Below are 57,671 nucleotides of genomic sequence, written 5' to 3' on the forward strand. Positions count from 1 at the left end.
CCGCCGTGCAGCGCTGCCCCGAGTTCTTGTACGAGCCCTGTACCGCGAGATCGGTGGCGCGCTCGAGGTCTGCATCTTCCATCACGATCAGCGGGTCGTTGCCCCCCAGCTCCAGCACGATGCGACGATAACCCGCCTTCGACGCGATGTATTTGCCGATCGACACGCCGCCCGTGAACGTGATCATGTCGACGTTCTCGTTCGTGATCATCTCGTCGGCAATCTCGACCGGATCCCCCGTGATGACCTGAAGCATCTCTGGCGGCAGACCGGCTTCGTAAAGCGTATCGGCCAGATAAAACGCCGAGAGCGGCACTTTCTCCGACGGCTTGAGCACCATCCGGTTGTTGGTCGCGATCGACGGCGCCACCTTGTGCGCGACCTGATTCATCGGATGATTGAACGGTGTGATGGCCGAAATCGCTCCCAACAGCGGCTCGCGCTGCGTGACCACGCGACGCTTCTTGCCATGCGGCGTGAGGTCGCAAGAAAAAGCCTGACCGTCGTCCTTGAGCGCCTCGCCGGCGGCAAAGCCGAGGACATCGGCTACGCGCCCGATCTCATAAACGGCATCTTTCTTGCACAGCCCCGACTCCATCGTGATGATCGCGGCCGCCTCGGCTGCACGCTCACGCAGCAGCACCGCAGCCTTATCGAGGACGTTGGCGCGCTCGAAGCGAGTGAGTGTCGAGCGGTACTGTTTGGCAATCGAGAACGCGCGGCGCACGTCGTCGAGCGAGGCCTTCGGCACCGTGCCGACCAAATCGCCCGAGTATGGGTTGAAGACTTCGATGATGCGTTCGCGGGTCACTTTCTCGCCACCGATGCGAAGCGCTTCGGCGCGGAACTCGGGAGACAGCTTGTGCGGCACGTTCATGGGGTTCTCCACAGCATATCCAACGAGACAGGGGCCCGGCGACACCAATGTTCCGAGTGGGTTCTCATTGGCAGATCCTCGCGGTGCGGCCTCAAACGTGATTGAGCGCGACGTCGAGAATGTCGAAGTTGCGCAGCCGCGCCTTGCCCGGAATACCGTCCGTCTTCCGGTTGAAGAGCAGCGGCACCGCCTGTTCCGAGATCCCGCCGTGCGAGCGCAGCGGCACCGTGAGACCGGTCAGATCGTGCCGGCTCGCACTGGTGCCCAGTGCCACCGATTGACCGCTCACGACGACGAGATCGCCCACGCGGTCGGGCGGCAGCTCGAAGCGCGCGCATGCCTGCGCATTGGCGAGCACGACCTCGATGCCGGGCAGCGCGGCAATGCGCTGGCGAACGGCGTCGCGATCCGCGTCGCGCGGCAGATAGATCGTGGCGAACGATCCCAACGCGCCGTGATGCACCACATACGGATCGGTAATTGGCAGAATCACGCGCGCACCACCGGCTTCGACGCCCTTGCCAAGCCAGTCGTCGAGCAGGTCCTGCAAATAGATGACGTTGGGCTGACCGGTCTTGGGATCGTGCTTGGCGTTCATGCCGTGATCGGCCGTCAGACCGATGACCGCGCCCAGTTCGTCCATGCGGCGCAGGTACTTGTCCATCATCGCGTAGAAGTCGTTCGCACCCTGCGTGCCCGGCGCCCACTTGTGCTGAACGTAATCTGTCGTCGAGAGATACATCAGGTCGATCTGACGCGTATCGAGCAGGCGAACGCCCGCAGCGAACACGAACTCGGAGAGTGCCGCGCTGTAGACGTCGGGCACCGGCATGCCGACGAGACCCAGCACGTCTTCGATACCGTTCTCGGCGAGGGTGACCTGATCGGATTTCTCCGACGAGAAGCAGATGCCCTTCATGCGATGGCCGAGCAATTTGCGCAGCTTGTCCTTGGCGGTCACGACCGCGACACTCGCGCCCGCATCGGCGGCGGCCGCCAGCACGGTGCCGGCACGCAAATAGGCCGGGTCGTTCATCATGACTTCCGCGCCGCGACCACCGTCGGCGGCCGGGTCGAAGAAGTAATTACCGCAGATGCCATGCACGGCAGGGGGCACACCGGTCACGATCGATAGATTGTTCGGGTTGGTGAACGTTGGCACGACACAGTCGCCCTGGAAGACCGAACCTTCGGTCAGCACATGCTTCAGATACGGTGCAACACCCGCCGACGCAGCGGCTTCGAGATACTCGAACTGACAGCCGTCGACACACACGATGACGGTCGGCTGTTGCGGCAGCCGGTACTGGCGGCCGTTCACCTGGATCTGCAAGGGCTGGTTCACGTCGGGCCTCCTCAAGCGCAACTGGGTTGACCGCCGCTGACATCGGCTTCGATGCAATGCCCGCGCGGCGGCCGGATATTCAACAAGACAACCATTTCATCAACCCTCAGGCGACACTCAGCCGGCCTTCGTCTGCGCCGGGGCACCCGGTGCCCGCGACAGTGTTTCGCGGATGCGGGCCCGGCCTCGCGCCAGATGCTCGCGCGTGACCTGCGCCGCCCGCTCGGGATCGCGCGAGGCAATCGCGCTCACAATGTCGCGATGCTCGCGCGCCGACTTCGGCGGCGCAGTCGTATCGCCCGTCAAGGCTTCGTGACGGAACAAGCTCAACTCCTTGACCAGCCGCCGGTAGGTTTCCAGCAACTTGCGGCTGCCGACCATCTCGACAAGCGAATCGTGAAACGACACGTTCAATTGGTAGTAGGCCTCGCTGTCGCCCGACACCACCGCGCGGTGCATCGCTTCGACCGATTCGCGCAACCGGGTGAGTTGCTCTGACGTGATCGTCTCGGCCAGCGTGCGGCCCACGTATTCGTCGAGCACACCACGCAACGTGTAAATCTCTTCCGCCTCTTCCAGCGAGATGACTCGCACGAACACGCCGCGATTCTTCTCGGTGCGCAACAGCCCCGCCTCTTCCAGCGCGCGAAACGCCTCGCGCACCGGGCCGCGCGACACTCCCAGACGGCCGGCTACCTCGATCTCGTTGAGCTTGGTGCCGGGCGTGAGCGTGCCCGCGACGATCTGACGCTCGATCTCATGCTGGACGAGCGTGGTGAGCGACTGACTCTGCAACAACTCGATTGCCGTGGGCGACGTGGGCTTGTGGGTCATACCGGCCTTCCTTATCTCTGAACGCTGACGCTATCGCGTACTGCCAGCCACCCCCAAAACGCCAAATTGCTTCGATCCGCGGACTTGGCGATTTGTGGCATTACGTGACTATTTTTGCTGCTCAACATTCAAGCACGATCATTTGTAGACTGTCAACAAAATATGTCTTGCTTGAGCGGCTGATTTTTAGACGCACTGGAACGAACCATCGAAGGAAGCGACGAAACCCTATCCCAATCAATACTTTCCATACTATTAAAGGTGTTTGACGAACCGATGACAAAGATCGATACCTTCAATAAAAAGACATAAATTGCCAATAATATGCAACACGCCGCCTCACAAAAATACGTTTGCCGCACTCACCACGCTTGTTTCCCGCTTGATAGGAGGCACTCATGATTCTCGGTCAGGAACCGATTCTGCTCACCCCCGGCCCGCTCACCACGTCGCCGGCGACCCGGCAGGCCATGCTGCGCGATTGGGGCTCGTGGGATGCCCAATTCAACCGCATCACGGCCTCGCTGTGCCGCAATCTGGTAGACGTCGTGCATGGCGGCGACGACTATGTCTGCGTGCCGCTGCAAGGTTCGGGCACGTTCTCCGTCGAAGCCGCAATCGGTACGCTCACGCCGCACGGCGCGCGCATTCTCGTGCCGGACAACGGCGCGTACTGCCAACGCATTCTGAAAATCTGCCGCTATCTGGGACGCGACGCTGTCGCACTGCCCATCCCCGAAGATCAGGCGGCCGGCGCCGCAGCCATCGACGATGCGCTCACGCGGGACCCGTCTATCACGCACGTTGCGCAGGTGCATCTGGAAACCGGTGCAGGGGTGCTCAATCCGCTCGCCGACATCGCTCGGGTCTGCCGGAAGCATGGCAAGGGGCTCATCGTCGACGCCATGAGTTCGTTTGGCGCCGTCGAGATCGACGTGCGGTCGATGCCGTTCGATGCCCTCATCGCCGCGAGCGGCAAGTGCCTCGAAGGCGTGCCGGGTATGGGCTTCGTGATCGCGAAGAAGTCGGTGCTGGAGGCCAGTGCCGGTAACAGCCATTCGCTGGCGATGGATCTGCACGACCAGTACATCTATATGCAGAAGACCATGCAATGGCGCTTCACACCGCCCACGCATGTCGTCGCTGCATTGCGCGCGGCAGTCGATCAGTTCCTGACCGAAGGGGGACAAGCGGTACGTGGCGAGCGTTATCGGAAAAACTGTCGCACGTTGATCGACGGGATGGCCTCGTTGGGCTTTCGTCCGTTCCTTGCGCCGGACGTCCAGGCGCCCGTCATCGTGACGTTTCACGCACCTGCCGACAGCAAGTACGACTTCAACGCGTTTTACGCGGCCGTGCGCGAGCGCGGCTACATCCTCTATCCGGGCAAGCTCACACAGATCGAGACGTTCCGTGTCGGCTGTATCGGCGCCATCGACGACAACGAGATGCGCAACGTCGTGACGGCGATTGCGCAGTCGCTGGCGTCGCTCGGCATTCGGCAAGTGACGCCGCTCACACGCGCCGCGTAAGCGTTCCGCCAACGAACAACGGGTGCCCCCCGCGGTCGCCCGTCGTCAACGATCGCCGCTAACGTAGGGAATCGTCCGAAACTCTGCATTTCCCCCGACGCTTCGACCGCGTCGCCGCCTCGTCGCACGGCCTTGATTCCCTGCCGAATTCGGCATCGCAGCCGAGTCGGTGCCTGCGCTCGCCAGCTGCGCACAACGGGCACTTTCCCATCGCGCTTCCTAGAATGTCCCGCACATCACCCGCGCATTAGCGCTTCATCCGGCAAGACACGCCACGGTTCGCTGCGCGCATTGACCGTTCGTCCGCCGCTGTCGTCGCCTCCCCCCGAATGTCGGCTGTCGCAGGCACGCACTTGTCTCGCGTGCTGCCTTCCAGCACTCCACGTCATTGGGGAATCCGAGCACGATGAACAAGCACCTCTATCGGTTGGTCTGGCGGCATTGCCGCTTTGATGTCGTCCCCGCACCGGAGACGGCGCAGCAAAGTGCGGGCGCCCCGGCATCGCGCATGCGCCGTGCGCGCAGCAGTGCGCGCTCGTTATTCCTCTCGCTTTCGCTCAGCCGCGTTTGCCTCGCGTGCATCGTGTTGCTCGGGACCGCAGCGCCCGGGTCGGTGTGGGCAGCCTGCACGGCGGCGGGCAGCGTGGTGACGTGCAGCGGCGCCGCGAACCCGCTGGCCCCGTCGTATGCGAATGCAGGGAACAACCTCCAGGTGAACGTCAACAGCGGTGCGGGCGTTGGTGTCCTCCTTGGCATTGGCGGTACTGCGCTGTCGCTGACGGGCAGCAACGTGACGCTCGTGAATGGCGGCAGCATCGACCCCTCGCTGCTCGGCACCATCAGCATCCTTTCCAGCGGCACGGTCATCGGCAATGCCAACGCTGGCGGCAGTACGCAAACGGTGACGAACAACGCCGTCATGCGCGGCACAGTGGGCACGCTCGGCGCGAGCCTGCCGGGTCTTACCGGCCTTGCGCTGACCGTGCAGAACGCCACCAGCGGCACCGCAGTCATCAACAATACCGGCACGCTCGGGGCGACGCCGCTGCTCGGCGTCTCGCTCACCGGCACCGGCGGCGCCCCCGTGGCGGCGGCGTACGGAGGCGGAGTCGTCAACTTCAGCAACTCGGGTACCGTGCAGGGGCGCATCGCGTTTGAGACGAGCGGAACACCGGGGGTCGGCAATACGTTCACCAACAGGGGCGCGTTAAGCGGCAGCGTCTCGCTTGGCGCCAACAGCACAAACACGTTCACGGCAGTTACCGGCTCGACGCTCGACGATGGCGGCAGCACCGGCATAGCCGCATTGCCCGTCACTGGTTTCAATCTCGGTTTCGCGGCCGCCGGTGTCATCGACGGCGGCTCGGGCGGCGCCAACTCGCTCGCCCTGATCAACTCGGCAAACGACAATACGACAACCGGCGCCGGCACGCTCAACGGTGCAAGCTATCTGAACTTCTCGCAAGCCACGTTGAACGGAGGCACCTGGACGCTTCACGGACCGCTGGCCGTCACTTCGACGGCGCTCAACGGCGGCCTCGCCATCTTCGACAACCCCGGCAGCTTCGGCACCGGCTCGCTCTCGGCCAGTGGCGGCGAGGTGCAGGCCGCCAGCGCGGGGTTGACCATTGCGCTCCCGGTCACACTCGGAACCAACGGTCTTACGGTCACCGGTGCAAATCCGCTCACCCTCAGCAACGCGGTCAGCGGTAGCGGCAACGTGTCACTGACAGGCACAGGCAACCTGACGCTCTCGGGAAACAACACCTATTCCGGCGGCACCGCACTCATTAGCGGCACGCTCATCGCCGGAAGCAACACGGCGTTCGGGAGCGGGGCAATACAGGTTTCCGGCACGGGCAACGTGCTGGATGCCAACGCCCCGCTTACCATCTCGAACCCGGTTGCGGTCGGCAGCGGCAGCACCTTGACGTTGGGTGGAAGCGCACCGCTCACGATAGCCGCACCGATCTCCTCCAGCAATGGCAGTGTCACCAAACAAGGCTCGCAAACGGTCACGCTCACCGCCAATAACACGTTCGGCGGCGGGATCAATATCGCAGCAGGAACACTGGTGCTATCGGGCGGCGGCAGATTGTTGATCGGGGGCACGCCGTTCGCGCTCACAGGCGCCGGGGCCGTCTTCGACATGTCGAACGCAGACGGCGACCGGACAGTTACCACGTTCTCGGGCGTGGCGAACACGCAGGTCCTCCTCGGCAGCCACCACCTCACGCTCGGCAGCAGTGCAGGTAGCACGTTTGCGGGCACAATCAGCGGCACGGGCGGTATCGTCAAGATGAGCAGCGGCACGCAAACGCTCTCAGGTGCGAATGCGTTCACTGGCGGCACAACGATCAACGCGGGTGGCATCGCGCTCGGCGCGGGCGGCTCGCTGGCCAGCACAGGCGCGGTGTCGCTGCTCGGCAACGGCACCACGTTCGACATCTCTCAGGCGGCAGCGCAAACCATCGCCGCATTGACGGGCATCGGGAGTGCGTCGATTGTTCTGGGCGGCAACACCCTGACATTCGGCGATGCGACCAATCAGACATTCGCAGGGGCGTTTACCGGCAGTGGCGGCAGCATCGTCAAACAAGGTTCCGGCACGGTGACGCTGACCGGCGCAAGTTCGGCCGATGGCGGCATCAACGTTCAGACGGGAACGCTTCAGCTTCAAGGCGCCACGTTTGCCGACACCACGCCGCTTTCGCTGACGGGCAGCGGCGCGACGCTGGATCTCTCCTCTGCTGCGGGCATGACATTCGGTGCGCTCTCCGGAGTGACCGGATCGAGTGTGTTGATCGGCAGTCAGACACTGACCGTCGGTAACGCCGGAAACTCGACATTCGGCGGAACGATCTCGGGCTCGGGCGGGATCGTCAAGCAAGGCACGGGCTCGCTCCTGCTCACCGGAGCGCAAGCCTTCACCGGTGGCATAAACGTCACGGCGGGGCAACTCACCCTGCAGGGTAACAACGTGCTGGCTAACCGCAACGTCGTAACGCTCGCGAATGGCACCGCGTTCGATGTCAGCGGCGCCGGGGCGGAGAGTATCGGTTCACTGATCGGCGCGTCCAACAGTCAGGTCACGTTGGGCAACAACACGCTCACGCTCGGCGACAGCGCCAGCAACACCTTCGCGGGCAGCATCAGTGGCACAGGGGGTATCGTCAAACGTGGCGCGGGCACGCAAACACTGACCGGACAGAATGCCTTCACGGGACAGATCAGCATCGCGGACGGAACGCTGGCCCTCGGCGGCACAGGAACGCTTTCCGGCAACGCCGTCACCCTGGCCAGCGGTGCTGCACTCGACATCAGCCAAGGCGCGAACCAGGCCATCGGCGCGCTGTCCGGGGCCGCGTTCAGCACGATTATCCTTGGCAGCAACACGCTCACCTTTGGCGACAGCAGCAATCAAACCTTCGCGGGCAGACTGACCGGTAACGGGGGGGGTATCGTCAAGCTCGGCACGGGCACGCAGACAATTACCGCACAGCAGGCGTTTACGGGAGGCATTGTGATCGGCGGCGGGGCCCTCGTCATCAGCGCGGGCGGAGGCTTGTCTGCGCAGAACGCCGTAACACTGGGCAACACGACAACGCTTGATATCGGCGCTGCAGGCGCGCAAACCATCGGTTCACTCAGTGGCGGCACGGGGCAAGTCTTGATCGGCGCGAACACGCTAACGTTCGGCGACAACACCAATGAGACATTCAACGGCAGCATTCACGGCACCGGGTCACTGATCAAACAAGGCGGCGGCGTGCAGACGCTTACCGGTGTCAGCGACTTCACCGGCGGAATCCATGTCACCGACGGCGGCCTTCAGTTGAGCAACGCGAATGCGATCGGCACCGGCGCGCTAACGATGGACGACCAGACGACGCTCAACAATACCCAAGTAATGACGCTCGGCAACGACATCAGGCTGGGCGGAACAGCGACCATCGGCGGGGATCAAAATCTGACGTTGACGGGGGGCGTGTCGGGGAACGGTGCGCTGCTAAAAGTTGGCCCCGCGACGTTGACGCTGGACGGCTTAGGCACATGGACGCGGGGTACGACCATCACCGATGGCACACTCGCGCTCGGTGCCAGTGGCTCGCTCTCCACGCCGGGCGGGCTTGTATTGATCGGTCCAGCGGCAACGTTCGATATTAGCGGCGGTGCCGGCGTGCAGACCGTCGGCGCACTCTCAGGCACCGGAGGCACGATTGCCCTGGGCGCCAACACGCTGATCTTTGGCGATACGAGCAATCAGTTATTTGCGGCGACGCTGACCGGCACGGGCGGCATCGTCAAGCAGAACTCGGGCACGCAGACATTTACGGCGCCTCAGCGCTTTACCGGCAGCATCAATATCGCCAATGGGACGATTGCACTTAGCGGTAGCGGATCGCTTCAGGGGAGCAACGCGCTGACACTGAGCGGTTCGAACAGCGGGTTCGATATCAGCGGGAGCGGCGCCACGATCATTGGCGCGTTGAACGGCGTGTCCGGCAGTGCCATCTTGCTCGGGTCCCATAATTTGACGTTCGGCAGCAACGCCGCCGCGTCGTTTGACGGTGAGATTCACGGGACCGGCTCGCTCATCAAGACAGGCGATGGCGTGCAGAGCTTCCTGAGCGCCAGCGACTTCTCGGGGGGATTGTCCGCGAATGGAGGGGGGCTCATCGCCGGCAACGATAGCGCCTTCGGCACGGGAGCCCTGACCCTCAACGGCAACATCAGCCTCGACAGCACGCAAGCGGTCACGCTTGGCAACAACTTCGGCCTGACCGGCACGTTGACGGTGCTCGGCAGCAACAATCTCACGCTCAACGGTGTGCTCTCCGGCACCGGCGGCCTGACCAAGACCGGCGCCGCAACGCTGACACTGGGCGGCAGCAATACCTACACAGGGCCGACGGCAATCGACGCGGGCACCCTGGCGCTGGGCGCGGGAGCATCGCTTGACGCATTAGGCTCGGTCAATGTCGCCGCTGGCGCGACGCTCGACCTCTCTGCGGGCAACGGGACGCAGATCATCGGCCCCATCGATGGCGCGGGAACCGTCAACATCGGTAACCTTCTGACGGAGATCGGCAGTGCCGGCAACGGCATCTTTAGCGGCAACATCGCCGGCACGGGGTCGGTCGTCAAGATTGGCACCGGCACGGAAACGCTCGAAGGGCAGAGCACCTACACGGGCGGTACCGTCGTGCAGGCGGGCACGCTGGCATTGAGCGGCGCGGGCGCCCTCGCAACGAACGGTGCGCTCACCCTGAACAACGCCGGCTCGATATTCGACATCTCCGGCGCCAACGGGCCGAGAGCGGTCGGCGCGCTCACCGCCGATGCCGGCACCCTGATTCAACTCGGCAGCAACACGTTGACCTTCGGTGACGCGACCAGCCATACCGTCGCGGGCATCATCAGTGGCAGCGGCGGCATCGTCAAACAAGGCAGCGGAACCACGACGGTACTCGGACTGCAGCAGTACACCGGGACCACCACGATAGCCAACGGCAGGCTCGCCATCGGCGCGACCGGCAGTCTTGGCGCCAGCGCGTCGGTGGCATTGACGGCCCCGGGAGCGGTGTTCGACATCAGTGCGGCGGGTAATCAGTCGCTGGCCCATCTCTCGGGGAGTGGCGGCAGTGTCGTGCTCGGAGGCGGCAGTCCCTTGCGGGTGGGCAACAACGACAACGCCACGCTGGCGAGCGCCATCTCGGGGACTGGCGCGCTGATCATGGACGGCAGCGGCGCATTGACGCTGACCGGACGGAACACCTTTGCCGGCAACATCGGTGTGGACAGCGGTACGCTCGCGCTGGGCGCCGGTGGCACGTTGTCCAATACAAACAACGTGGCGCTCGCTTCCGGCGGGACATTCGACGTGAGCGCGGCTATCGCGCCCGTCATCGGATCGCTCGACGGCGCGGCAGGCAGCACGGTCAACACGGGCACCCAGGTGCTCACGCTGGGCAGTGCAACCGATGCGACGTTCAGCGGCACACTCAATGGCACCGGCAGCCTCGTCAAACAAAGCAGCGGCACGCAAACCTTCAATGGCGGCGCCGCACTGACCGTCGACGTGCATATCGACGCCGGCACCGTCGCCCTGCGCAACGGCACACAACTCGGTGGCAAGACCGTTAGCCTCGACGGCGCAACCGGGGTACTCGACATCTCGACGGGCCCCAATCAAGCCGTCGCTTCGATCACGGGTGTCGCAGGCAGCGCCCTCAACCTCGGCAACACGGCACTGACGCTTGAGAACGCTGGCAGCGGGTCACTGGCGTCGAACATTCACGGTGCCGGCGGCAGCCTCGTCAAACTCGGCAACGGCGTGCAGACACTGGCGGGCAACAACGATTTCACGGGCGGGATCAATGTTCAGGCCGGTGGTATCTCGGTCGGCAGCAACACCGCATTGGGGACGGGAACCGCAACTTTTGCCGACGGAACCTCGCTCGACTCGACGCAGGACAGTACGTTGGGAAATCAGATCGCGCTCGATGGCAATCTCGATGTCGTGGGCTCCAACCATCTCACGCTCAACGGGTCGCTCAGCGGTGCAGGCGGCATTACGAAAAACGGTGGTGCGACGCTGACGCTTAACGGTCAGAACACTTACGCAGGCGCGACGACCATCAACGACGGCACAGTGGCGCTCGGAGCCGGTGCGAGCCTCGACTCCAATGGTGTCGTCGACGTGGCGACAGGGGCGACCTTCGATCTGTCGGCGGGCAATGGCACGCAAACGTTCGGTGCGCTCACGGGGGGCGGTTCCATCAACATGGGCAGCAATGCCCTCGATATCGGCACGAACGGCATCGACGAAGTCTTCAGCGGCGGCGTGATCGGCACCGGCAGCGTCGTTAAGGTCGGCGCAGGAACCGAGACGATGACCGGCACGAATACGTACACCGGCGGGACGGTCGTGCAAGGCGGTACGCTCGCGTTGGGCGGCGCCGGAACGTTGTCGGCGTCGGGCGCGCTCACCTTGCAGAACCCGGGGACAACGTTCGACATTTCCGGAGCCAACGGCAACCGTGCTGTCGGCGCGCTCACGACACAGACGGGCACGAACGTCGCGCTTGGCAACAACACGCTGACGTTCGGCGATGCGTCGAGCCATACCGTGAGCGGCACGATCACCGGCACGGGCGGCATCGTCAAACAAGGCAGCGGCACGCAAACGCTCGTGGGCCAACAACAGTTCACGGGCACGACCACCATTGCAGGTGGCACGCTCGCCCTCGGCGCGACGGGCCAACTGGCGAACGGTGCGAACGTGGCCCTGGCCGGCAGCCACGCAACGTTCGATATTTCCGCGGCGGGGAATCAGACACTCGGGACGCTGGCGGGCACCGGCGCCAGTGTGAACCTTGGCGGCAATACCCTGACGTTCGGCAATGGCACGAACCAGTCGCTGGCTGCGTCTATCGCCGGGGCGGGCAGCGTCGTCAAGACCGGGTCGGGCACGCAAACGCTGACCGGCCAAAACACCTTCACCGGCGCTATCGACGTGGCAAACGGTACCGTCGCCCTCGCCGCGGGCGGCACGCTCTCCGGGGCCAACAATGTCTCGTTGGTCGCCGGGACCACGCTGAACATCACGCAGGCCTCGGCCCCCGTCGTCATTGCGGGTCTGAACGGCGCCGCTGGCGCCACCGTGGCGCTCGGCCCCCAATCGCTCACGTTCGGGGGGGCGGCGAGCAGCACGTTCAATGGTGTCATCTCCGGCACGGGCGGCATCACCAAACAAGGCACCGCCACCGTGACGCTCGGGGGTAACAACACATTCTCCGGCACAACGTCTGTCACGGCCGGCATGTTGGCGCTCGGCGCTTCGGGACAAGTGACAAGCAGTGGGGGCCTGGCATTGCGCAATGCGGGTTCGACGTTCAACGCGTCCGCTTCGTCAGTACCGCTGGCATTCGCCTCCCTCGCCGCAGACGTTGGCACGCAACTGGTCCTCGGCAGCGGCGGGCTGATCACCGGCGACAGCGGGAATCACATTTTCAACGGCACGCTCTCGGGCGCGGGCGGTCTGGTCAAGAACGGCAGCGGCGCACTCTCGTTGGGTGCGGCGAACACGTTCTCCGGCGGCACAACGTTGAATGCAGGGACGCTCGCCGTCGGCAGTAGTACGGCACTCGGGACTGGCCCGCTCACCGTGACCGGCAGCGCCACGCTCACTGCGGGTTCCCTGGTCAGCGCGCCGGTCCCCGTGAGGAAGGGCCTGATGAACGGGGGCGGCATCACATTGGCGAACAACGTGACACTGAGTAACGGCGTAACACTCGGCCTCTCCGGCGCTACGCCGCTCGCCCTCACCGGCGACGTTTCGGGCAACGGCAGGCTCGCACTGAACGACTCGCAAGGCGTCACGCTGGCCGGCAATAACAGCTACACGGGCGGCACGGCAGTCAACGGCGGGACCGTGGCTGTCACCTCCGCGACCGGCCTCGGCACCGGCGCGCTTACGATCTCGCAAGGCACCGTGACAACGCAGGGTGTCGACGTCGTGCTGCCGTCACTGAGCGGCACGGCACAAGGGGGGCTCGACATCAACGGTGGTGCAGTCACCCTCGCGGCCGGCAACTTCCCCGGCAGCATCTCGGGCAGTGGCGGGCTGACGAAGACCGGCAGCGGCACGCTCACGCTCGGCATGGCAAACCCGCTCACCGGCCCGACCACGGTCGCGGGCGGCACACTCAATATCGGCAACCTCCCCAACTCGCCGGTGTCGGTGCTGGCGGGCGCCACGCTGATGACACCCGCTTCGCCGTCGCCATTGCAAGCAGGCGTCGGGCTGATGGCCCCCGTTAGCAGCACAGGCGCGCAAACCGGGTCGCTGACCGCAGCGAGCGGCAGCCAGATCATTGTCAGCTCGCCCGGTGCGATATTGGCTGTCAACGGCAATCTCACGCTTGAGCCGGGTTCGACGCTGCAAGTGAGCGTAACGCCCGGTACCCCGCCCGGTCAGGTGGATGCGACCGGCAGTGCATCGATCGGCGGCGCCAATCTCGTCGTCAACGCGACACCGGGTACGCAACCGGCCGACGTCTCAGGGGACGTGGTCGTCTCGGCGCCTGGCGGTGTCTCGGGGACGTTCGCATCGGCATCGACCAACCTGCTCTATCTCACCCCGCTGGTCACCTACACGGCGACCACTGCACTGTTGTCATTCGAGTCCAACGCCACGCCTTTCCCGACTGGCGCAGCCACGCCGAATCAGAAGGCGGCAGCGGGCGCGGTCGAGGCACTCGGCGCGGGCAGCGCGCTCTACCAGGCGGCGCTTGGCCTCACCGCCGACACGGCGCCGGCCGCTTTCGAGAGTCTTGACGGCAGCATGTACGCATCGATCAAATCGATGCTGCTGAGCCAAAGTCAGGTGGCGCGCGACGCCGTCTCACAACGACTGCGCGAAAGTCTCTCGCTTGGGCAGGATTGTGACGGCGCTTGGTCGGACGACAAGTCTTCGCTCACTGACCAGACACCGGCCAAGCGCAATAGCGACTGCCGCGCACAGCATCGGGTAACACAAGCATGGGCGTCGGTCTACGGCAACAACGGTCAGTTGCGCGCCAAGCCGGTCGCTGACGGTGGCTCCGGCGCCTCGACATTACATCGCCGAGGCATGGGAGTGCTGGCCGGTGTCGACGTGCCGCTGGGCGACGCGTGGCGTGCCGGCGGGTTCGGCGGCCTCGGACATAGCACCTTCGACACTGGGCCGGGGGCTTCCGGAAAGAGCAACGACGCGCAGATCGGTGCCTACATTAACCGTCGTTTCGGACGCCTGGGCGCCACGATCGGCGGTGCATACGCATGGCAGCAGATCAGTTCGCAGCGCGGCATCTCCATCGGCCCTATCGTGCAGACGGTACGGGGAAGCTACGACGCGTCCGTATGGCAGATCTTCGGTGAAGCCGCATGGCGATTGGACGCCGGCCCCGCCAGCATTGAGCCGTTCGCCAACATGGCGTACGCCCGTGTAAGCTCCGGCGCCTTCGACGAAACGGGCAGCATCGCTGCGCTTCACGCCGACGAGCAATCGCAAGGCATCGCGTTCTCGACAGCCGGTCTGCGTGGCGAGATGGCTTTCGGCACCGGTTCGGCTGCCATGGGACGCGTGCGTTTGTCGGCAGGCTGGCGTCACGCCTACGGCGCGAACACGCCGGACATGCGATTGGCATTCTCCGGCGCCTCGTCAGCCTTCACGGTGGCGGGGGTTCCCATCGCACGCGATGCTGCGGTGGTCAGCGCTGGCGTGGACGCCTTCATCGGCGCCGCACTGACCGTTGGCGTGAGCTATTCGGGCCAGTTCAGCAGCAAGCTCAGCGATAACGCGGTATACGGCAACCTCAACTGGCGTTTCTGACACGCACCTCGCGGACAGGCGCAGGCCGAATGCAGAGGAGAAGCCTTGAGCCGGCGGCGCGATCTGGCGTCGCCGGCCGAGGGCGAGACTCGCCGGCATCGATCGCCTCCGGTAAGCTCTTGGGTGTCGCGCGCTTGCGCGTCCACCCCGGAGGTTGTCCCCCATGTCGTCATCGAAAGCCACCGACGTTGCGCCACCGGCCAAGGCCAGCGCGGCTCGCAAGCGCGGCGCCAAGCACCCCGAGATTCTCTTCAAGCGCGTCTATGACGCCCCCGATCCCGCCGACGGACAACGCATCCTCGCCGACCGTCTCTGGCCGCGCGGTCTCGCCAAGCTCAAGGCGCAGATCGACTTCTGGGCCAAGGACGTCACGCCGAGCACACCGCTTCGCCAGTGGTTTCACCAGCATCCCGAGCAGTTCGACGAATTCCGCCAACGCTTTCTTGACGAACTCGCCGCGCTCGATGCCGAGCGCAACGCCATGCTCGCCGAACTTCGAACACGATTGACCGAAGGCCGGGTCACGTTGCTCACCGCCGCCCATCAACTCGAAGACGACGAAGCGCACACGCACCTTCATGTGCTGCGCGACTTCCTCGTTTCGCGTTAGACCGATTTTGCCCATCGCGGTGAGCTGATGGCATCGACGAAGGCCGGAGCGGCGGCGTAGTTCGCCAGACACATACTTCGACACGGCATTCCGCCCTTTAAAACGATGCAGCAAGACGTCGATGCCGTGGAAACCCACATAACATCTGGCGTCGCACGCGAACGCGACGGGCCGCGGCGAAGTTTGCTATAACGCACACAGCGCAGCCCTCATGTCTGCCTTGTGCGGCGCAGCCTGCCTATCGTCCGCTGCATCCGCTGTCCCCGGCGACGCACGAGATGACGTGCGCCGTCTCGAATTTCCAATGCTGACTCTCGTTGCCGCCACGGCAACACCACGCCTCATGCTCGTTCCACTGATCGTTGCCTGCGCGCTGTTCATGGAGAACATGGACTCCACCGTGTTATCCACCTCGTTGCCGTTGATCGCGAAAGATCTCGGCGAGAGCCCCATCACGCTCAAGCTTGCGCTCACCACTTACCTCATCAGCCTCGCGGTCTTCATTCCGGTCAGCGGCTGGATTGCCGACCGCTTCGGCACGCGCAATGTCTTTCGCACCGCCATCGGTGTGTTCGTCCTCAGTTCGATTTTCTGCGGCATTTCGACCAATCTGCCGGAACTGGTCATCGCACGCTTTGTGCAAGGCATGGGCGGCGCGATGATGGTGCCGGTCGGACGCCTCGCGTTGCTCAAGTCCGTGGAGAAGCGCGACATGGTGCGCGCGCTCAACTACCTGACCATCCCCGCGCTGGTCGGCCCGGTACTCGGCCCGCCGCTCGGCGGCTTCATCACGACGTATTGGCACTGGCGCTGGATCTTCTTCATCAACATCCCGATCGGCGTGCTCGGCTTCATTCTTGCCACGAAGTACATTCCCGATCTGTATGAGGACGACGTGCCGCCGCTCGACATCCGGGGCTTCATCCTGTCCGGCCTTGGGCTATCGATCCTGATGCTCGGTCTGTCCACCATTGGCCGCCATCTGATTCCCACGCCGCTCGCGTTGGGGCTCGTCGCTATCGGCGTCGCGCTGCTGGCCTCGTATCTGCGTCACGCGAAGGGGCTCACGCACCCGCTGCTGCGACTCGACCTCTTCCGTATTCCGACGTTCCGCGCCGGTGTCGCGGGTGGCTCGCTGTTCCGCATCGGTGTGGGCGCAACGCCGTTCCTCCTGCCATTGATGCTGCAACTCGGCTTCGGCATGACACCGATGGAATCGGGTGCACTCACGTTCGTTTCAGCGGCAGGCGCGATGTTCATGAAGACGCTCTCGCTGCGCATTTTGCAGCGCTGGGGCTTCCGCCGGGTGCTAATGACCAATGCGCTCATCGCCTCGGCAACCATTGGGAGCTATGGGCTGTTCACCGACCAGACATCACATCTGGCGATCCTTGGCACGCTGCTGCTCGGCGGATGCTTCCGCTCGCTGCAATTCACCAGCCTGAACGCAATCTCTTACGCCGACGTGCCCTCGCATCGCATGAGTCAGGCGACCAGTCTGGCCAGCGTCGCACAACAAGTGTCGCTTACGCTGGGCATCACCATCGGGGCGGCCGTGTTGCAAACGTCGTCCTGGCTGCACGGCCGCGATCATGTGACCGACGTCGACTTCCCGTGGGCGTTCCTGATCGTGGGGCTGGTCGCCGTGAGTTCGACGATTTCGATTGCGCGTCTCGCACGCGATGCCGGCAGCGAATTGGCGCGGCGTAGTTAGCGCCCCACCGAGAATACGCCGCCAGAAACGACAACGCCCGAGACGTGATGTCCCGGGCGTTTTTCTCTTCCTCGGCGCACGGCGGTGCTTAGCGGAAGATCACCGTCTTGTGGCCGTTGAGCAGAATGCGATGCTCGGCGTGATAGCGCACGGCGCGCGCAAGCGCCACGCATTCCACATCGCGGCCGATGGCGGTCAGTTGCTCGGGGTCCATCGTATGGTCCACGCGCTCGACTTCCTGTTCGATGATCGGACCTTCGTCGAGATCGGACGTCACGTAGTGCGCCGTCGCCCCGATCAGTTTCACGCCACGGTCGAACGCCTGATAGTACGGCTTCGCGCCCTTGAAGCTCGGCAGAAACGAGTGATGGATGTTGATCGCACGGCCCGCGAGCTTCTTGCAAAGATCGCGGGAGAGCACTTGCATATAGCGCGCGAGCACCACCAGATCGATATTGTTGTCCTGCACCAGCTCATACACCTTCGCTTCCTGTGCGGCCTTCGACTCCGGCGTCGAATTCAGGAGCGGCAGATGATGGAACGGAATGTTGTAGCTCGCCGCCAGCTGGTAGAAATCCTTGTGGTTCGAGACGATCACGGGGATTTCGATGTTCAGTTGGCCAGTCTTGTAGCGGAACAGCAGATCGTTCAGGCAGTGGCCGATCTTCGAGACCATGATCATGACGCGCGGCTTGATCGAGGCGTCGACCAGTTCCCACTGCATCTCGAACTGTTCGGCGAGCGGGGCGAAGTCACGCTGCAACGTGGCCAGATCGCTCTGCCCCGCCAGTTGCTGGAAATGCACGCGCATGAAGAAGCCGCCCGTGAAGCGATCGTTGAACTGGGCCGAGTCGAGAATGTTGCCGCCGCGCTCGACCAGGAAACCGGCCACCGTGTGGACGATGCCGGGACGGTCCGGGCAGGACAACTTCAGAATGTAGCTATTTTCGATCGGTGCCATGATTGCTCCTGGGCAAAGGCTTGCAATGTCGTTGCAGTGTTGAAATTCTTGTCGGTGGCCGTGCGGCCGGTTGCCGGATTACTCGTCGGCCGGCTTGAACAGCGCGTCGATACCGGTGCAGTCCTTTGCGCGGACGGCGCCTTCGCGCAGCAGGAAATCCAGGCTCGCCAGGCTCGCGTCAACGGTCATCTTGCCGCGCGCGATCACGTCGCGCACATCGCCGGCAGAGCACAGCCAGTGTGCGCTCGCCTCGCCGTCCTGATTCTTGGGCGCGAACCCGCGCGGCAGGGCGAGATCGTAGACGAATATCTGCTCGGACTGCACGCCCTCCGGAATCTCTGCGAGGATGTGCAGCGTGCGGCCGGGCCGTGCTTCGTTGGTCAGATAGGCCGGAATTCCCGCTTCTTCCCAGCATTCCTTGACGAGCGTATCGCCCACGCCGATGCCGTTACCGATGCCGCCGGCCGCCGCGTTGTCGAGAAAACCGGGATCGGTGGCCTTGAGCACACTGCGTCGTGCGATCCACATCTTCGGCGCTTCTCCGACGAAGCGGGCCGGCACGTAGCCATTCACATGCACGGCGAACGTACGCGTGCCGAAGAAGCGGGAGGCCGCGCGTTCGATCCACGCAAGCGGCGCGTCGTAGAGCCGTTGACGGATCGCGTAACGCTCGTTTCGCCAGCCGGTAATGCGCCCTTGCGCCGCCAGCGTCTCGATCACCGGCGCAAGCGCCTGCGTGCGCGCTTCGCACGTGTCGTGACGTGGATGAATACGGACCGCCAGCGAACTGATCTCGAACACGTCGGGCCAACGGCTCAGCGATTCGACGTCGCGACGGCGAATCCATCCATAACGCTGCGAACCGATCACGAGCGGCAGATGCGCCGTGTCGTCGAAGCGGCGCGCCGCCGCAATACAAGCAAAAGACATACGTCGAAGACCTGACGCGCCCCATGGGAAGCGCGCGAAAGCGAGGCAAAACCGGCATTTTACAGAAGCGGCGGCGAGTCCGCCCGTGTCCGGTGTCGCGGCCCGCCCCCCCCAAGGACTCAGCCCGGCTTCGTCAGCAAATCAAGGAGACGATCCCCCGCCTGCGCCAACGCGCCGTCGTTGGCAATCGCCGTGAGGGGAATGCCTTCGGGGGGTGTCCATTGCACCTGATGCGCGACGCGCTTGTCGAGGGCGTCGCCGGTTTCGCGGCCGCGGCTGGCGAGGCGCTGGGCACGCACGGCCGGATCGACGCGGACTTCCACCAGATGCAGGCGCTCACCGTAACGATGGACCGCTTGCTCGAGAAACGCCCGCGACCCGTTGATGACGACATTTGCCCCGGCCGCCAGCCAGGCATCGATCTCGATGCCGATGCCATACCGGCAGTCATGGCTCGTCCAGTCGAGCGCGAAGCAACCCAGCGAGTGCCGCACCGCGAATTCGGCGTGCGACAACGCGACGTGGTTTTCCCCCTCGGATGGCGCCCGCGTGATGTAGCGATGCGCGAAAAGCACCGGCGTGCCGCCGGGCGACGCTGCACCGATCCGTTCGCGTGCGTATGCCAGCAACGAGTCCTTGCCCGCGCCCGAGGGTCCCATCACGTAAAAGAGGCGTGCGTGATTCATGCGCCCTCCCCGAAGACGAAGCGCTCGTGCAGCAGGAACGGCTCGCCGGGCGACGGTTGCACGAAGAGTGCCAGACTGTCGACGTGCATGACCCCAAGCGCCTGCACGCGCGGTTGCCACCAGCCGGCAATCGCGGCCGCATCGTTCGCGTCCACACGATCGGACAGGGTCACATGAAATCGGAATTCGTCGAACACGTACGGGTATCCCCACTGTGCGAGCAATTCGCGTTGACGCGACGATAACGATTGCGCGTGACGTTTGGCCAATTCGGCGTCCGTCGGCGGCGCACGCAGATCGTCGAACGCCTGCACGCAGTCGGCAGCGAGGACATCGACCGCCTTCGCCCCCGCAGACCCGACGGTGGGACGCAACGCGACAAAGCCCGGCCGCTTGCCGTTGTCGGTATCGACGACACTGGTGCGCACTGCGAGATCGAATGGTGCATGACGCGCGGCCACGGCGGCGGCGATACCGGATAAACGCGCAAGCGCGTCCTGAGACGCGAGCCTCATCGGCGCCTTGAGCGTCGCGTGCAATCCATAACGTCGTGGATCGGCCGTCACGTCATGCAACGGGCGTGACAGGCCCGGCACTTGCGGCGCATTGAGCAGGCGCCCGGTGATCGCGTCACGTCCCAGCCACCGGCTGCCTTCGTTCCACCAGCACGAGCCTGCGGATGGCGCGTAGTAGATCGCGAAGCGTGCCACGGACAAATCGAGCATCGGTTGCGGCGCCTCGCTCATGCCATCTCTCCCTGCACCACAAGTTGCATGCGATCCGCCGGGAAATAGGCGATGCCGTACTTAACGGGCTTGCCCGCTTCGTCAATGTCGGTGCTCTCTACACTCAGCACCGGCTGCTGACGATTGATGCCGAGATGCCGTGCGATCTCGCCGTCCGGAAGCCGCGCCCCGATTCGGCTCTCGCGCCGCGTATAGTCCGTGACGCCGAAGCTCGCAAGCGTTGCACTGATCGATGTGTGCTGCGCGAAGACGTCCGGGAAGTCGGGAAAGCGCGACGCCGGAAACCAGTTCTCGCTGTACGCGAGCGGCAGCTCGATACCCTGCGCGTCGAGACTGCGGCGCGTGAGTTCGACACGATACACCGGCGCCCCCACGCGAATCTCGAGCGCATGCGCCACGGTGGCCTCGGCCTTCACCTTCTGCGCCGAGAGAATCTGTTGCGCCGTCTTGAGATTGTGCTGAGAGAGATTTTCGGTAAAGCGCGTGCGACGCCCGATCACGTAACCGATAGCTCCCGCCTGCACGAAAGTGCCGCGACCGTGCTCGACGTTCACGAGCCCTTGCTCCGAGAGCCCGAGAATGGCGCGGCGCACCGTGTGACGGTTCACGCCAAAGCGCTGTGCGAGTTCGGTCTCGCTCGGCAGACGGTCGTCGGGCAGACCTTCGCCATAGCGGCGCTCACCGATTTCCGTGGCGAGAATCTGCGCAATCTGCCGCCAGACGGCGACGCCGCCGCCACGTTCGAGTTGTGCTGTCATCAAATTGACACCCGGCAAAGTTGTAATGGGTTCGCGTGCGTTACCCCATCCGAAGTTATTGCGATCATACACACGTCTATACGACTAGACAATCATGCCAAACACATCTTCCCACACGGCGTGCGACGAGGGCGAGGGCAACACCACCCCACCTGCCCGCGCGCAATGGCTCGCGCTGCTCGCCCGCGCCACGCGCGACGAGCTTGACGACGCCATCGCCCGCTGTCCGGACGCCCCCGAATTCGTCTGGCTGCGGGCACCGCAGACCGGACTGGTGATGGTGCAAGGCCGCGTCGGCGGCTGCGGCGATCGCTTCAACCTCGGCGAGACAACCGTCACGCGCTGCACGTTGCGTCAGCACGACGGTGTCGTCGGCACCGGTTATGTGCTGGGCCGCGACGCCGAGCGCGCCGCGCGCGTGGCGCGTGTCGATGCGCTCATGCAGATGCCGCATCACCGCAACATACTCGCCGCCGGCCCGCTCGCCACGATTGCCGGACGGCTGGCGGCCGCCGCGGCCCGGAACGACGCCGACACGGCCGCAAGCCGCGTCGAGTTCTTCACCATGGTCCGGGAGGCCTGAATGTTGATGGCATCGATACCTGACTGGTCGCAGTTGCAACCCGGCTTCGCCGATCCCGTTCATGACGCACAGGGGGTATTCCGCGCGGTGCTCGACGCGCTGGCGCGCCCCGGCGTGCTGCGCAGTGTCGGCAGCCGGCTCGCGCTGAGCAAGGAAGCGAGCATCGCCGCGCGCGCCACGCTGCTCGCCCTGGCCGACGCGACGACCTCCGTCTGGCTGCAATTTCCGCTGCCCGAAGTGGCGAGCGCACTGCGCTTTCACACGGGTGCCCCGTTGCTGAGTGGCGAAGCGGATCTGGCGACGGCGCAATTCGCGCTGCTCACCGACCCCGCACGCTGCCCCGCACTCGAGCGCTTCGCGTTCGGTACGGCAGAGTCGCCCGAACACAGCGCCACGCTGATCGTCGATGTGCCGGCGCTCGCCGCCGGTCACACCGGCACGGACGGTCTGCATTTGCGGCTGCGCGGCCCCGGCATTGCCGCGCATGCCGACGTGACGGTCGGCGGGCTCGACACGGGTTTCTGGCAAGCGCGCGCCGCGCTCGCCCCGCGCTTTCCCGCCGGGCTCGATCTGTTGATCGCCTCAGGCGACACGGTGCTCGGCCTGCCGCGCACCACGCATGTGGAGGTTTGCTGATGTACGTCGCAGTCAAAGGTGGCGAGCGCGCCATCGAACAATCGTGGGATCTGCTCGCCCGGGCGCGACGCGGCAATCCCGAGGTGCCCGCGCTTAGCGTTACGCAAATCCGCGAGCAGATGCGTCTGGCCGTCGCACGCGTGATGAGCGAAGGCGCGCTGTATGACGAAACGCTCGCGGCACTGGCGATCAAACAGGCGGCAGGCGATCTCGTCGAAGCGATCTTCCTGCTGCGTGCCTATCGCACGACGCTGCCGCGTCTGGGCACGACAACGCCCATCGACACTGCCGCGATGCGCTTGTCGCGCCGCATCTCCGCCACGTTCAAGGACGTGCCGGGCGGTCAGGTGCTGGGCGCCACGTACGACTACACACAACGGCTGCTCGACTTCGCGCTACTCGCGCAAGACGAGGCACATGAGCATGGCAGCCGTGAGCCATTGCCTGGCGAAGTCGGTGCCGACACCGCGCACGACGCCGCCGGCGTCGAATCGCGCAACGCCGTTGCACAGGGCGATGTCGCCATCCCCGGCGTGCCGCCCATCGGCGTCACGCCGCGTGTGACCGATATTCTGGGGCGCGACGGCCTGCTCGAAGCGCTGCGTGCCGATGGCACCGACCCCGAGCCGCATGACCTCGTGCACGCCCCGCTATTCACGCCCGCATCGCGCACGGCACGGTTGCAGAATCTCGCCCGCGGCGACGAGGGCTTCCTGCTTGCCCTCGGCTACTCCACGCAGCGCGGCTATGGCAACGATCATCCGTTCGCGGGCGAAATCCGCATCGGGCATGTCGCCGTGGAGATCGTGCCGGAAGAGCTCGGCTTTGCCATCGACATTGGCGAGATCGCGGTCACCGAGTGCCAGATGGTCACGCAGTTCGGCGGTAATCAGGACGTGCCGCCGCAGTTCACGCAAGGTTACGGTCTCGCGTTCGGCCACAACGAGCGCAAGGCGCTGGCCATGTCGCTGGTCGACCGCGCACTGCGCACGCAGGAATTGGGCGACGCCGTCACCTCGCCCGCGCAACAGCAGGAATTCGTGCTCTATCACAGCGACAACGTCGAAGCCTCCGGCTTCGTGCAGCACCTGAAGCTGCCGCATTACGTCGACTTTCAGGCCGAGCTGGAACTGGTGCGCCGTCTGCGCGCCGAGCACGCCGCGAAATACGGAACACAGGACGCTGGCGACGACACCGGCGCCACCGTTCAGAACTCTCAGGAGGCCGCATGAGCGACGCCGCGCAAACGTCTTCGCCAACGGCCGGTGCCGCGACGGTGGAGGGCTACAACTTCGCGTTCCTCGACGAACAGACCAAACGCATGATTCGCCGCAGCCTGCTCAAGGCGGTGGCGATTCCGGGCTATCAGGTGCCGTTCGGCAGCCGTGAGATGCCGCTGCCCTATGGATGGGGTACGGGGGGCATTCAGGTGAGCGCTGCCGTGATCGGCGCGGACGACACGCTCAAGGTCATCGACCAGGGCGCGGACGACACGACCAACGCCGTGAACATCCGTCGCTTCTTCGCGCGCACGGCCGGTGTGGCCACAACGACGAAAACGTCGGAGGCCACGGTCATCCAGACCCGTCACCGCATTCCCGAGGCGGCACTGCACGAAGGCCAGATCATGGTCTATCAGGTGCCGATGCCGGAGCCGCTCTTCCGTCTGGAGCCGCGCATCGCCGAGTCGCGCAAGCTGCATGCGCTGGGCGAGTACGGCCTCATGCGCGTGCGTCTGTACGAGGACATTGTGCGGCACGGCGCCATTGCAACGACTTACGACTATCCGGTCATCGTGAACGGGCGCTACCTCACGTCACCGTCCCCGATTCCGAAATTCGACAACCCCAAGCTGCATATGAACCCGGCGCTGCAACTCTTCGGTGCGGGACGCGAGCGGCGTCTGTATGCGATTCCGCCGTACACGCCGGTCGAGAGCCTCGACTTCGACGACCACCCGTTCCAGATCCAGAAGTGGGATGCGCATTGCGCCTTGTGCAGCGCGACGGACAGCTTCCTCGACGAAGTCATCACGGACGACGCGGGCACCCGCATGTATGTGTGTTCGGACAGCGACTACTGCGGCAGCCGCACGGCAACGAAGGAGGCCGCATGAACGCGCTCTCGAATGCGGCCCTGCGCGCCGTACGGCCGATGGACGAACCGCTGCTGCGTGTCGCGGGTCTGGGCAAACACTACGGCGAGCGCATCGGTTGCACGGATGTGACGTTCGATCTCTGGCCCGGTGAAGTGGTTTGCGTCGTGGGCGAATCGGGATCGGGCAAGTCGACGCTGCTCAACGCGCTGGCGCTGCGTCACGAGATCGACGCCGGCACGCTGCACTATCGCGGCACCGACGGCACGTTACACGACCTGAGCACGCTGGACGAGGCACACAAGCGTCGTCTGCTACGTACCGAGTGGGGCTTCGTGGAACAGAATCCGCGCGACGGCTTGCGCATGAATGTCTCGGCCGGCGGCAACATCGGCGATCGCCTGATGGCCGTCGGTGCACGCCACTTCGGCGACATCCGCTCCAAGGCCCGCCATTGGATGGCACAGGTCGAGCTCGATCCGGCCCGCGTCGACGAGATGCCCGGCGCGTTCTCGGGCGGGATGCAGCAACGTCTGCAAATTGCCCGCAATCTGGTGACTGAACCGCGCCTCGTGTTCATGGATGAGCCGACCGCCGGTCTCGACGTATCGGTGCAGGCGCGTTTGCTCGATCTGTTGCGCTCGCTCGTCGAGCGCCTTCATCTTGCCGCCATCATCGTCACGCACGATATCGGCGTGGCGCGACTCATCGCGCATCGCCTGATCGTGATGCAGGCCGGCCGTGTGGTCGAGGCCGGGCTGACCGATCAGGTGCTCGACGATCCCCAACATCCCTACACGCAATTGCTGGTTTCCTCGGTGCTGCCCGTATGAACTCCGGAACGAACTTTCTCACGGCTGCCTCGTCCCCCAACGGGGCAGCGCTCCGGCAGGAGTCCGTCACCCTCGCCACGCGCGAGCACGACGTCATGCTGCGCGCTCAGGGTCTGCACAAAACGTTCCGGCTGCACGCCCAGGGCGGCGCGGCCATTCCCGCGCTCGACGGCGTGGATCTAAGCGTGCGGCGCGGCGAATGTGTGGCGCTCGTCGGTCCATCGGGAGCGGGCAAGAGCACACTGCTGCGCTGTCTCTACGGCAACTATCTCGTAGGCGAAGGCCGCATCGAGATCCGTCACGACGACGGCCACACGCGGCGTTGGGTCGACCTGAGCACCGCCACCGCCCGCGAGGTGCTCTCGGTACGCCGCACCACGCTCGGCTATGTCAGCCAGTTCCTGCGCGTGATCCCGCGCGTGAGCACGCTCGATATCGTGGCGGAGCCATTGCGCCGTCTTGGGCATAGCGACGGCGACGCCGCAGGCCGTGCCCGCGATCTGCTCGCCCGTCTGAATATTCCCGAACGGCTGTGGTCACTCGCCCCCGCGACGTTCTCGGGCGGCGAGCAGCAGCGTATCAATATTGCACGCGGCCTGATTGCCGCCGCGCCAGTGCTGCTACTCGACGAACCGACCGCATCGCTCGACGCCCAGAACCGAGCCGTGGTCGCGCAACTGATTGGCGAGGCACGTGCCGCCGGCAGCGCGATCGTCGGCATTTTCCACGACGAAGCCACCCGCGATGAGGTTGCCTCCCGCACGCTCGCCATGCGCCCCGTGCTTCGTCCCGCTCATTGATCCACCGGAGTTTGTCATGCTCATCAAGAACGCCCGCATCGTCACGCCCGAAACCACCTTCACCGGGGTCGTCGAAGTGCGCGAGGGCCGCATTCATTCCGTGGAAGAAGGCACGACGCAGGTGCCAGAGGCCATCGACTGGGAGGGCGATCATCTATTGCCCGGTCTGGTGGAGTTGCATACCGACAATCTGGAAAAGCACCTCGCGCCGCGCCCCGGCGTACTCTGGAATACGCACGCCGCATTCGCAATTCACGACGCACAAGTCGCCGCCGCCGGCATCACCACGGTCTTCGACTCGCTGGTGATCGGCGAGCGCGACGCGTTCGGCCTGCGCAGCCGCAAAGTGCAGAACGAGTGCGGTCAGGCACTGCTCGACACCGCCGCCGCCGGTCTGTTCCGTGCCGATCACTTCCTGCACCTGCGCTGCGAGGTCGCCACGCACGACGCGGCAGACGCGTTCGCCGAAATGAGCGACCACCCGCTGCTGCGGCTCGTGTCGGTCATGGATCACACGCCCGGTCAGCGCCAGTGGCACGACCCAGTGCAGTATCGCCAGTATCACGAGCGCAACGGCAAGGTGTCGGACGAGACGTGGCAGGCAATGCTGACCGATCTGAAAGCGCTGCAAGAGGCTTTCGCCTTGCCGCATCGCCGCGCCATCGTGGCGATGAGCCGCGAGCGCGGTCTGCCGCTGGCGAGTCACGACGACACGTCGATTGAACACGTGGACGAAGCCGTCCGCGACGGTGTGGCACTCTCGGAATTCCCAACGACGCTCACCGCAGCCCGCGCCGCACGCGAGAAGTCGATTGGCGTAATCATGGGCGCACCTAACATCGTGCGCGGCGGGTCGCATTCAGGTAATGTCGCAGCAGCCGATCTCGCTCGCGAAGACATGCTCGATATCCTCTCGTCAGACTACGTGCCGTCGAGCCTGCTGCAAGCCGCCTTCCAACTCCATAGCGATATCGGCTGGTCGCTCTCGAAAGCAATGCGCACCGTGTCGTGGACGCCCGCACAGTCGGTCGGCCTCACGGACCGTGGCGGCATCGTGCCAGGCTTGCGGGCAGACATGGTGCGCGTCGCCATCCGCCCCAGCATGCCGCCAGTGCCGCGTGCCACGTATCTGGAAGGACTGCGCGTCGCCTGAACCCTCCGCGAGCCGACCCCCCCCCAACCCCAACACCTCCCTCCCGACGGACCGGGGCCCCTTTCCGCCTCTCAGACATAAACCCAACTCGCTGCAGAAAGGGGCCCCGGTCCATCCCCCTCCTCGCCCCTGGTACTTCTATCAACACCCTTCCCCGCTTTATCCCCCCCCCCGCGTAAACGCGAAACGCCGATCTCCAAGGATCGGCGTTCTGCTTGCTGGCGACTGAGCCTCTGTTCAGCGTCAGATCACCTGCTTGCGCACTCGCGCCGAGAAGACGTCAATGCACGTCACCACAACGATCATGATCAACATCACAGCACACGTCTGCGCATACTGGAAACTGCGGATCACTTCATACAGCACCACGCCGATTCCGCCCGCTCCCACCATCCCGACCACCGAGGCCGAACGCACGTTCGACTCGAAACGGTACAGCGTGTACGAAATCCACAAGGGCATGACCTGCGGCAGCACGCCGTACAGGATTTCGTCGATGGCACGCGCCCCCGTTGCACGCACGCCCTCCACCGGACGCGGATCAATCGCTTCGACCGCTTCAGCAAACAACTTCGAGAGCGTGCCCGTCGTATGCACCCACAATGCAAGTACCCCCGCAAATGGGCCGAGACCCACCGCGACGATGAAGAGCATCGCGAAAACCATTTCGTTGATCGCGCGGCACGAATCCATCACGCGACGCACCGGCTGATACACCCACGCCGGCACCATGTTCGACGCCGAAAGCAACCCCATCGGGATCGAACACACAACCGCTAACACCGTGCCCCACACCGCGATATGAATGGTCACCAGCATCTCGTGGACATACACGCGCCAGTCATGGAAATCGGGCGGGAAGAAATCGTGCGCGAACTGACTCATGTTGCCCGAATCGCGTATCAGATCGAGCGGACGCATGTCGGCACCGCCCCACGACCACACCAGGATCAGGAAGAACGCTCCCCAACCGATCAGGGACAGCCACGAACGCTTGGGCGGCTCGCCCGGCAGGCGGCCATTTGCAGTGAGGGATACGCTGGGGTTCATGTCGAGTACCACAAGTCATACCGGCATAACATCGGCCGGAGAAAAATCGGACCGCAAAGGACTCGGCAGGTATTAGGGTCCGGCTCGCGGGTATTCGCCACAGAACAACACGCGCGTGCCGCCCTGTGACGTCGCTTGAATCAATGACTGACTTCTTTTGCGGTGAAACGCTTACTTCGCCTTGTTCAGCGCCTGATCGAGCGCGGCGAGCTTGCTGTCGATTTCTGCCAGTTGCGATTTCTTCTTGGCAGCGTCGATGTTGGCATCCGACTCAAGTTGCACCTTCTGCTTGAACAGTTCAAGCTGACGGATCGGCAGCAGTTGAGCATCGGTCGACGCACGGAAACCACCGTAGTTGTAGATGTTCTTCAACACTTCCTTCTCATGCGCGTCCTTGCCGTAGGTCAGGAAGAAGTCGCGGATCTTCTTCTTCGTTGCATCCGGCAAGTCCTTGCGCCACAGCATCGGGTCCGACGGGATCAGCGGCGACTTCCAGATCACATGAACCTGCTTGGCCTTCTCCGGCTGCGTTGCCTCAAGCTTGCTCAGCTCTTCAGTGTTGTTCGTCGCCACGTCAACCTGGTTGTTGAGCACGGCCATCAGGTTCGCACCATGGTTCGAGCTGCGCGCAGTCTTGAAGTACGTGCGCGGATCGATGTTGTTCTTCGCGAACACGTAGTAACCCGGCACCAGCGTGCCCGACGTCGAGGTCGGATCGCCCAGGCCGAAGTTGATCTTCTTGCCGTTCTTGATCACGTCGTCGAGCGTCTTGTACGGGCTCGACTTGTTCGAGATCAGCAACGAGTAGTAACCTTCCGTGCCGTCGGCGTACACGATCTTCGCGAAAACTTCGCCTTGCGAACGGTCCACGGCTTCCATCGCGCCCTTGTTACCCATCCAGGCGAGTTGCACCTTGTTGAAGCGCATGCCTTCGATCACACCGGCATAGTCGGTGGCGAAGAACGGGGTCACCTTCAGGCCCGTTTGCTTCTCCATGTCATCGATCAGCGGCTGCCAACGTTGGCGCAGAGCCGCGCTCGAGTCGGTCGAGATAATGCCGAAATTGATTTCCTGCGCGTGCGCTGCCGCCACCGAGGCGATCATGGCCGCGCCGGCCAGCAGGGTTTTCCACAGTTTCATGAGAGCAAGCTCCAGGTCAGGTCAGACTTAGGGACATCGAGGTAAGAAATGGCGCTTCGGCATCGGCCGGCTTCGTGCCCGTCACGTTCTCCGGGGCATCGGCGTCTTCGTTGAGCAACTCGCTCGCCTGCACGCCATAAAGACGGCGCAGCAGGTCTGGCGTGAGCGCCGCAGACGGGCCGTCGTAGACCACGCGCCCCTGATGCAGCGCCACGGTGCGCACGCAATAGCGCATCGCTACGTCCACCTGGTGCAGCGAGACGACTACCGTCAGCTTGTGATCGCGGTTCATGCGCGCGAGCATGTCCATCACCTTGCGGGCCGACTCCGGATCGAGCGACGCAATCGGTTCGTCCGCGAGAATGATCTTCGCGCCCTGCACCAGCGTGCGCGCCAGTGCCGCACGCTGTTGCTGACCACCCGAGAGCGTGCTGGCGCGCTGGAAGGCCAGATCGGCAATGCCCACTTCGGCCAGCGCCGCGAGCGCCGCCTGGCGCTCTTCAGCAGTGAAGCGGAACATCAGACTGCGCCACACCGGCACGCGCGCGAGCAGGCCCGTCAGCACGTTGGTAATGACCGGCAGGCGCCCCACCAGATTGAACTGCTGGAAGACGAAGCCGATGTCGCGGCGAATCTGGCGCACTTCGCGCACGATACGGCCGTCGCGCTGAATCGGACGGCCCAGAATTTCAATGCTGCCGGGCTGCTGATCAGCAGCCACGAAGCCCGCAATGTGACGCATCAACGTCGACTTGCCCGAACCCGACGCCCCGATGAGCGCGACCATTTCGCCCGGCATGACTTTGAGCGCCACTTCGTCGAGCGCACGACGCCCGCTTCCGAAAGTCTTGGTCAGTCGCTCGATTCGAATCGCTTCGTCCACGCTTCACCTGTCAGTCGAATCGCCGGTCGGACCCGATGCACCCGTGTCGACGGCACCCTGAAAATGGAGTGCTTCGCTCGCATCGCTCGACTAGCTGTTTTGTGGCAATTTGTGCCAAAAGTGAACGCAGTCTAAAAAGCCTCAGTGACAACACAGTGACAATCGATCAGCTTTTTCAGCGCCTGTGGGAACCCTTATCCGGTCAGTACTTTGGGAGTGTTTTTGGGACTTCGGCGGGTGTCGCCGCACGGACGTCACCGTCGGGGCCAGGCGGCACGAGATAACGTCGCCCTCGGCACATGTACCGATTTTGTCTACACATTTTCGAGAGACTGGCGAGGCGCGCTGGCGATGCAAGAAGCGCCGCAAGGCCGCGCCACCGGCAACTCCGCAAAGGTGTAGAGATGAGACCGCCGGCCGAATACCTGCCCGTCGTGGCGACGTGTGGCGTGCTGTGGCGAACCGTGGTCGCGTTTGCGTGGATCGCGGCATCGCCGAACGGAGATGCCTGACGCTCTGCGGAAGATGGGCTGTCGGGCCGCCCGCTCGCCCCCGCTTGCGTGCTTACATACTTACGTGTTTAAGCGATGAGGAGTTCCGGGCCGCGTGCGCGCAGTTGCGCCAGCATGCTCTTGTGCGGTGCTGCATCGCTGATGAGGTAACGGGCGGCTTCGAAATGGCGAATGCGCACGGGCGTCACACGACCGAATTTGGTGTGGTCCGCCACGACGGCCGATACGTTGGCACACAGCAACATGCGCGCACGCAACTCGGCCGCCGCGCGATTGAAGTCGGTAATGCCACCGTCTTCCGTCACGCCGCCCACGCCAATGAAAGCGAAGTCGGCGTGATATTGGGATATCTGGTTGATGGCGTCCCAGCCTTGTACGGCGTCTTCGTTATCCTGCAATTCTCCGCCGAGCAGCGTCACCCGGTTGTCGTGGTGACGGCCCAACAAACGCGCAATCTGCCAGTCGTTCGTATAGATGCGAAGACGATGCTTGGAGAGCAGCGCCTGCGCCACCGCGCGCGTGGTCGTGCCGTAGTCGATGATGACCGACGCGCCGTCGGGCACGAGTTCCGCCGCCCGTACGCCGATGGCGCGCTTGCCCACGGCGTTGAGGTTCTCGCGCAGCGTCCAGTCGGGCTCGCTGCGGTCGGCGGCCAGCGCGCCGCCGTGCGTCATGAGCAACAGGCCGCGCGCGGCCAGTGTGTTCAGGTCTCGACGCACGGTCTCTCGCGAGACACCCAACTCACGCACCAGATCGCTGATCGCGAGGGCCCCGGTCTTGGCAAGTTGTTCGAGCACGTATTGTTGGCGTTGTTCGGCAAGCATGATCGGACAATGTCGGTTGGACTACGAAATCTCTGGCGGCATCGACAAAACCGATGCCGGTCATGCACAAGCGCGGGTGCCCCCCGCCGGTGTCGTCGTTACCCCTGCAACGCGACACGCAGACCCAAACCGATGAAGATCGCACCGGCCACGCGGTCAAGCCAACGCCCCGCGTCCGGACGGCGCTTGAGCCACGTCCCCAGCACGCCCGCGAACCAGCCGTACGCGCTGAACACGACGATGGTCTGCCCCATGAACACAAGGCCGAGCAGCAGCATCTGCCAGCCCGGATGGGCCGCGTCGGCACGCACGAACTGCGGCAGGAACACAAGGAAGAAAAGGGTGACTTTCGGATTGAGCATGTTCGCGAACACGCTCTGACGAAAGACCGCCGAGAGCGGTTGCGGTGTGGCGTCGTTGGCCAGCGCCATGGCGCCACGCGCGCGCAGCGCCTTGATGCCGATCCAGATGAGATAGGCCGCGCCCGCCAGTTTGATCGCCTCGAACGCCCACGGCGACGAACGCAGCACGGCGGCTAGACCGACGGCCGCGACGGTCGTGTGGAAAAGGCAGCCGAACGTGAAGCCGGCCGCAGCAGCCAGCCCGGCACGGCGCCCCTGCGCAATGCCGCGCGCGATGACCTGCATGTTGTCCGGGCCCGGTGCGAGTGTGATCGCGACCGAGGTCAGCAGGAACAGCCAGAGATTGGGCATCGACGCGGTCCAGGTCAGGGAAAGGGCATGGGGGGATCGAGGCGGGCCGGGCGCGTGCTCAGTGGCCTTCGAACGAACACAGCAGGAACAGTGGCAATCCGGCATCGCGAATCAGACGCGAGCCGCCCAGTTCCGGCAAGTCGACGATGGCCGCGCCTTCGATGACGGTGGCACCCAGACGCTCAAGCAGCTTTTTGCCCGCCAGCATGGTGCCGCCGGTGGCGACGAGATCGTCGATCAGCAGCACGCGATCCCCCGGACCGCAGGCGTCGGCGTGAATCTCGACGGTCGCGCTGCCGTATTCCAGCTCGTACTCTTCCGCAACCGTCTGATACGGCAGCTTCCCCTTCTTCCGAATGGGGATGAAGCCGATGTTCAACTCGTACGCCAGAATCGAACCGAGGATGAAGCCGCGCGCGTCGAGCCCGGCAATGTAATCGGGTCGGTGCTCCATGTAGCGATGCACGAACACATCGATCAACACCCGCAAGGTGCGCGGGTTCTTGAGCAACGGGGTGATATCGCGAAACTGCACGCCGGGCGAGGGCCAGTCCGGCACGGTGCGGATCTGGCTTTTGATATAAGCGGCAGGAGACTCATCGATCTGCACGGGGATCCTTCTTGGGGTACTGATAGGTAACACGCCACATTATGCCAAAAAGGCCCGGCGCCCCGTCGTCATTTGGCGAAGACGCCCCTGAGCAGGTGCCTTGCCCGCCCTGCACACGTCCGGACGTCTCCGAACGTCTTCTGATGCCTGCTATTCGCGCCCCAGCAGACGGTGTTCGGCCGCCGTCAGTTTTTCGGGCAGACCGCGCAGCACCACGATGTCTTCGGCCATCAGACGCGTTTCCGACACCGGCTCGACGCCGCGAATACCGTGCCGGCGGATGGCCGTGACGGTCACGCCGAGCTTGTCGAGCCGAAGTTCGCCGAGTGTGCGCCCGACCGCATCGGCGTTCAGCGACAGTGGCACCGATTGCAGGCGGACCTGCTCGCGCTCGCCGCCTTCGTCCTCGTCGTCAAGGCCGTGGAAATAGCCGCGCAGCAGGCTGTAGCGCTCGTTACGCGCCTGCGCCACCCGGCGCAGCACGCGGCGCATCGGCACGCCCATGAGCACCAGCGCGTGCGACGCCAGCATCAGGCTGCCCTCCACGATCTCGGGCACGACTTCGGTCGCGCCTGCGGCGATCAGGTCGTCGATATGCGTGTCGTCGACCGTGCGCACGACAACCGGCAAGGTCGGCTCCAGCGCCTGAACCTGCGCCAACACTTTTAGCGCGGCCGGAGTACTGTCGTACGTCACCACGATACCGGCGGCGCGGTGAATCCCTGCGGCGATGAGCGCTTCACGCCGGGCCGCATCGCCGAACACGACGGTCTCGCCGGAACTGGCCGCTTCCATCACGCGGTCGGGGTCGAGGTCGAGCGCCACGTACCCGATGCCTTCCTGCTCGAGCATGCGCGCGAGGTTCTGGCCACATCGCCCATACCCGCAGATGATGACGTGCCCCGAAGTCTTGATGCTCTGTGTGGCGATCTTGGTCATCTGCAACGACTGCATCATCCATTCGTTGGCGACGAAACGCAGCGCGATCCGGTCGGCGTTGATGATGAGAAACGGCGCGCACAGCATCGAGAGCAGCATGCCGGCCAGCACAGCCTGCGACAGCGAGGGGTCGAGCAGCTGCCGGTCGATCACCAGATTGAGCAGCACGAAGCCAAACTCGCCGGCCTGCGCCAAGCCAAGACCAGTGCGGATCGCCGTGCCGGGCGAGCTGCCGAATAAACGCGCGAGACCGGCGATCAGCGTGAATTTGACGATCAGCGGGCCGACGAAGAACAACAGCACGAGCAGCGGCTGCTTCATGACGATGGCCGGGTCGAGCAACATGCCGGTCGTAATGAAGAACAGCCCCAGCAGTACGTCGCGGAACGGCTTGATGTCGTCTTCCACCTGATGGCGGAACGGCGTCTCTGCAATCAACATGCCCGCGATGAACGCCCCCAGGGCCATCGACAGGCCAAGATGCTCGGTGATATACGCAAGGCCCAGCGTGAGCAGCAGCAGGTTGAGCATGAACAGCTCTTGCGAGCGCCGCGCCGCCACGATGTGAAACCAGCGGCCGACCAGCTTTTGACCCACCCACAGCAACAACGCCAGCGCGCCGGTAATCTTGAGCGCGGCCAGCGTCAGCGCCAGCACCAGCGCTTTCGAATTACCGCCAAGGGCGGAGATCACGATCAGCAGCGGCACGACGGCCAGATCCTGGAACAACAGCACGCCCATGATGTTGCGGCCGTGCTCGGTCTCCAGTTCCAGACGCTCCGCCAGCATCTTGGTGACGATGGCCGTCGACGACATGGCAAGCGCACCACCGAGTGCTACCGATGCCTGCCACGAGAACGACCAGAACAGATTGACGGCCGCCCCCAGCCCGACCGCCACGATCAACGTTCCCAAGACCTGAGAAACACCAAGCCCCAACACCACGCGGCGCATGCTCTTGAGCTTGGGTAGCGAAAACTCGATGCCGATGGAGAACATCAGGAAGACGACACCGAACTCCGCGAGGTATTGCACGCGCTGCGAATCGGCGGCCAGCCCCAGCGCGTGCGGGCCGATCACGATGCCTACGCTCAGATAGCCAAGCATCGGCGGCAAATGGAGCATGCGGAACAGCACCACCCCAACACAGGCGGCAAACAACAGGACGAGAGTGAGTTCGAGCGGCGATGCCATCAGCTAAGGTGGGTTTCCTGGGTGAATCCGAATACGCACGGCACGGATGATGCAAGTGCCGTGCCAGATTGCGTCCGCGCGGCGGCATCCGAGGGGGACCGGGCCGCGCCGCGAAACGGCGCGAACGCCGCGGGGCCAAGCCTGGCGCGGCTGTCCTCGGCGCCGCGTCCGTTTTGATATACTCCGCGCATGATAGCGAAAATCAATCCAGGCCGGGCACTCGAGGTCGCCCGGGAGGTGTTGCGCACGGAAGCCGACGCCATCGAACGCGTCTCCGCGCACCTCGACGACAGCTTCTTCGAAGCGGTCTCGCTGCTGCTCGATTGCCGCGGGCGTGTGGTCGTCACCGGGATGGGAAAATCCGGTCACATCGGCCGCAAACTGGCCGCCACGTTCGCCAGCACCGGCACCCCCGCATTCTTCGTTCACCCCGCCGAAGCCAGCCACGGCGACCTGGGCATGATCACGGCCGGCGACGTCGTCGTCGCCTTGTCCAACTCGGGCGAGACGGGCGAACTCGTCAGCATCCTGCCGATGATAAAGCGCATCGGCGCGAAGCTCATCGCCATGACGGGCAACGCCAGCTCCAGCCTCGGACGCCTGTCGAATGTGCATCTCGACGCGCACGTCGACCGGGAAGCCTGCCCTCTGGGGCTCGCCCCCACGGCCAGCACCACGGCCGCCCTCGCCCTCGGCGATGCGCTGGCCGTCGCGCTGCTCGACGCCCGCGGGTTCGGCGCAGAGGACTTTGCCCGCTCGCATCCGGGCGGTGCCCTCGGCCGGCGTCTGCTCACCTTCGTGCGCGATGTCATGCGTACCGGTGAACGCATTCCGCGGGTGCGCACCGATGCCAGCCTGTCCGATGCCCTGCTCGAAATGACGGCCAAGGGTCTGGGTATGACCGCGATTGTCGATGCCGACGATCGCGTGGTGGGTATCTTTACCGACGGCGATCTGCGCAGATTGTTCAAACGTACGCTCGACTTCACCACGCTCACGCTGGCCGACGTCATGAAGGCCGGCCCGCGCACCATCGGCCCCGATCAACTCGCCGCCGAAGCCGCCGAGCTGATGGAGCGTTTCGGCATCACGCAACTGCTCGTGACCGAGAACGACCGCCTCGTCGGTGCGCTGAACGTCCACGACCTGTTCGCCGCCAAGGTCGTGTGAGTCTCCAGCCCATGAGTCAATCCAGCATCGCCCAATCCACTTCGTCCAACGTGGCCCATGCCGACGCCAACGCGCGCGCGGCTCGCCTGCGTGTCATGGTGTTCGACGTCGACGGTGTACTCACCGATGGCGGCCTGCGCTACGGCCCGGCCGGCGAGGTCATCAAAACGTTCGATTCACTCGACGGGCACGGCCTGAAGCTGCTCGCCGACGCCGGCATCGTCACCGCCATCATCTCCGGCCGCCACTCCGACATCGTCGCCAAGCGCGCGGCGGATCTTCGCGTCGCCCACGTCTATCAGGGCGTGCACGACAAACGTGCCGCGTTCGAGGATCTGTGCGCCAAGGTGTCGGTGACGGCCGATGTTTGCGGGCATATCGGCGACGACTGGCCCGATCTGCCCGTACTCACACGCGTCGGCTTCGCCGCCTGCCCGGCCAATGCCCACGCCGAAGTGCGGGCGCGTTGCCACTGGATTGCCGACACGCGTGGCGGCGAAGGCGCCGCGCGCGAGCTGTGCGACTTCATCCTGCGCGCTCAGGGACGTTACGACGCCCTGCTCGCCGAAGCCCTGGCCTGACGCGCAGAGGAAGCCGATCACTCATGGCCATTCAACGCGTCTCATCTGCCTCCCTGATCGCCGTCGTCGCGCTGGCCAGCCTGGCGGCCGGCACGTACTGGCTCGTGCAACGCACGCTGCCTTCCGACGCCGATCGCGCGCCGTACGTGAAGCGGCACGTTCCCGATTACTATGCCGACGACATGGCCATCTCCACGCTGTCGGCGAGCGGGCTCACGCAATACCGCATCAATGCGGTCCACATGACGCATTTCGAGGACGACCAGACCACGGCGCTCACGATGCCCGCCGTGCGTGCGTTCACGCCGGATCAACCGGAAGTGACGGCCACGAGCAAGCGCGGCACGCTCAACGCCGACATGTCGATCGTCGATATGTACGACGATGCCGTGGTCGTTCGTCAGGCCGGACCGCGCGATCCGGAAATGCGCGCGCTGTCCGAACACTTCCAGGTGCTGGTGAACGAAGACATCGTACGCACGGAACTTCCCGTCCAGCTCTTCCGAGGGTCTTCCGTGATGTACGGCGACGGCATGATTTTCAATAACATCTCGCGCGCCGTACAATTGCTCGGCAATGTTCACGGCACGATCCAGCCGGCGGAAATGGGCAGTAAACCCCCGGCCCCGCCCGCCGCAACCAACGCGCCTCCCCAGACCAAACAGGGCTCCAAGACCCCATGACCGATCGCCGCAACCCGCGACCCGTTTTCCTGTCGATGCGTACCCTGCGCGCGCTGGCCACCGCCTTCGCCGTGCTCGGCGCACTGGTGTCGCCGCTCGCCCACGCCGAGCGTGCCGACCGCGACAAGCCGCTCAATATCGAGTCGGATCACATGAGCTATGACGACCTCAAGCAGGTCAACATCTTCACCGGCAACGTGACGATGACCAAGGGGACGATTCTCCTGAAGGCCGATCGCGTCGAAGTGACTCAGGACCCGGAGGGCTATCAGTACGCTACGGCCTACTACAAGCCGGGCGGCCCGCTCGCCTATATGCGCCAGAAGCGCGACGGCCTCGACGAGTACATCGACGGCTGGGGTCAGACGATTTACTACAACGGCAAGACCGAAGTCGCCACGCTCACCACGCAAGCCACGCTCAAGCGCCTGGCCGGCGGCACGAAGGTGCTCGATGAGATCCACGGCAGCGTGATCACGTACGACACGTATAACGAGGTCTATACCGCGAACAGCGGCGCAGATCAGGTCAACGCCAACAATCCGAACGGCCGCGTGCGCGCCACGCTCGCCCCGCGCAATGCAACGGGCGCGAATCAGGCGCAGCCCGGCGGCGCGAGCAAGCCGGGGGCAGCCGCCAAGGGCGATCTGCCGCCGCTGTCTCCCTCAAAAAGTATCGGGAATCCGCGTGAGTAATTCTGCCAACAGCAACGCCTCGAACATCAATCCCGGCCTCGGCCCGGCGGGCAAGCCGAGCGCGCTCGTCGTACGCTCGCTCAAGAAGCAGTACGGCGCCCGTACCGTCGTCAAGGATGTCTCGCTGGACGTGAAAAGCGGCGAAGTGGTGGGTCTGCTGGGCCCGAACGGCGCAGGCAAGACAACGTCGTTCTATATGATCGTGGGCCTCGTGCCGGCCGACGACGGTGAAATTCAGCTCGACGGCAATCTGATCAGCGAACTGCCGATTCACGAACGTGCCCGCATGGGGGTCTCGTATCTGCCGCAGGAAGCGTCGGTATTTCGCAAGCTAACGGTCGAGGACAACATCCGCGCCGTGCTCGAATTGCAACTCGATGCACAGGGCAAACCGCTCAAGCGCGACGAGATCGAACGCCGCATCGAAGCGCTGCTCGATGAATTGCAGGTGAGCCATCTGCGCGAGAATCCGGCGATGTCGCTCTCGGGCGGCGAGCGCCGCCGTGTGGAAATCGCCCGCGCACTGGCTACGCAGCCGCGCTTTATTTTGCTTGACGAACCATTTGCAGGTGTCGATCCGATTGCCGTGCTGGAAATCCAGCGCATCGTGCGCTTCCTGAAGGACCGCGGCATCGGTGTCCTGATTACCGATCACAACGTACGCGAGACGCTCGGCATCTGCGATCACGCCTACATTATCAGCGAAGGCTCGGTGCTCGCTGCCGGCACACCCGACCAGATCGTGGCCGACGAAAGCGTCCGCCGCGTCTATCTGGGCGAGAATTTCCGGATGTAAAGCAAATTTTTCGCATGTAAACCCTGCCCCCGATAGGGAACAGGGCCGGTTCCGCTGGCGTGACAAAGCCTCTACAATGAAGGCGAGATACGCTATGAAACCGACTCTTCAACTCCGCACCTCCCAGCACCTGACCCTCACGCCGCAGTTGCAGCAATCGATCCGGTTGTTGCAACTGTCGACGCTCGAACTTCAGCAAGAAGTCGAGCACGCCCTCACCCAGAACCCGATGCTCGAACGCGAGGACGATTGGCTCGCGGGCTCGGTACGTGTGGGCACGGACGGGTCGCTGCGCAACGAGCGGAGCACGTCGGGCAGCAGCACGAACGACAGCTCCGAACCCGCCAACGGCCGCGACGAAGCCCGCGAACTCGACGGCGAGACGCGCTTCGACGACAACGCCCAGGACAGCGGCAGCGACTGGAGCCTGAACGACTTCGCACGCTCGGGTAGCGCATCGGACGACGACGACAACGCCCGTCCGCAACTTCATGTCGATCACCCCAATCTTCGCGAACACCTGTTGGCCCAGTTGCGCCTGACCAAAGCCAGTCCGCGCGACCGGGCGCTGGTGGAATTCCTGATCGAATCGCTCGACGAAGATGGCTACCTCGGCACCATGCTCGATGAAATTCAGGCAGAAATGCCCGAAGAGCTGGCGCTCGAGACCGAAGAAATCAACGCCGCACTCGCACTGCTGCAGAGCTTCGACCCGGCGGGCGTGGGCGCCCGCACCCCGGCTGAGTGCCTGCGGCTGCAACTCCAGCGTCTGCCCGCGAGCAACGTTCGCACACTGTCGCTACGAATCGTCAGCGATCACCTGGAATTGCTGGCCGCGCGCGATTACACCCGTCTGCGCCGCCAGCTGGGCGTGAGCGAAGACAGCTTGCGCGCCGCCCATCAACTGATTCGTTCGCTCGACCCGTTCCCCGGCGCCGCCTATGGCTCGCCCCAGGCCGATTACGTCGTGCCCGACGTGCTTGTGCGCAAACAGGGCAGCGGCTGGACTGCGGAACTCAATCCCGATGTCATGCCGCGCCTGCGCATCAATGAGATGTATGCGCGCATACTGCGTAATAACCGCAACGATCCGGGCACCGGCAACTTACAGCAGCAGCTTCAGGAAGCCCGCTGGCTGATCAAGAACATCCAGCAACGTTTCGATACGATCCTGCGCGTGGCGCAGGCGATTGTCGAGCGTCAAAAGAACTTCTTCACGCATGGCGAAATCGGCATGCGGCCCTTGGTTTTACGCGAGATTGCTGATACGCTGGGCTTACACGAATCCACGATTTCACGCGTGACTACCAGTAAGTACATGCTCACTCCATTTGGAACCTTTGAGCTGAAGTACTTCTTTGGTTCACATGTGGCAACGGAAGCCGGTGGCGCAGCGTCATCGACCGCCATCCGCGCACTCATCAAGCAACTCATAGGAGCAGAAGACCCGCAGACCCCCCTTTCCGACAGCCGTATCGCGGAACTGCTGGCAGAGCAAGGGTTCGTGGTAGCGCGGCGCACCGTCGCGAAATACCGTGAGGCCATGCGAATCCCCGCAGTGAACTTGCGCAAATCTTTGTAGGACGGTCCTCGTGTGCCATGTTGGCTCGCTGGGGCATAACGCCGCAGTGCGACATTGCGTCACGTCAATGGCTCGCACTCCCGCTAGCCAGCGTCGTTGATGACGCGGCCTGCACTTCGGCATTTCAGCAAGGAGAGCAGCTATGAATCTGAAGATCAGTGGACATCACCTCGAACTCACGCCGTCACTGCGCGAATTTGTCGTCAACAAGCTCGAACGCGTGTTGAGGCATTTCGACCAGCTCATTGGTGCCGAGGTGATCCTATCTGTCGACAAGACCAAGGAGAAGGCCGGACGCCAGATTGCTAGCGTCACCGTGTATCTCAAGGGCAAGGAAATTTTCGTCGAGAAGTGTGACGAGAATATGTATGCCGCCATCGACAAGCTGATCGACATGCTCGACCGCAAGGTAATGCAATACAAGGACAAGGTTCAGGATCACGGTCGCGAGGCCCTCAAGCACCAGCAACCTCCCGAGGCAGAGCCGCCGCAATGAGCCTGTCCGGGCGAGGTAGTCGCATCGACTGACAGGCATGTGAGTTCGCACGGCGCCACCCAAGCGCATGCACGTCTGTCATAAGTCTGGCATCACCCACCGCGGGGCCGTTGAACGGCCCCTTTTATATGGTTCCGCCAAGTTCCATGGATTGCCGCGGGCACCGTAGCGGGTGGTCTATAATGCGAGGTCAATCGGGGGTTGGAGGGCGACTAAGCGTTCGCCCGCATTACAAGATGAACCGTTTAGTCAAACTCTTACCTGCGTCCAACATCCTGCTTGGACTGTCCGTCACCAGCAAGAAGCGCGTCTTCGAGCAAGCCGGGCTTCTTTTCGAGAACAATGCCGGCCTGTCGCGCGCGCTTGTGACCGACAATCTGTTCGCACGCGAGCGTCTGGGCTCGACCGGACTGGGTGAAGGCGTGGCCATTCCGCATGGGCGTATCAAGGGCCTCAAGCATCCGATGGCAGCATTTGTGCGTCTCGAAGACCCGATTCCCTTCGAAGCGCCCGACAGTCAGCCGGTCTCCCTGCTGTTTTTTCTATTGGTGCCTGAGCAGGCAACGCAGCAACATCTCGAGATTCTTTCCGAAATTGCCCAGTTGCTCTCCGATCGCGCGATGCGCGAGACGTTGAGCCGCGCGCCGAGTGCCGACGAGATCCACGCCGCACTCGCCAACTGGCAGCCCTGAACCGGCGTATGCGCCGGTATCCGCCGCGAAATTCAGAGAATTCGTAGCTCCCACACCCAACCGAACGAGGCGACGCGGTGGAACTGACCGGCATCAACGCGCAAAGCATTTTCGACGACAACGCCGCCACGCTGCGGTTGTCGTGGCTGACCGGCCATGAGGGATGGGAGCGCGGTTTCACGCCCGAGAGCGTGGCCACCGCCACCTCCAGCGCCGACCTCGTGGGTCACTTGAACCTCATCCACCCGAACCGGATTCAGGTGCTGGGTGAGGCTGAGTTGCGCTACTACCAGCGCCTCACGGACGAAAACCGCAAGCGTCATATGGGCGAAGTGATTGCGCTCGAACCGCCGTTCCTCGTGGTCGCCGACGGCCTCGAAGCCCCGCCCGATCTGGTGTTGCGCTGTACCCGCTCGTCCACACCGCTGTTCACCACACCGATGTCGACGGCAGCAGTCATCGACAGCCTGCGTTTGTACATTTCGCGTGTGTTCGCCCCGCGATGCACGATGCATGGCGTGTTTCTCGACATTTTGGGCATGGGTGTGCTGCTCACCGGCGATTCCGGTCTCGGTAAGAGCGAACTCGGCCTGGAACTGATCAGCCGGGGGCACGGACTGGTCGCAGACGATGCCGTCGATTTCGTGCGACTCGGGCCGGATTTCGTCGAAGGCCGCTGCCCGCCGCTGCTGCAAAACCTGCTGGAAGTGCGCGGTCTGGGCCTGCTCGACATCAAGACGATCTTCGGTGAAACGGCAGTGCGCCGGAAGATGAAGCTCAAGCTGATCGTCCAGTTGGTGCGCCGCCCCGACGGCGAATTCCAACGCCTGCCGCTCGAAGCGCAGACAGTGGACGTGCTTGGCCTGCCCATCAACAAGGTCATCCTGCAAGTGGCGGCCGGGCGAAACCTCGCCGTGCTGGTCGAAGCCGCTGTGCGGAATACGATCCTGCAACTTCGCGGCATCGATACCCTCAAGGACTTCATGGAGCGCCAGCGGCAAGCCATGCAGGACCCGGACGGCATGCAGGGCAAGCTGCTCTGAATCCCCCACGGGTGGCGCCCGCCGTCGCCCGAAACGCCGGGGTTTACCGTAATTTCTGCTTTTTTCTGTCAACGCCGCGCGATTGCGGCGCGTTTTCTTTCATGTTGTAATCGCCACGCGGTCCCTTCCCGTGCGTGTCGACCTTATGGAGAGACGATCATGAAAAAAGCACTCGCTGCATTGCTTCTGGCATCCCCGCTGCTCGCATCGCCCGTATTTGCCCAGACGGCCGCCCCGGCGCCAGCTGCCAAGACAGCCAACGCCCAACAGAACAAGATGAGCACCTGCAACACGCAAGCCGCCGACAAGAAGGGTGACGACCGCAAGGCGTTCATGAAGGAATGCCTGTCGAACAAGCCCGCCGCCGCAGCCAAGCCGACCCAGCAAGAAAAGATGAAGACCTGTAACGCACAGGCTGGCGACAAGAAGGGCGATGATCGCAAAGCGTTCATGAAGTCGTGCCTGTCGAACAAGCCGGCAGCCTGACGCCTTTCCCCGCCAACGCATACCCAGCGGCGCCCTACGGGCGCCGCTGTCGCATGTGCAACGCTCTTTTCTCGTGAAACGAGAGAAATCCTCGGGAACGTTCTTGTTTCTGTCGGCTCGACACCCGTAAGACACAATCGCTTACCATCATGGTTGTATTCGGGGAATGTCATGAAGATCGTACTGATTACCGGTGTTTCGGGTTCCGGCAAATCGCTGGCCTTGAACGTCCTCGAGGATGCGGGTTACTACTGCGTCGACAATTTGCCGTCGCGCTTCCTGCCTGAACTCGCCGAATATCTCGAAACGCAGAACTACACACGTCTCGCGGTCGCCATCGATGCGCGCAGCGGCGGCTCGCTCGCCGATCTGCCACCGATCATCGGCGGACTGCGCCGCTTCGGCCACGACGTGCGGGTGTTGTTCCTCAACGCCACCACGCAAACGCTCGTGCAGCGTTTTTCCGAGACGCGCCGCCGTCATCCGCTCTCTGTCCTGGGCGACGATACGGTGTCGGCCACTGGCTCGCTCGTCGAAGCGATCGAGAAAGAGCGCGAAATGCTCAATAGCGTGACCGAACTCGGTCACCAGATCGACACCAGCAATTTGCGCGCGAGTGCGCTGCGCCGCTGGATCCGTGAATTCGTCCAGCACGATCACGCCGGACTCACGCTGATGTTCGAGTCTTTCGGATTCAAGCACGGTGTGCCGCTGGACGCCGATCTCGTGTTCGATGTCCGCTCTCTGCCCAACCCCTATTACGACGCGCAGCTTCGTCCGCTAACCGGCCGCGATCAGCCGGTGATCGACTTCCTCTCGGCCATTCCGGAAGTCGACGAGATGACCAACGATATCGGCGCGTATCTGCAGAAGTGGCTGCCAAGCTACATGCGCGACAACCGCAGCTATCTGACGGTGGCGATCGGCTGCACGGGCGGCCAGCACCGCTCTGTCTTCATCGCCGAAACGCTAGGCGAGCGCTTCCGCGCGGAAGCCAGCGTGCTCGTGCGGCATCGCGAACTCGCTCCCCTCGAGCCCGCAGCCTGATTCAGGCCGGCAGGCAGAGTTGGCCGTCGCCCGGCGAAACAATGCGCAGGGCGTCGGCAATCTTGCGGATCGGCGACGGCAATCCGGCCGCGGCGATGCCTGCCGAGTCGAGCCACGCATGGGGGGCGTCGCCCGAACGGGCAGCAAACGCCCCCTGCGCCGAAGCCCCGGATAGCGTTACCAGCCACGGGCGCAAGTGCAGCCGGAAATGCGTGAAGACGTGTGTGAGCCCCTGCAGCGGCACAAGCGACTGCACGGTGCCCTGCGCGGCGCCAAGGGCGGCGGCATGGGCGCTCAGACGCTCACGCAGCGACGCATCGTCCGCCTCGCGCTCCCCGGTGGGCGGTGTCAGTTCCGGCAAGCTCCATAGCCCGCCCCAGATGCCACTGTCGGGGCGCCGCTCGAACAGGATGCGCTCGCCCGAGCCAATCACCAGCACGTCGACGTAACGCTCAGGCTGAACCTTCTTCGGCTTGGACGTCGGCAATATCCGCTCGCGTCCCGTCGCATGCGCAACGCAATCGCTGTCGAACGGGCACTCGCCGCAACGCGGCTTGCCGCGCCCGCATAGCGTCGCGCCGAGATCCATCATCCCCTGCGTGTAGGCGGGCAAATTGCTTCCGGGCAGCAACGATTCGGCCAACGCCCACATTTCCCGCTCGATTTTCGGCGTGCCCGGAAATCCCTCGATACCGAACACACGCGCGAGCACCCGCTTGACGTTGCCGTCGAGAATCGCGGCGTGCGCATCGTAAGCAAACGCGGCAATCGCGGCGGCCGTCGAGCGGCCGATACCCGGGAGCGTGGCGAGCGTCTCTGGGTCCGTCGGGAAACGTCCGCCATGCTCGGCGAGCACGACCTGCGCGCAACGATGCAGGTTGCGCGCCCGCGAGTAGTAGCCGAGGCCGCTCCAGAGCGCCATCACATCGTCCTGCGGCGCGTTCGCCAGCGCGGCGACATCGGGGAATCGCTCAAGAAATCGCGCGTAATACGGGATCACCGTGGCAACCTGCGTCTGCTGCAACATGATCTCGGACAGCCAGATGCGATAGGCATCGCGCGTGTTCTGCCACGGCAGATCGTGGCGGCCATGCTCGGCCTGCCAAGCGATCAGACGCTCGGCAAAAGTGCCCGCAAGCGAGTTGGCAGGAAGGTCGCTGGACGATTCGTTCATATCGGTTTTTGGGGGCATCTTGTACGGCGATGGGCGGCGGCCGGGCCGGACTTTCCGGTCATCCCGTTTGCCGCCGCTGCTGCGTCATTTCTGACAGTGCGGGCAGAAGAACGTGGAGCGCTGGCCCTGCACGATCTGCCGGATTGGCGTGCCGCACACGCGACATGGCTGTCCGGCACGGTCGTAGACAAAATACTCCTGCTGAAAATAGCCGCTCTTGCCGTCGCTACCCACGAAGTCGCGCAACGTGCTGCCACCTTTCTCAATGGCTGCGGCGAGCACATCCTTGATCGCTTTTGCGAGCTTTTCCGCGCGCGGCCGGGAAAGTTTGCCTGCCTGCATGCGCGGGTGGATGCCAGCACGGAACAGGCTCTCCGACGCATAGATGTTGCCCACGCCCACGACGATGTTGCCTGCGAGCAATGCCTGCTTGATGGCAACCGTACGCCCGCGTGTGCCGGCATACAACCGCTGACCGTCGAAGTCGTCTGTCAGCGGTTCTACCCCGAGACTGGCGAGCAGCGGATGCATGAGCACGTCGCCGGCCGAGCGCGGGTGGAACAGCACCGCGCCGAAGCGGCGAGGATCGCGATAGCGCAGCGCGCACCGCTCGAACACGAGGTCGATGTGGTCATGCACGCCGGCGGCGGGCAACGCGTGCGGCTCGGACATGACGCGCAACGTGCCGGTCATGCCCAGATGCACGAGCAGCCAGCCGGGGGCATATTCGAGCAGCAGGTACTTGCCGCGACGGGTTACGCCGACGAGCGTTTCGCCACGCAGGAGCGTGTCGAGGCCGTCGGGCACCGGCCAGCGCAGCGAGGCGTTGCGCACGTCGATACGCGCGACACGCGTGCCCGCCACGTGCGGCGCAATACCGCGGCGGGTGACTTCGACTTCCGGGAGTTCAGGCATGCCTGCGAACGTTTGCTGAGGATTTAGACTCTATTGTATCGGGCGCGCTACAATCGCTCGATACTTGCCGTGGATCCCTATGCCGAACACCCGATTCCAGTCCATTCCCGCCGCCGAGAACACGGCGCTCACCGTGGCACCCGTGGTCTTGCGCCTGCGAGGCGCCCTGGCACGCGTGGCGTGGGCCGGCGCAACGGCGCTCGGCGTCACCTGCGCCAGCGCAATCATGGCATTCCTGCCATCTTCGAGCGCGTTCGCGCAAACCGCACCGAAAGCGCCGGCGGCCCCCGCCAGCGCCCCGGCGGCTGCGCCGTCCAAGGCAAGCGCCCCGCGCGCGGCTGGCGAGGCGGACACCGATAGCGACGACGTCAAGTCGAATGCGAACGCCCCTCGCGAAAATCTCCCGAACGTCGCGCTCTCCAGCGAGATCGTCTTCGAAGTGATGGCCGCCGAACTGAGCCTGCAACAAGGCAACCTGGCGCCGGCGTTCAACACATACATCGCGCTGGCGAATCGGACGAAGGACCCGCGCATGGCGCGCCGCGCCGTCGAAATCGCGCTGGGTGCGCGCCAGCTCGGCGACGCGCTGGTCGCCGCGCGGTTGTGGCATCAACTCGATCCCGCCTGGCGTCCGGCCTCGCAATTGCTCGCAAGCCTTCAAGTCGGCACCGGCCATCTGGCGGAAGCCGAACCGCTTCTCGTCGACGAACTGAACAAGGTGCCGGAAGCGCGTCGCGGTCAGGCCATTCTCGAACTGCAGCAGATGATTGCGCGTAGCCCGGAGCGCGCCACGGGCATCGACTCGCTCAAGCGCATGCTGGCCAACGACATGCAACGCCCCGAGGCGCAACTGGCCATCGCCCGCTCGCAACTCGATGCTGGCGACACGGCCGGTGCGCGCACGTCGCTCGAAACGGCGCTCAAGCTTAAGCCCGACTACGAAGCCGCCGCCCTGCTTTACGGGCAGATGGGCCCGGAAGAGCGCACCAGCGCCATCGCCGGATTGAAGACATTCCTCGATCGCAATCCGAATGCCAAGGAAGCCCGCTTCGCCTACGCCAAGCTGCTGCTCGCGGACAATCAGCTCGACGCCGCGCAGAAGCAGTTCGAGACGCTGGAGAAGCGTTTTCCGCATGAACTCTCGACGCTGATGGCGCTCGCATTGCTCAACCTGCACGCCAAGCATCCGGAGCAAGCCGAGCAGTATTTGCAGAAATACGCGGCAGAGGCGGAGCAACAGAACACCGACGGCGCGCAAGCGTACGTCTATCTCGCGCAGATCGCGCAGGATCGCAAGGATTACCCGGCCGCCGACAAGTGGCTCTCGAAGATTCGCGAAGACAGCAACGCGTATCTGCCCGCACAGATCGGGCGCGCGCAATTGCTCGCCGATCAGGGCAAGGTCGAGGAAGGCCGTGCGCTGCTGCACGGCATCAAGTCGAGCGACCCGCGTGAGCAACTCGCGCTCAAGCGTGCCGAGTCCGATTTGCTCGTCAAGGCAAAGCGCTACGAAGACGCGGAAAAGCTGCTTGCCGTCGAGGTCAAGAACAATCCCGACGATCCGGATCTGCTCTATCAGTACGGTATGGTGGCCGAACTGAGCAAGCACTACGATGTGATGGAAAAAGCGATGCGTCGCGTGATGACGTCGCAGCCCGAGAACGCGCAGGCCTACAACGCCCTCGGCTATTCGCTGACCGAGCGCAACACGCGTTTGCCTGAAGCGCTCAAGCTGCTGCAGAAGGCGGCGTCGCTCGCACCGGAAGATCCGTACATCATGGACAGCCTCGGCTGGGTGAAATACCGCCTCGGCGACAAGCAACAAGCGCTCGATCTGCTGCGCCGCGCCTACGGCATTCAGGCGCAGGCGGAAATCGGCGCGCATCTGGGTGAAGTGCTGTGGGAGTCGGGCCAGCAGGACGAAGCGCGCAAGACCTGGCGCGAAGCCTTGAAGCTCGACGGCGACGACGACACGCTGCGCTCGACCATGAAACGCTACAACGTCGCGCCGTAATGCAGAAGATGTCGACGTTTTCGTTTCGTGCCGCATCGCTCTCGCTGGTTGTGTCTCGCTCGCTTCGCGCCATAACGCTGGCGCTGGCTTGCACGAGCGCCGTGTTGGCGACGGGCTGCGCGAGTCTCGCGCCGCCCACGCCTGTCACGCCGCCGGACGGCGCCAGTGTCGAGCACTATCGCGGTCGCTTTGCGGTGCGTTACGAGCAAAACGGCGAGGCGCGCAATAGCTACGGCAATTTCGATTGGCAGCAAAGCGGCGAGAACGCGACTGTCCAACTGCTCGACCCGCTTGGGCAGACGCAGGCGATCGTGCGCGAGAATCCGCGAACGGCATCGCTGGAATTGCCCGGCAAGGCACCGTTGACGGGGCCGCGTCTCGAAGACGTCATGCACGATGCATTGGGCTTTGCACTGCCGGTAGGCGGTCTGCGCTATTGGCTGCGCATGCAGGGTGCACCGGGTTCACACGCGAGCATCGAGCGCGATCCGCAGACGCAACGCCCGACCCATTTGAAGCAGGACGGCTGGACGATCGATTACCAGGCCTATTTCGACGGCTCGCCGCTGCGGGTCAAACGCATTGATCTCTCGCGCGACCTCGACGGCTCTCCGCTCGCCGTCCGGCTAGTGATCGACGAGTAAGTCCCAGGCGTCTTGCCTGATTCGCTTTCGCTATGGTGAGGTCGATACCCGCACGGGCATCGTCACCACGACGGTGCTATCCTTGGCGCCGCCCCGTCAGGCATATGTCGGCATCGTGAGCGCTCCTGAGCGTGCGACTTCTTTGTCGATCGAACTGCATCGGGACCGTCTTCCCCTTTTCCGGCTACCCGCGTCGCGACATCGCGCTGCGGGTAGCCGATAGCCATCGTTTCGCATTGCCATGTACGAAATCCTGCGTGACTGCCCGGCTCCGGCCAAGCTGAACCTGTTCCTGCACATCGTGGGACGCCGGCCCAATGGTTATCACGAGCTGCAAACCGTCTTCCAACTGATCGACTGGGCCGATACGCTGCATTTCGAGCGCCGGAGCGATGCCCGGATTGTGCACACGAACCCGCTGCCGGGCGTGCCGCCGGAGACCGATCTGACCGTCCGGGCAGCCCGTTTGCTTCAGGCACATTGCGGCGTGCACTTCGGCGTGGACATCGCCATCGAGAAGCGACTGCCAGCCGGCGGTGGTATCGGCGGCGGCAGCTCCGATGCCGCGACGACATTGCTCGCACTCAATCGCATGTGGCAACTCGATCTGCCGCGCGCAGAACTCCAGACGCTCGCGTTGAAACTCGGTGCCGATGTGCCGTTTTTTGTTTTCGGCCGCAATGCCTTTGCCGAGGGGCTGGGCGAGGAGTTGTACGCGGTGGATTTGCCGCAGCGACACTTCCTCGTTGTGAACCCGCGCGTACACGTCGCGACAGACAAAATATTTCGTGATCCCCTGTTGACAAGGGATACGAAGATCGTCACAATGGCGTTCTTTCTTGAGCACGCCAGCGAAAACATGCTCGAAACGGACGAAATTTTCCGTAACGACATGCAGGCGGCAGTGACTCGAGAATACGCGGAAGTCGCTGCGGTGATTGACTGGTTCAGAACCTTCACCACGGCACGCATGACGGGATCTGGCGCCAGTGTGTTTGCGGTATTCGACACGAAGGCAGACGCAGAAGCCGCATGCAAGCGATTGCCGGAACGCTGGCTCGGTCAAGTGACTACCAGCCTGGCCGAACATCCGATGTTCGGATTCGCGTGAAATGGTTTTACTTTGTTGCGTTTCCTACGACGCAGCAAGGGCATCGGTTAGTGTAGGGGAGTCGCCAAGTTGGTTAAGGCACCGGATTTTGATTCCGGCATACGAGGGTTCGAGTCCTTCCTCCCCTGCCAATTTCTCTGTCGCGCAGTGTCAGCATTCAAACGTTCCGCAGGTAGCCAGATGAGTAGTGATAACCTAATGGTATTCACCGGGAACGCCAATCCCGCCCTGGCCCAAGCGGTCGTCGACACTCTCGGTATTCCGCTCGGCAAGGCAATGGCGAGCCGGTTCTCCGACGGTGAAATCCAAGTCGAAATCCAGGAAAACGTGCGTGGCAAGGACGTCTTTGTCCTCCAGTCGACGTGCGCTCCGACCAACGACAATCTGATGGAACTGATGATCATGGTCGACGCGCTCAAGCGCGCTTCTGCCGGCCGGATCACCGCTGCCATCCCGTATTTCGGCTATGCCCGTCAGGATCGCCGCCCCCGTTCGGCGCGTGTGGCGATCTCGGCGAAGGTCGTCGCCAACATGCTGCAAATCGCAGGCGTCGAGCGCATCATCACGATGGATCTGCACGCCGACCAGATTCAGGGTTTCTTCGATATCCCGGTCGACAACATTTATGCGTCGCCGCTGCTGCTCGCAGATGTGCGCGGACAGAACCACGAAAACCTGCTGGTGGTGTCGCCGGACGTTGGCGGTGTGGTGCGTGCCCGGGCGCTCGCAAAGCAACTGCACTGCGATCTGGCCATCATCGACAAGCGTCGTCCGAAGGCCAACGTGGCCGAAGTGATGAACGTCATCGGGGAAGTCGAAGGCCGTACCTGCGTCATCATGGATGACATGGTCGACACCGCCGGCACGCTCTGCAAGGCTGCGCAAGTGCTGAAGGCGCGTGGCGCACAGAAGGTTTATGCGTACTGCACGCACCCGGTGCTTTCCGGTGGTGCTGCGGCGCGTATCAATGCCTCGGAGCTGGACGAAGTGGTCGTGACGGATACGATTCCGCTGCGCGAGGACTCAAAGGGCGGCAAGATTCGCCAGTTGAGCTGCGCCAATCTGCTCGCCGAAACGTTCTCGCGTATTCGTCGCGGCGACTCGGTGATGTCGCTGTTCGCGGAATAAGCGTTCGGTAGAATTTTGCGGCGGCGCCTGTGTGGCGCCGTTGTTATGTCGGCGGGGAGCACCTCCCCGCCTTTGTCGTTCCTGAAGCCTGCGTTTTTGGGCATGGTATTCGGGAAGAAATCGCTGCCTGGTCGCGGGCAGTACAAGGAGTTGTTATGAAAGTCGTCGCTTTTGAGCGTAATCTGCAAGGTACGGGTGCGAGCCGCCGCCTGCGCAATGCCGGTAAGACCGCGGGCATCGTGTACGGTGGTAATGTCGATCCGAAGCTGATCGAACTCGATCACAATGCCCTGTGGCACGCTCTCCGCAAGGAAGCCTTCCACTCGTCGATTCTCGAGCTGGAAATCGCTGGCAAGATCGAACAAGTGCTGCTGCGCGATGTGCAGTACCACCCGTTCAAGCAACTGGTTCTGCACGTGGATTTCCAACGTGTCGACCCGAACAAGCCGATCCACATGAAGGTGCCCCTGCACTTCCTGGGTGCTGAGAACGCCCCGGCTGTGAAGCTGGCGTCGAACGTGATCAGCCACACCATGAACGAACTGGACATCAACTGCCTGCCGGGCAAGCTGCCGGAATTCCTGGAAGTTGACCTGTCGAAGCTGGAAGCCGGTCAATCGGTGCACGCCAAGGACGTCAAGCTGCCCGCCGGCGTGACGCTGACGCTGCACGTCGAGCAAGAAAACCCGGCAGTGGCGCAAGCCGTTCAACCGGCTGGTGTTGCTGCTGACGAAGCGGCTGCCCCGGCGGCTGCCGAAGGCGAAACGCCGGCTGCCTAAGCCTCGTGCGTTAGCTTTCAGCGGCGACGCTGGACGCAAGACCCGCCGCGACATCATGTCCGGCGGGTTTTTTTATTGGCGGCGCGTAGACCTGACGGCGAACGCGCCAAGATCCTGATACCGAAATGATCAAGCTGATCGTAGGGCTCGGCAATCCGGGCGCCGAATATACAGCGACGCGTCACAATGCCGGCTTCTGGTTCGTCGACGCGCTGGCGCAGCAATGCGGCGCATCGCTCACGAACCAGAAGAACTTCCACGGCTTCGCTGCGCGTGCGCGCATCGCCGGCCAGGAAGTGTGGCTGCTCGAGCCGCAGACTTTCATGAACCGTTCGGGACAGTCTGTCGTCGCGCTCGCGCGCTTCTACAAGATTCTGCCGGACGAGATTCTCGTCGTGCACGACGAACTGGATCTGCTGCCCGGTAGCGTGAAACTCAAGCGGGGCGGCGGCAGCGGCGGTCACAACGGCCTGAAGGACATTGCGGCACACCTGACGACGCCCGAATTCTGGCGCCTGCGCCTGGGCATCGGCCATCCGCGCACGCTGCAACCGGCGGGCAGCCAGCAGCAGGTGGTGGACTTCGTGCTCAAGCCGCCGCGCAAGGAAGAGCAAGCGCAGATCGACGACGCGATGTCGCGCTCGCTCGACATCGTCGATCTGGTCGTCAAAGGCGACATGGAAAAGGCGATGATGCGTCTGCACGCCACGCCGGGGAAGTAAGACGAAGCAGAAAAACGAGCGGCGGTTCGCCGCTCAGGCAGTCTTGTTGGCTTGCAGGTGGGTGTACTTCTCGAGCAGTTGCTCGGGCGTCTCGACGTGTTCGGGGTTGATGGGAATGCACTCCACCGGACACACTTGCACACACTGCGGTTCATCGAAGTGACCGACACACTCGGTGCACTTGTTCGGATCGATCTCGTAGATCTCGACCCCCATCGAAATTGCGTCGTTCGGGCACTCTGGCTCGCACACGTCGCAATTGATGCATTCATCGGTAATCATCAAGGCCATACGGCACCTCCAGTCGTATCGCAACGCCGGCCAGCCCACAGGCGCCGGCCGGCGCGCACGATACTCATTCCTTCGCCGACAGGTCGCCGACTTTCGTCACCAGCCATTTTTCGACGGAAGGAAACACAAACTTGCTGACGTCGCCGCCCAATTGCGCGATCTCGCGCACGATCGTGCCCGAGATGAACTGGTATTGGTCGGACGGCGTCATGAACATCGTTTCCACGTCGGGCAACAGATAGCGGTTCATGCCTGCCATCTGAAACTCGTACTCGAAGTCGGACACGGCACGCAAACCGCGCACGATGACGCGGGCCTGGTGCTTACGCACGAAATCCTTGAGCAGCCCGGAAAACCCTTCCACGCTGACGTTCGGATAGTGACCCAGCACCTCACGCGCAATGTCGATGCGCTCGTCGAGCGAGAAGAACGGCTTCTTGTTTCGGCTATCCGCCACACCGACAACGAGCTTGTCGAAGATGCCCGCCGCACGGCGAACCAGATCTTCGTGTCCTCGGGTAAGCGGGTCGAACGTCCCCGGATAGATCGCCACTACCATGCCAACGTCTCCTCGCGGCTGGGGACCAGTGCTACGTACTTATTCATTGTGGTCTCTAGGTTTTCGGAATCGATTCAAGCAGATGATAATGCACCGCTCCGGCTTTCGCCCGGCGCAGGCACACGAGGTCGAGTGCTGCGAGCGCGTCGTCGTCCAGCGGGCGGTCGGATTCGGCGTAAATCACACCGTTCGGGGCCAGCAGGCGGGCTGCGGGCGCCAGCAGGTCGTCCAGCCAGCCGCTCGCAAACGGGGGATCGAGAAACACCACGTCGAAAGCCCCAGGTGCGAGTGTGGTTATCAGGCGCCTCGCGTCGGCCTGCACGATCTCGATCTGGCTCGCACCGAGCTTCGCCTGATTGGCGCGAAGCTGCCGTACGGCCGGCGCGGCGTGTTCGATCATCAGCACCCGTGCAGCACCCCGCGACGCCGCCTCGAACCCGAGCGCACCGCTTCCGGCGAACGCGTCGAGACACTGCATGCCGCTCAGATCCTGGCCGAGCCAGTTGAACAGCGTTTCGCGCACGCGATCGGGGGTAGGTCGCAGACCGTCGCCCGAGGGCACCGGCAACGGCGTACGCTTCCACTGGCCGCCGATGATGCGCACCTGCTGTGGCGCGCCGCGTGCCACGTTACCTGCACCGGACTTCATACCGTCCTCCGCGACACAGCCCTGCCGATTGCACCGCCACCCGGGCAAAAATGAGTTCGCGTGCACCGCTGCGCACGCCAGAAATCCAAAATCATGACATTTCACGCTACATTGTTGAGGCGAAACATACCACATCGCCCGCAATGGCCGCCTCACAAGGGCACGCAACCCGTCAGGCGATGCGTCAGCCCCGGCGGGCCGGTGTCGGACAATGCCCGATGCCGCACGAGGAACTCGCCTACCCGCTCAACAGGAAACCGCCCGACTTGCCATGACCGATGCCGCTATCGAGGTAACCGAACTATGCAAGGCCTACGACGGCCGCCCCGTCGTCGATCACCTGTCGCTGCGCGTGGCACCGGGCGAATGCTTCGGTCTGCTGGGACCTAACGGTGCCGGCAAGACCACCACCCTGCGTATGCTGCTGGGTCTGGTCACCCCCGACGCCGGTGAAATCCGCCTCGGCGGCATGCCCATCCCGCGACTGGCGCCGCAGGCGCGACGCCGCGTCGGTGTCGTGCCGCAATTCGATAATCTGGACCCCGACTTCACCGTGCGCGAAAACCTCGCCGTTTTCGGCCGCTACTTTGGGCTCTCTTCGGCTGACCTTCGCGAACGTGTGCCCGCTCTGCTCGCGTTTGCGCGTCTCGAATCGAAAGCGAATGCCCGCGTCAGCCAGCTCTCGGGCGGCATGAAACGACGTCTCACCCTTGCCCGTGCCCTCGTCAACAATCCCGATCTGCTGATACTCGACGAGCCGACCACCGGTCTCGACCCGCAAGCCCGGCACCTGATCTGGGAGCGGCTCAAATCGCTGATGAACGAGGGCAAGACAATTCTGCTCACGACCCACTTCATGGAAGAAGCCGAGCGCTTGTGCCATCGCCTCTGCGTGATCGATAACGGTCGCAAGATCGCCGAGGGCACGCCACCTGACCTCGTCGCCCGGGAGATCGGCTGCGACGTCGTGGAGGTGTTCGGCGACGTGCCGCAGGCGTTGCTCGCCCGGCTCGCTCCGCTCACCGAACGCCTCGAAACCAGCGGCGAGACCCACTTCTGCTATGTGCGCGACGCCGCCCCGGTCGTGAACGCGCTGCAAGATCAGCCCGGCGTGCGCTATCTGCATCGGCGCGCCAATCTGGAGGACGTTTTCCTCAAACTCACGGGCCGGGAGATGCGCGATGACTGAGCACGATCGACACGGCCCCGGTAGTTCTGCCCACGCGGAAGGCGCCGCTGCCGCCACGGCGAGTGCACCTCGCACCACCTCACCGAAGGGACATCCTCCCGACGCGCCCCGCTATCTCCCAGGGATCACGCCGTGGACGGGCGTCTGGCGGCGTAACTTCCTCGTATGGCGCAAGCTCGCCATTGCGTCGATGTTCGGTAATCTGGCCGACCCGATGATCTACCTCTTCGGGCTGGGATTCGGCCTCGGGATGATGGTCGGCGACGTCGACGGCACCTCGTACATCGCATTTCTCGCCGCCGGCACTGTGGGGTCGAGCGTGATGTTCTCCGCGAGCTTCGAGTCGATGTACTCGGCCTTCTCACGCATGCACGTTCAGCGCACATGGGAAGCGCTGATGCACACACCGCTCACATTGGGCGATGTGGTGCTTGGCGAAGTCGTATGGGCGGCCAGCAAGGCAGTGCTCTCGGGCCTCGCCATTCTGGTGGTGGCGTGCGTACTCGGCTATGCACGCATCGACAGCCTGCCCGTGGTGTTGCCTGCGGTTCTGCTCGCGGGTCTGGCGTTCGCGAGTCTGGCGATGGTAATGACGGCGCTCGCGCCGAGCTACGACTTCTTCATGTTCTATCAAACGCTCGTGATGACGCCGATGTTGCTGCTCTCCGGCGTGTTCTTCCCGCTGTCGCAACTCCCGGCAGCGGCACGTCACGTGACGGAGTGGTTGCCGCTCGCCCATGCCGTCGCGCTGATCCGTCCGGCCATGCTCGGACGCACCATCGATCTGCCGTGGCTGCATGCCGGCGCACTCGCCCTATACGCCGTCGTCGGATTCGCCGTCGCACTGGTGTTGCTGCGCCGGCGGATTCTCCGGTAGCACTCATGGCGTGTGCACCAACGCTCATTGTCACCAACAAAAAAACGGCACCGGGAATCTCCGGTGCCGTTTTTCGTTCATCGTGCCAATCATGCGACGTGTGCCGCGATACTGCGATTACTTCGCCTTCACGGCCGCAACAGGCTTGCCGCTCGGCGCAGCGGCGCCAGCGCTGGCCGCACCGAAGACGTCGTTCGGGCCCACGACCACGGTGACAAGCCGCTCCGGCTGCACGTGACGCACGAAGGCATCCCGTACCTGCGCTGCGGTGACGGCTTGAACCTTGTTGGTCCACGTGTCCAGATAGTCCAGCGGCAGGTTATAGAAGCCGATGGCGGCAACGTTCGCCAACAGTTTGCGATTGCTGTCGAGGCGCAGCGGGAAGCCATTGATCAGGTTGTCCTTTGCGGCCTGCATCTCCTCATCGGTCGGCCCGTCCAGCACAAATCTGTCGAGCGTTTCACGCACGACCTTGAGCGCTTCGGGCGCTTGCTCACGTCGCGTCTGCAAGCTGATCTCGAAGGGCCCCTCCTGCAACTGCGGGACGAAGCCGCTCGACACGCCATACGTCAGACCGCGCTTCTCGCGCACTTCTGCCGTCAGACGCGAGACAAACCCGCCGCCGCCCAGCACGTAGTTCCCCACGAGCAACGGGAAGTAGTCGGAATCACTCCGGGCCACCGATGCCTGTCCGGTCACGATGTGTGCCTGCTCGGCCGGATGCGGCAGATCGATTTGCACCGCGCTGCGCAGCGCCGCCACAGGCGGCATGGCCGGCGGCGTCACCCCTGCCGGCATCGCATCGATCAGCGTGGCGACGAGCTTCTCCGCCTGCGGACGATCGATGTCGCCGACGATCGTGACAACTGCCCGCTTCGGGCTGTACATATCCCGGTAGAAGCGCACCACATCTTCGCGCTTCACGGCCTTGACGCTGGCCACCGTCGGACTCACGCCATAAGGATGGCTCCCGTAGATCGCGCTGCGAAACGCCTTCTCGGCAATCGCCTCG

General features: G+C 63.8%; 51 protein-coding genes and 1 tRNA gene (2 of these 52 cut by a window edge). 31 read left to right on the forward strand and 21 right to left on the reverse strand.

Features of this window, described 5'->3' with window-relative positions:
• The 3 genes from phnY to PCO31110_RS02125 form a co-directional block, all read right to left on the reverse strand.
• On the reverse strand, positions 1-877 hold the 5' portion of the coding sequence (gene phnY, locus PCO31110_RS02115) for a phosphonoacetaldehyde dehydrogenase (RefSeq protein WP_150689526.1). The gene continues 578 nt to the left of window position 1, outside the view; the window shows 877 of its 1,455 coding nt (coding positions 1-877); its start codon is at positions 875-877; its stop codon lies beyond the left edge, outside the window.
• 91 nt (positions 878-968) lie between these two features.
• Positions 969-2,222 carry a phosphonoacetate hydrolase gene (gene phnA, locus PCO31110_RS02120; RefSeq protein WP_150689527.1) on the reverse strand — a complete coding sequence of 418 codons (1,254 nt, stop codon included), beginning with the start codon at positions 2,220-2,222 and terminating at the stop codon, positions 969-971.
• 117 nt (positions 2,223-2,339) lie between these two features.
• Positions 2,340-3,056 carry a phosphonate utilization associated transcriptional regulator gene (locus PCO31110_RS02125; protein WP_010804839.1) on the reverse strand — a complete coding sequence of 239 codons (717 nt, stop codon included), beginning with the start codon at positions 3,054-3,056 and terminating at the stop codon, positions 2,340-2,342.
• A gap of 398 nt (positions 3,057-3,454) precedes the next feature.
• On the opposite strand from PCO31110_RS02125, the gene PCO31110_RS02130 reads away from it, so the two are divergent.
• The 4 genes from PCO31110_RS02130 to PCO31110_RS02145 all read left to right on the forward strand — a co-directional run bounded on the left by PCO31110_RS02130 (position 3,455) and on the right by PCO31110_RS02145 (position 17,290).
• A complete protein-coding gene (locus PCO31110_RS02130; RefSeq protein WP_150689528.1) occupies positions 3,455-4,588 on the forward strand; it encodes a 2-aminoethylphosphonate--pyruvate transaminase in 1,134 nt (377 codons plus the stop codon).
• 406 nt (positions 4,589-4,994) lie between these two features.
• The gene (locus tag PCO31110_RS02135; RefSeq protein ID WP_150689529.1) at positions 4,995-14,966 is read left to right on the forward strand and encodes an autotransporter-associated beta strand repeat-containing protein; all 9,972 of its coding nucleotides are present in this window, start codon (positions 4,995-4,997) and stop codon (positions 14,964-14,966) included.
• A gap of 163 nt (positions 14,967-15,129) precedes the next feature.
• Positions 15,130-15,576 (forward strand): DUF488 domain-containing protein, encoded by a 447-nt coding sequence (locus PCO31110_RS02140; RefSeq protein ID WP_150689530.1) that lies wholly within the window; start codon positions 15,130-15,132, stop codon positions 15,574-15,576.
• A 304-nt stretch (positions 15,577-15,880) separates the two neighbouring features.
• Positions 15,881-17,290 carry a DHA2 family efflux MFS transporter permease subunit gene (locus PCO31110_RS02145; RefSeq protein ID WP_246189697.1) on the forward strand — a complete coding sequence of 470 codons (1,410 nt, stop codon included), beginning with the start codon at positions 15,881-15,883 and terminating at the stop codon, positions 17,288-17,290.
• 88 nt (positions 17,291-17,378) lie between these two features.
• On the opposite strand, the gene purU is transcribed toward PCO31110_RS02145, so the two are convergent.
• The 5 genes from purU to phnF form a co-directional block, all read right to left on the reverse strand.
• Positions 17,379-18,251 (reverse strand): formyltetrahydrofolate deformylase, encoded by an 873-nt coding sequence (gene purU, locus PCO31110_RS02150; RefSeq protein WP_010804834.1) that lies wholly within the window; start codon positions 18,249-18,251, stop codon positions 17,379-17,381.
• A gap of 78 nt (positions 18,252-18,329) precedes the next feature.
• A complete protein-coding gene (locus PCO31110_RS02155; protein WP_150689531.1) occupies positions 18,330-19,181 on the reverse strand; it encodes an NUDIX hydrolase in 852 nt (283 codons plus the stop codon).
• 119 nt (positions 19,182-19,300) lie between these two features.
• Entirely contained in the window at positions 19,301-19,867 is a 567-nt protein-coding gene (gene phnN, locus PCO31110_RS02160) for a phosphonate metabolism protein/1,5-bisphosphokinase (PRPP-forming) PhnN (protein ID WP_010804832.1), read from the reverse strand.
• A complete protein-coding gene (locus PCO31110_RS02165) occupies positions 19,864-20,613 on the reverse strand; it encodes a DUF1045 domain-containing protein (protein ID WP_010804831.1) in 750 nt (249 codons plus the stop codon). The genes phnN and PCO31110_RS02165 overlap by 4 nt, the downstream gene beginning before the upstream one ends.
• Positions 20,610-21,371 (reverse strand): phosphonate metabolism transcriptional regulator PhnF, encoded by a 762-nt coding sequence (phnF, locus tag PCO31110_RS02170; RefSeq protein ID WP_010804830.1) that lies wholly within the window; start codon positions 21,369-21,371, stop codon positions 20,610-20,612. The genes PCO31110_RS02165 and phnF overlap by 4 nt, the downstream gene beginning before the upstream one ends.
• Positions 21,372-21,465: 94 nt before the next feature.
• On the opposite strand from phnF, the gene phnG reads away from it, so the two are divergent.
• From phnG to PCO31110_RS02205, 7 genes are all read left to right on the forward strand, one after another.
• Positions 21,466-21,954 carry a phosphonate C-P lyase system protein PhnG gene (gene phnG / locus PCO31110_RS02175; RefSeq protein ID WP_010804829.1) on the forward strand — a complete coding sequence of 163 codons (489 nt, stop codon included), beginning with the start codon at positions 21,466-21,468 and terminating at the stop codon, positions 21,952-21,954.
• Between the two features lie 6 nt (positions 21,955-21,960).
• A complete protein-coding gene (phnH, locus tag PCO31110_RS02180; protein WP_036663767.1) occupies positions 21,961-22,590 on the forward strand; it encodes a phosphonate C-P lyase system protein PhnH in 630 nt (209 codons plus the stop codon).
• Positions 22,590-23,822 (forward strand): carbon-phosphorus lyase complex subunit, encoded by a 1,233-nt coding sequence (locus PCO31110_RS02185; protein WP_150689532.1) that lies wholly within the window; start codon positions 22,590-22,592, stop codon positions 23,820-23,822. Before phnH ends, PCO31110_RS02185 begins: the two co-directional genes overlap by 1 nt.
• On the forward strand, positions 23,819-24,706 hold the full coding sequence (locus tag PCO31110_RS02190) for an alpha-D-ribose 1-methylphosphonate 5-phosphate C-P-lyase PhnJ (protein WP_150689533.1): 888 nt from the start codon (positions 23,819-23,821) through the stop codon (positions 24,704-24,706). Before PCO31110_RS02185 ends, PCO31110_RS02190 begins: the two co-directional genes overlap by 4 nt.
• 38 nt (positions 24,707-24,744) lie before the next feature.
• Positions 24,745-25,518: a phosphonate C-P lyase system protein PhnK gene (phnK, locus tag PCO31110_RS02195; RefSeq protein WP_010804825.1), complete on the forward strand. Its 774-nt coding sequence runs from the start codon at positions 24,745-24,747 to the stop codon at positions 25,516-25,518.
• 95 nt (positions 25,519-25,613) lie between these two features.
• Positions 25,614-26,318, forward strand: coding sequence for a phosphonate C-P lyase system protein PhnL (gene phnL, locus PCO31110_RS02200; RefSeq protein ID WP_036663770.1), 705 nt, complete (start codon positions 25,614-25,616; stop codon positions 26,316-26,318).
• Positions 26,319-26,334: 16 nt separating this feature from the next.
• Complete coding sequence (locus PCO31110_RS02205) at positions 26,335-27,471, forward strand: alpha-D-ribose 1-methylphosphonate 5-triphosphate diphosphatase (RefSeq protein ID WP_150689534.1); 1,137 nt, start codon at positions 26,335-26,337, stop codon at positions 27,469-27,471.
• 243 nt (positions 27,472-27,714) lie between these two features.
• On the opposite strand, the gene phnE is transcribed toward PCO31110_RS02205, so the two are convergent.
• The 7 genes from phnE to PCO31110_RS02240 form a co-directional block, all read right to left on the reverse strand.
• Positions 27,715-28,521, reverse strand: a complete 807-nt coding sequence (gene phnE / locus PCO31110_RS02210) for a phosphonate ABC transporter, permease protein PhnE (RefSeq protein ID WP_010804822.1) — start codon at positions 28,519-28,521, stop codon at positions 27,715-27,717.
• 171 nt (positions 28,522-28,692) lie between these two features.
• Complete coding sequence (gene phnD, locus PCO31110_RS02215; protein ID WP_150689535.1) at positions 28,693-29,661, reverse strand: phosphonate ABC transporter substrate-binding protein; 969 nt, start codon at positions 29,659-29,661, stop codon at positions 28,693-28,695.
• A gap of 16 nt (positions 29,662-29,677) precedes the next feature.
• A complete protein-coding gene (gene phnC, locus PCO31110_RS02220) occupies positions 29,678-30,544 on the reverse strand; it encodes a phosphonate ABC transporter ATP-binding protein (protein ID WP_010804820.1) in 867 nt (288 codons plus the stop codon).
• Positions 30,545-31,124: 580 nt separating this feature from the next.
• The gene (locus PCO31110_RS02225) at positions 31,125-31,880 is read right to left on the reverse strand and encodes a DeoR/GlpR family DNA-binding transcription regulator (RefSeq protein WP_150689536.1); all 756 of its coding nucleotides are present in this window, start codon (positions 31,878-31,880) and stop codon (positions 31,125-31,127) included.
• 98 nt (positions 31,881-31,978) lie between these two features.
• Positions 31,979-32,593: a LysE family translocator gene (locus tag PCO31110_RS02230; RefSeq protein WP_150689537.1), complete on the reverse strand. Its 615-nt coding sequence runs from the start codon at positions 32,591-32,593 to the stop codon at positions 31,979-31,981.
• Between the two features lie 58 nt (positions 32,594-32,651).
• The gene (locus PCO31110_RS02235; RefSeq protein ID WP_010804817.1) at positions 32,652-33,203 is read right to left on the reverse strand and encodes an adenine phosphoribosyltransferase; all 552 of its coding nucleotides are present in this window, start codon (positions 33,201-33,203) and stop codon (positions 32,652-32,654) included.
• Positions 33,204-33,353: 150 nt separating this feature from the next.
• Positions 33,354-35,336 (reverse strand): monovalent cation:proton antiporter family protein, encoded by a 1,983-nt coding sequence (locus PCO31110_RS02240; RefSeq protein WP_150689538.1) that lies wholly within the window; start codon positions 35,334-35,336, stop codon positions 33,354-33,356.
• A gap of 189 nt (positions 35,337-35,525) precedes the next feature.
• Between PCO31110_RS02240 and PCO31110_RS02245 the strand changes: the two genes are divergently transcribed.
• From PCO31110_RS02245 to rapZ, 11 genes are all read left to right on the forward strand, one after another.
• Positions 35,526-36,506 carry a KpsF/GutQ family sugar-phosphate isomerase gene (locus PCO31110_RS02245; protein WP_010804815.1) on the forward strand — a complete coding sequence of 327 codons (981 nt, stop codon included), beginning with the start codon at positions 35,526-35,528 and terminating at the stop codon, positions 36,504-36,506.
• An 11-nt stretch (positions 36,507-36,517) separates the two neighbouring features.
• Positions 36,518-37,087, forward strand: a complete 570-nt coding sequence (locus PCO31110_RS02250) for a KdsC family phosphatase (protein WP_150689539.1) — start codon at positions 36,518-36,520, stop codon at positions 37,085-37,087.
• 23 nt (positions 37,088-37,110) lie between these two features.
• Positions 37,111-37,770, forward strand: coding sequence for an LPS export ABC transporter periplasmic protein LptC (gene lptC / locus PCO31110_RS02255; protein WP_010804813.1), 660 nt, complete (start codon positions 37,111-37,113; stop codon positions 37,768-37,770).
• Entirely contained in the window at positions 37,767-38,465 is a 699-nt protein-coding gene (gene lptA / locus PCO31110_RS02260; RefSeq protein WP_010804812.1) for a lipopolysaccharide transport periplasmic protein LptA, read from the forward strand. Before lptC ends, lptA begins: the two co-directional genes overlap by 4 nt.
• Before the next feature lie 25 nt (positions 38,466-38,490).
• The gene (gene lptB / locus PCO31110_RS02265) at positions 38,491-39,261 is read left to right on the forward strand and encodes an LPS export ABC transporter ATP-binding protein (RefSeq protein WP_036663785.1); all 771 of its coding nucleotides are present in this window, start codon (positions 38,491-38,493) and stop codon (positions 39,259-39,261) included.
• Positions 39,262-39,355: 94 nt separating this feature from the next.
• The gene (locus PCO31110_RS02270) at positions 39,356-40,843 is read left to right on the forward strand and encodes an RNA polymerase factor sigma-54 (protein ID WP_010804810.1); all 1,488 of its coding nucleotides are present in this window, start codon (positions 39,356-39,358) and stop codon (positions 40,841-40,843) included.
• A 142-nt stretch (positions 40,844-40,985) separates the two neighbouring features.
• A complete protein-coding gene (gene hpf, locus PCO31110_RS02275) occupies positions 40,986-41,339 on the forward strand; it encodes a ribosome hibernation-promoting factor, HPF/YfiA family (protein ID WP_010804809.1) in 354 nt (117 codons plus the stop codon).
• Positions 41,340-41,575: 236 nt separating this feature from the next.
• On the forward strand, positions 41,576-42,031 hold the full coding sequence (gene ptsN, locus PCO31110_RS02280; RefSeq protein WP_010804808.1) for a PTS IIA-like nitrogen regulatory protein PtsN: 456 nt from the start codon (positions 41,576-41,578) through the stop codon (positions 42,029-42,031).
• Between the two features lie 77 nt (positions 42,032-42,108).
• Positions 42,109-43,074 carry an HPr(Ser) kinase/phosphatase gene (hprK, locus tag PCO31110_RS02285; RefSeq protein WP_010804807.1) on the forward strand — a complete coding sequence of 322 codons (966 nt, stop codon included), beginning with the start codon at positions 42,109-42,111 and terminating at the stop codon, positions 43,072-43,074.
• A 159-nt stretch (positions 43,075-43,233) separates the two neighbouring features.
• Positions 43,234-43,560: a PsiF family protein gene (locus PCO31110_RS02290; RefSeq protein WP_150689540.1), complete on the forward strand. Its 327-nt coding sequence runs from the start codon at positions 43,234-43,236 to the stop codon at positions 43,558-43,560.
• A gap of 171 nt (positions 43,561-43,731) precedes the next feature.
• On the forward strand, positions 43,732-44,607 hold the full coding sequence (gene rapZ, locus PCO31110_RS02295) for an RNase adapter RapZ (protein ID WP_010804805.1): 876 nt from the start codon (positions 43,732-43,734) through the stop codon (positions 44,605-44,607).
• 1 nt (position 44,608) lies between these two features.
• On the opposite strand, the gene mutY is transcribed toward rapZ, so the two are convergent.
• Both mutY and mutM read right to left on the reverse strand, forming a co-directional pair.
• Positions 44,609-45,781 carry an A/G-specific adenine glycosylase gene (mutY, locus tag PCO31110_RS02300; RefSeq protein WP_010804804.1) on the reverse strand — a complete coding sequence of 391 codons (1,173 nt, stop codon included), beginning with the start codon at positions 45,779-45,781 and terminating at the stop codon, positions 44,609-44,611.
• An 84-nt stretch (positions 45,782-45,865) separates the two neighbouring features.
• Positions 45,866-46,696: a bifunctional DNA-formamidopyrimidine glycosylase/DNA-(apurinic or apyrimidinic site) lyase gene (gene mutM, locus PCO31110_RS02305; RefSeq protein ID WP_010804803.1), complete on the reverse strand. Its 831-nt coding sequence runs from the start codon at positions 46,694-46,696 to the stop codon at positions 45,866-45,868.
• A gap of 79 nt (positions 46,697-46,775) precedes the next feature.
• Between mutM and PCO31110_RS02310 the strand changes: the two genes are divergently transcribed.
• The 7 genes from PCO31110_RS02310 (at position 46,776) to pth (ending at position 53,094) form a co-directional block, all read left to right on the forward strand.
• The gene (locus PCO31110_RS02310) at positions 46,776-48,710 is read left to right on the forward strand and encodes a tetratricopeptide repeat protein (RefSeq protein WP_150689541.1); all 1,935 of its coding nucleotides are present in this window, start codon (positions 46,776-46,778) and stop codon (positions 48,708-48,710) included.
• Between the two features lie 8 nt (positions 48,711-48,718).
• Positions 48,719-49,354: an outer membrane lipoprotein LolB gene (locus tag PCO31110_RS02315; protein ID WP_081636361.1), complete on the forward strand. Its 636-nt coding sequence runs from the start codon at positions 48,719-48,721 to the stop codon at positions 49,352-49,354.
• Between the two features lie 241 nt (positions 49,355-49,595).
• A complete protein-coding gene (ispE, locus tag PCO31110_RS02320; protein ID WP_010804800.1) occupies positions 49,596-50,465 on the forward strand; it encodes a 4-(cytidine 5'-diphospho)-2-C-methyl-D-erythritol kinase in 870 nt (289 codons plus the stop codon).
• Positions 50,466-50,519: 54 nt separating this feature from the next.
• Positions 50,520-50,596 (forward strand) — tRNA-Gln (locus tag PCO31110_RS02325).
• 49 nt (positions 50,597-50,645) lie between these two features.
• Complete coding sequence (locus PCO31110_RS02330) at positions 50,646-51,593, forward strand: ribose-phosphate pyrophosphokinase (protein ID WP_010804799.1); 948 nt, start codon at positions 50,646-50,648, stop codon at positions 51,591-51,593.
• A gap of 155 nt (positions 51,594-51,748) precedes the next feature.
• Complete coding sequence (locus PCO31110_RS02335; protein WP_010804798.1) at positions 51,749-52,372, forward strand: 50S ribosomal protein L25/general stress protein Ctc; 624 nt, start codon at positions 51,749-51,751, stop codon at positions 52,370-52,372.
• Positions 52,373-52,497: 125 nt separating this feature from the next.
• Positions 52,498-53,094, forward strand: coding sequence for an aminoacyl-tRNA hydrolase (pth, locus tag PCO31110_RS02340; protein ID WP_010804797.1), 597 nt, complete (start codon positions 52,498-52,500; stop codon positions 53,092-53,094).
• A 33-nt stretch (positions 53,095-53,127) separates the two neighbouring features.
• Here pth and PCO31110_RS02345 read toward each other — a convergent pair whose 3' ends face one another.
• The 3 genes from PCO31110_RS02345 to rsmD form a co-directional block, all read right to left on the reverse strand.
• The gene (locus PCO31110_RS02345) at positions 53,128-53,385 is read right to left on the reverse strand and encodes a YfhL family 4Fe-4S dicluster ferredoxin (RefSeq protein WP_010804796.1); all 258 of its coding nucleotides are present in this window, start codon (positions 53,383-53,385) and stop codon (positions 53,128-53,130) included.
• 64 nt (positions 53,386-53,449) lie between these two features.
• On the reverse strand, positions 53,450-53,944 hold the full coding sequence (gene coaD / locus PCO31110_RS02350; protein WP_010804795.1) for a pantetheine-phosphate adenylyltransferase: 495 nt from the start codon (positions 53,942-53,944) through the stop codon (positions 53,450-53,452).
• 55 nt (positions 53,945-53,999) lie between these two features.
• Positions 54,000-54,593, reverse strand: coding sequence for a 16S rRNA (guanine(966)-N(2))-methyltransferase RsmD (rsmD, locus tag PCO31110_RS02355; RefSeq protein ID WP_010804794.1), 594 nt, complete (start codon positions 54,591-54,593; stop codon positions 54,000-54,002).
• A 271-nt stretch (positions 54,594-54,864) separates the two neighbouring features.
• On the opposite strand from rsmD, the gene nodI reads away from it, so the two are divergent.
• Complete coding sequence (gene nodI, locus PCO31110_RS02360; RefSeq protein WP_010804793.1) at positions 54,865-55,782, forward strand: nodulation factor ABC transporter ATP-binding protein NodI; 918 nt, start codon at positions 54,865-54,867, stop codon at positions 55,780-55,782.
• Complete coding sequence (locus tag PCO31110_RS02365) at positions 55,775-56,659, forward strand: ABC transporter permease (protein ID WP_010804792.1); 885 nt, start codon at positions 55,775-55,777, stop codon at positions 56,657-56,659. The genes nodI and PCO31110_RS02365 overlap by 8 nt, the downstream gene beginning before the upstream one ends.
• Positions 56,660-56,776: 117 nt before the next feature.
• On the opposite strand, the gene PCO31110_RS02370 is transcribed toward PCO31110_RS02365, so the two are convergent.
• A protein-coding gene (locus tag PCO31110_RS02370) for a M16 family metallopeptidase (RefSeq protein WP_010804791.1) crosses the window boundary here: on the reverse strand, positions 56,777-57,671 show its 3' portion. It continues 545 nt past the right edge of the window; 895 of the gene's 1,440 nt are visible here — the last part of the coding sequence; the start codon falls outside the window, past its right edge — the gene reads right to left on this strand; the stop codon is at positions 56,777-56,779.

Origin of the sequence: Pandoraea communis (genome assembly GCF_902459745.1) — a bacterium.
GTDB classification, from domain to species: domain Bacteria; phylum Pseudomonadota; class Gammaproteobacteria; order Burkholderiales; family Burkholderiaceae; genus Pandoraea; species Pandoraea communis.

Excerpts from the sequence above, each read along its gene's own strand:
- PCO31110_RS02125 (WP_010804839.1), bottom strand. The coding sequence starts at position 3,056 with ATGACCCACAAGCCCACGTCGCCCACGGCAATCGAGTTGTTGCAGAGT.
- PCO31110_RS02130 (WP_150689528.1), top strand. The coding sequence starts at position 3,455 with ATGATTCTCGGTCAGGAACCGATTCTGCTCACCCCCGGCCCGCTCACC.
- PCO31110_RS02135 (WP_150689529.1), top strand. The coding sequence starts at position 4,995 with ATGAACAAGCACCTCTATCGGTTGGTCTGGCGGCATTGCCGCTTTGAT.
- PCO31110_RS02140 (WP_150689530.1), top strand. The coding sequence starts at position 15,130 with ATGTCGTCATCGAAAGCCACCGACGTTGCGCCACCGGCCAAGGCCAGC.
- PCO31110_RS02145 (WP_246189697.1), top strand. The coding sequence starts at position 15,881 with ATGCTGACTCTCGTTGCCGCCACGGCAACACCACGCCTCATGCTCGTT.
- purU (WP_010804834.1), bottom strand. The coding sequence starts at position 18,251 with ATGGCACCGATCGAAAATAGCTACATTCTGAAGTTGTCCTGCCCGGAC.
- PCO31110_RS02155 (WP_150689531.1), bottom strand. The coding sequence starts at position 19,181 with ATGTCTTTTGCTTGTATTGCGGCGGCGCGCCGCTTCGACGACACGGCG.
- phnN (WP_010804832.1), bottom strand. The coding sequence starts at position 19,867 with ATGAATCACGCACGCCTCTTTTACGTGATGGGACCCTCGGGCGCGGGC.
- PCO31110_RS02165 (WP_010804831.1), bottom strand. The coding sequence starts at position 20,613 with ATGAGCGAGGCGCCGCAACCGATGCTCGATTTGTCCGTGGCACGCTTC.
- phnF (WP_010804830.1), bottom strand. The coding sequence starts at position 21,371 with ATGACAGCACAACTCGAACGTGGCGGCGGCGTCGCCGTCTGGCGGCAG.
- phnG (WP_010804829.1), top strand. The coding sequence starts at position 21,466 with ATGCCAAACACATCTTCCCACACGGCGTGCGACGAGGGCGAGGGCAAC.
- phnH (WP_036663767.1), top strand. The coding sequence starts at position 21,961 with ATGGCATCGATACCTGACTGGTCGCAGTTGCAACCCGGCTTCGCCGAT.
- PCO31110_RS02185 (WP_150689532.1), top strand. The coding sequence starts at position 22,590 with ATGTACGTCGCAGTCAAAGGTGGCGAGCGCGCCATCGAACAATCGTGG.
- PCO31110_RS02190 (WP_150689533.1), top strand. The coding sequence starts at position 23,819 with ATGAGCGACGCCGCGCAAACGTCTTCGCCAACGGCCGGTGCCGCGACG.
- phnK (WP_010804825.1), top strand. The coding sequence starts at position 24,745 with ATGGACGAACCGCTGCTGCGTGTCGCGGGTCTGGGCAAACACTACGGC.
- phnL (WP_036663770.1), top strand. The coding sequence starts at position 25,614 with ATGCTGCGCGCTCAGGGTCTGCACAAAACGTTCCGGCTGCACGCCCAG.
- PCO31110_RS02205 (WP_150689534.1), top strand. The coding sequence starts at position 26,335 with ATGCTCATCAAGAACGCCCGCATCGTCACGCCCGAAACCACCTTCACC.
- phnE (WP_010804822.1), bottom strand. The coding sequence starts at position 28,521 with ATGAACCCCAGCGTATCCCTCACTGCAAATGGCCGCCTGCCGGGCGAG.
- phnD (WP_150689535.1), bottom strand. The coding sequence starts at position 29,661 with ATGAAACTGTGGAAAACCCTGCTGGCCGGCGCGGCCATGATCGCCTCG.
- PCO31110_RS02225 (WP_150689536.1), bottom strand. The coding sequence starts at position 31,880 with ATGCTTGCCGAACAACGCCAACAATACGTGCTCGAACAACTTGCCAAG.
- PCO31110_RS02230 (WP_150689537.1), bottom strand. The coding sequence starts at position 32,593 with ATGCCCAATCTCTGGCTGTTCCTGCTGACCTCGGTCGCGATCACACTC.
- PCO31110_RS02240 (WP_150689538.1), bottom strand. The coding sequence starts at position 35,336 with ATGGCATCGCCGCTCGAACTCACTCTCGTCCTGTTGTTTGCCGCCTGT.
- PCO31110_RS02245 (WP_010804815.1), top strand. The coding sequence starts at position 35,526 with ATGATAGCGAAAATCAATCCAGGCCGGGCACTCGAGGTCGCCCGGGAG.
- PCO31110_RS02250 (WP_150689539.1), top strand. The coding sequence starts at position 36,518 with ATGAGTCAATCCAGCATCGCCCAATCCACTTCGTCCAACGTGGCCCAT.
- lptC (WP_010804813.1), top strand. The coding sequence starts at position 37,111 with ATGGCCATTCAACGCGTCTCATCTGCCTCCCTGATCGCCGTCGTCGCG.
- lptA (WP_010804812.1), top strand. The coding sequence starts at position 37,767 with ATGACCGATCGCCGCAACCCGCGACCCGTTTTCCTGTCGATGCGTACC.
- PCO31110_RS02270 (WP_010804810.1), top strand. The coding sequence starts at position 39,356 with ATGAAACCGACTCTTCAACTCCGCACCTCCCAGCACCTGACCCTCACG.
- hpf (WP_010804809.1), top strand. The coding sequence starts at position 40,986 with ATGAATCTGAAGATCAGTGGACATCACCTCGAACTCACGCCGTCACTG.
- ptsN (WP_010804808.1), top strand. The coding sequence starts at position 41,576 with ATGAACCGTTTAGTCAAACTCTTACCTGCGTCCAACATCCTGCTTGGA.
- PCO31110_RS02290 (WP_150689540.1), top strand. The coding sequence starts at position 43,234 with ATGAAAAAAGCACTCGCTGCATTGCTTCTGGCATCCCCGCTGCTCGCA.
- rapZ (WP_010804805.1), top strand. The coding sequence starts at position 43,732 with ATGAAGATCGTACTGATTACCGGTGTTTCGGGTTCCGGCAAATCGCTG.
- mutY (WP_010804804.1), bottom strand. The coding sequence starts at position 45,781 with ATGAACGAATCGTCCAGCGACCTTCCTGCCAACTCGCTTGCGGGCACT.
- mutM (WP_010804803.1), bottom strand. The coding sequence starts at position 46,696 with ATGCCTGAACTCCCGGAAGTCGAAGTCACCCGCCGCGGTATTGCGCCG.
- PCO31110_RS02310 (WP_150689541.1), top strand. The coding sequence starts at position 46,776 with ATGCCGAACACCCGATTCCAGTCCATTCCCGCCGCCGAGAACACGGCG.
- PCO31110_RS02315 (WP_081636361.1), top strand. The coding sequence starts at position 48,719 with ATGTCGACGTTTTCGTTTCGTGCCGCATCGCTCTCGCTGGTTGTGTCT.
- ispE (WP_010804800.1), top strand. The coding sequence starts at position 49,596 with ATGTACGAAATCCTGCGTGACTGCCCGGCTCCGGCCAAGCTGAACCTG.
- PCO31110_RS02330 (WP_010804799.1), top strand. The coding sequence starts at position 50,646 with ATGAGTAGTGATAACCTAATGGTATTCACCGGGAACGCCAATCCCGCC.
- PCO31110_RS02335 (WP_010804798.1), top strand. The coding sequence starts at position 51,749 with ATGAAAGTCGTCGCTTTTGAGCGTAATCTGCAAGGTACGGGTGCGAGC.
- pth (WP_010804797.1), top strand. The coding sequence starts at position 52,498 with ATGATCAAGCTGATCGTAGGGCTCGGCAATCCGGGCGCCGAATATACA.
- PCO31110_RS02345 (WP_010804796.1), bottom strand. The coding sequence starts at position 53,385 with ATGGCCTTGATGATTACCGATGAATGCATCAATTGCGACGTGTGCGAG.
- coaD (WP_010804795.1), bottom strand. The coding sequence starts at position 53,944 with ATGGTAGTGGCGATCTATCCGGGGACGTTCGACCCGCTTACCCGAGGA.
- rsmD (WP_010804794.1), bottom strand. The coding sequence starts at position 54,593 with ATGAAGTCCGGTGCAGGTAACGTGGCACGCGGCGCGCCACAGCAGGTG.
- nodI (WP_010804793.1), top strand. The coding sequence starts at position 54,865 with ATGACCGATGCCGCTATCGAGGTAACCGAACTATGCAAGGCCTACGAC.
- PCO31110_RS02365 (WP_010804792.1), top strand. The coding sequence starts at position 55,775 with ATGACTGAGCACGATCGACACGGCCCCGGTAGTTCTGCCCACGCGGAA.